At 72.9% G+C, this 53,813-nt stretch carries 56 protein-coding genes, 3 tRNA genes, 1 other RNA gene and 1 pseudogene; 32 read left to right on the forward strand and 29 right to left on the reverse strand.

Annotated elements, in window-relative coordinates; all coding sequences use genetic code 11:
- Nucleotides 1–147 precede the first annotated feature (147 nt).
- The 3 genes from purD to ffs form a co-directional block, all read right to left on the reverse strand.
- Entirely contained in the window at nt 148–1,401 is a 1,254-nt protein-coding gene (purD, locus tag ACZ5D2_RS00005) for a phosphoribosylamine--glycine ligase (protein WP_371677509.1), read from the reverse strand.
- A 60-nt stretch (nt 1,402–1,461) separates the two neighbouring features.
- Entirely contained in the window at nt 1,462–3,741 is a 2,280-nt protein-coding gene (locus ACZ5D2_RS00010) for a DNA polymerase III subunit gamma and tau (protein ID WP_371677510.1), read from the reverse strand.
- A gap of 65 nt (nt 3,742–3,806) precedes the next feature.
- An RNA gene (ffs, locus tag ACZ5D2_RS00015) (signal recognition particle sRNA small type) lies at nt 3,807–3,905 on the reverse strand.
- Between the two features lie 142 nt (nt 3,906–4,047).
- Here ffs and ACZ5D2_RS00020 point away from each other — a divergent pair.
- Nucleotides 4,048–4,135: transfer RNA gene (locus ACZ5D2_RS00020), tRNA-Ser, on the forward strand.
- Nucleotides 4,136–4,244: 109 nt separating this feature from the next.
- Here the strand turns inward: ACZ5D2_RS00020 and ACZ5D2_RS00025 are convergent.
- Nucleotides 4,245–4,757 (reverse strand): PadR family transcriptional regulator, encoded by a 513-nt coding sequence (locus tag ACZ5D2_RS00025; RefSeq protein WP_468926059.1) that lies wholly within the window; start codon nt 4,755–4,757, stop codon nt 4,245–4,247.
- A 98-nt stretch (nt 4,758–4,855) separates the two neighbouring features.
- On the opposite strand from ACZ5D2_RS00025, the gene ACZ5D2_RS00030 reads away from it, so the two are divergent.
- Both ACZ5D2_RS00030 and ACZ5D2_RS00035 read left to right on the forward strand, forming a co-directional pair.
- Nucleotides 4,856–5,416 (forward strand): hypothetical protein, encoded by a 561-nt coding sequence (locus ACZ5D2_RS00030; protein ID WP_468926062.1) that lies wholly within the window; start codon nt 4,856–4,858, stop codon nt 5,414–5,416.
- Nucleotides 5,413–6,720, forward strand: coding sequence for a carotenoid oxygenase family protein (locus tag ACZ5D2_RS00035; RefSeq protein ID WP_371677513.1), 1,308 nt, complete (start codon nt 5,413–5,415; stop codon nt 6,718–6,720). The genes ACZ5D2_RS00030 and ACZ5D2_RS00035 overlap by 4 nt, the downstream gene beginning before the upstream one ends.
- Before the next feature lie 17 nt (nt 6,721–6,737).
- On the opposite strand, the gene ACZ5D2_RS00040 is transcribed toward ACZ5D2_RS00035, so the two are convergent.
- Nucleotides 6,738–7,406, reverse strand: a complete 669-nt coding sequence (locus ACZ5D2_RS00040; protein WP_468926066.1) for an HAD family hydrolase — start codon at nt 7,404–7,406, stop codon at nt 6,738–6,740.
- Between the two features lie 5 nt (nt 7,407–7,411).
- Nucleotides 7,412–8,167 carry a DeoR/GlpR family DNA-binding transcription regulator gene (locus ACZ5D2_RS00045; RefSeq protein WP_371677515.1) on the reverse strand — a complete coding sequence of 252 codons (756 nt, stop codon included), beginning with the start codon at nt 8,165–8,167 and terminating at the stop codon, nt 7,412–7,414.
- Between the two features lie 74 nt (nt 8,168–8,241).
- On the opposite strand from ACZ5D2_RS00045, the gene ACZ5D2_RS00050 reads away from it, so the two are divergent.
- Together ACZ5D2_RS00050 and ACZ5D2_RS00055 are read left to right on the forward strand one after the other, a co-directional pair.
- On the forward strand, nt 8,242–9,453 hold the full coding sequence (locus tag ACZ5D2_RS00050; protein ID WP_371677516.1) for an MFS transporter: 1,212 nt from the start codon (nt 8,242–8,244) through the stop codon (nt 9,451–9,453).
- A gap of 81 nt (nt 9,454–9,534) precedes the next feature.
- Nucleotides 9,535–10,035, forward strand: a complete 501-nt coding sequence (locus tag ACZ5D2_RS00055) for a hypothetical protein (protein WP_371677517.1) — start codon at nt 9,535–9,537, stop codon at nt 10,033–10,035.
- A 17-nt stretch (nt 10,036–10,052) separates the two neighbouring features.
- Here the strand turns inward: ACZ5D2_RS00055 and ACZ5D2_RS00060 are convergent, their stop codons facing one another.
- Together ACZ5D2_RS00060 and ACZ5D2_RS00065 are read right to left on the reverse strand one after the other, a co-directional pair.
- Nucleotides 10,053–11,669: an MFS transporter gene (locus tag ACZ5D2_RS00060; protein ID WP_468926071.1), complete on the reverse strand. Its 1,617-nt coding sequence runs from the start codon at nt 11,667–11,669 to the stop codon at nt 10,053–10,055.
- A 117-nt stretch (nt 11,670–11,786) separates the two neighbouring features.
- Complete coding sequence (locus ACZ5D2_RS00065) at nt 11,787–13,307, reverse strand: MFS transporter (protein ID WP_468926073.1); 1,521 nt, start codon at nt 13,305–13,307, stop codon at nt 11,787–11,789.
- Nucleotides 13,308–13,434: 127 nt separating this feature from the next.
- Here ACZ5D2_RS00065 and ACZ5D2_RS00070 point away from each other — a divergent pair, with 127 nt between their 5' ends.
- Entirely contained in the window at nt 13,435–13,833 is a 399-nt protein-coding gene (locus ACZ5D2_RS00070; RefSeq protein ID WP_371677520.1) for a TOBE domain-containing protein, read from the forward strand.
- Nucleotides 13,834–13,882: 49 nt separating this feature from the next.
- Here ACZ5D2_RS00070 and ACZ5D2_RS00075 read toward each other — a convergent pair whose 3' ends face one another.
- Nucleotides 13,883–15,328, reverse strand: coding sequence for a PucR family transcriptional regulator (locus ACZ5D2_RS00075; RefSeq protein ID WP_371677521.1), 1,446 nt, complete (start codon nt 15,326–15,328; stop codon nt 13,883–13,885).
- 223 nt (nt 15,329–15,551) lie between these two features.
- Here ACZ5D2_RS00075 and ACZ5D2_RS00080 point away from each other — a divergent pair, with 223 nt between their 5' ends.
- The 4 genes from ACZ5D2_RS00080 to ACZ5D2_RS00095 all read left to right on the forward strand — a co-directional run bounded on the left by ACZ5D2_RS00080 (nt 15,552) and on the right by ACZ5D2_RS00095 (nt 21,011).
- Nucleotides 15,552–16,379: an FAD binding domain-containing protein gene (locus tag ACZ5D2_RS00080; protein ID WP_371677522.1), complete on the forward strand. Its 828-nt coding sequence runs from the start codon at nt 15,552–15,554 to the stop codon at nt 16,377–16,379.
- Nucleotides 16,376–19,159 (forward strand): molybdopterin-dependent oxidoreductase, encoded by a 2,784-nt coding sequence (locus ACZ5D2_RS00085; RefSeq protein ID WP_371677523.1) that lies wholly within the window; start codon nt 16,376–16,378, stop codon nt 19,157–19,159. Before ACZ5D2_RS00080 ends, ACZ5D2_RS00085 begins: the two co-directional genes overlap by 4 nt.
- Nucleotides 19,160–19,238: 79 nt before the next feature.
- The gene (locus tag ACZ5D2_RS00090) at nt 19,239–19,688 is read left to right on the forward strand and encodes a molybdopterin-dependent oxidoreductase (RefSeq protein ID WP_371677524.1); all 450 of its coding nucleotides are present in this window, start codon (nt 19,239–19,241) and stop codon (nt 19,686–19,688) included.
- 138 nt (nt 19,689–19,826) lie between these two features.
- Nucleotides 19,827–21,011 (forward strand): NAD(P)/FAD-dependent oxidoreductase, encoded by a 1,185-nt coding sequence (locus ACZ5D2_RS00095; protein WP_371677525.1) that lies wholly within the window; start codon nt 19,827–19,829, stop codon nt 21,009–21,011.
- On the opposite strand, the gene ACZ5D2_RS00100 is transcribed toward ACZ5D2_RS00095, so the two are convergent.
- Nucleotides 20,969–21,295 carry a hypothetical protein gene (locus ACZ5D2_RS00100; protein WP_371677526.1) on the reverse strand — a complete coding sequence of 109 codons (327 nt, stop codon included), beginning with the start codon at nt 21,293–21,295 and terminating at the stop codon, nt 20,969–20,971. The genes ACZ5D2_RS00095 and ACZ5D2_RS00100 overlap by 43 nt on opposite strands.
- 99 nt (nt 21,296–21,394) lie before the next feature.
- Here ACZ5D2_RS00100 and ACZ5D2_RS00105 point away from each other — a divergent pair, with 99 nt between their 5' ends.
- On the forward strand, nt 21,395–21,688 hold the full coding sequence (locus tag ACZ5D2_RS00105) for a hypothetical protein (protein WP_371677527.1): 294 nt from the start codon (nt 21,395–21,397) through the stop codon (nt 21,686–21,688).
- Here ACZ5D2_RS00105 and ACZ5D2_RS00110 read toward each other — a convergent pair whose 3' ends face one another.
- The 3 genes from ACZ5D2_RS00110 to ACZ5D2_RS00120 all read right to left on the reverse strand — a co-directional run bounded on the left by ACZ5D2_RS00110 (nt 21,689) and on the right by ACZ5D2_RS00120 (nt 23,286).
- Nucleotides 21,689–22,108, reverse strand: coding sequence for a TOBE domain-containing protein (locus ACZ5D2_RS00110; RefSeq protein WP_351030285.1), 420 nt, complete (start codon nt 22,106–22,108; stop codon nt 21,689–21,691). It abuts the gene before it with no gap.
- 141 nt (nt 22,109–22,249) lie between these two features.
- Nucleotides 22,250–22,438 (reverse strand): DUF397 domain-containing protein, encoded by a 189-nt coding sequence (locus ACZ5D2_RS00115; protein ID WP_371677528.1) that lies wholly within the window; start codon nt 22,436–22,438, stop codon nt 22,250–22,252.
- Nucleotides 22,435–23,286: a helix-turn-helix domain-containing protein gene (locus tag ACZ5D2_RS00120; protein ID WP_371677529.1), complete on the reverse strand. Its 852-nt coding sequence runs from the start codon at nt 23,284–23,286 to the stop codon at nt 22,435–22,437. The genes ACZ5D2_RS00115 and ACZ5D2_RS00120 overlap by 4 nt, the downstream gene beginning before the upstream one ends.
- A 140-nt stretch (nt 23,287–23,426) precedes the next feature.
- Between ACZ5D2_RS00120 and ACZ5D2_RS00125 the strand changes: the two genes are divergently transcribed.
- The 4 genes from ACZ5D2_RS00125 (at nt 23,427) to ACZ5D2_RS00140 (ending at nt 26,577) form a co-directional block, all read left to right on the forward strand.
- Nucleotides 23,427–23,792, forward strand: a complete 366-nt coding sequence (locus tag ACZ5D2_RS00125; protein WP_266840502.1) for an ATP-binding protein — start codon at nt 23,427–23,429, stop codon at nt 23,790–23,792.
- 101 nt (nt 23,793–23,893) lie between these two features.
- Entirely contained in the window at nt 23,894–24,601 is a 708-nt protein-coding gene (locus ACZ5D2_RS00130) for a hypothetical protein (RefSeq protein ID WP_371677530.1), read from the forward strand.
- Between the two features lie 281 nt (nt 24,602–24,882).
- Entirely contained in the window at nt 24,883–25,821 is a 939-nt protein-coding gene (locus ACZ5D2_RS00135; RefSeq protein WP_371677531.1) for a helix-turn-helix domain-containing protein, read from the forward strand.
- 156 nt (nt 25,822–25,977) lie between these two features.
- Nucleotides 25,978–26,577 (forward strand): hypothetical protein, encoded by a 600-nt coding sequence (locus ACZ5D2_RS00140; protein WP_371677532.1) that lies wholly within the window; start codon nt 25,978–25,980, stop codon nt 26,575–26,577.
- A gap of 48 nt (nt 26,578–26,625) precedes the next feature.
- Here ACZ5D2_RS00140 and ACZ5D2_RS00145 read toward each other — a convergent pair whose 3' ends face one another.
- Entirely contained in the window at nt 26,626–27,450 is an 825-nt protein-coding gene (locus ACZ5D2_RS00145) for a VOC family protein (RefSeq protein WP_371677533.1), read from the reverse strand.
- Between the two features lie 130 nt (nt 27,451–27,580).
- Here ACZ5D2_RS00145 and ACZ5D2_RS00150 point away from each other — a divergent pair, with 130 nt between their 5' ends.
- Nucleotides 27,581–28,165: an HhH-GPD-type base excision DNA repair protein gene (locus ACZ5D2_RS00150; protein ID WP_371677534.1), complete on the forward strand. Its 585-nt coding sequence runs from the start codon at nt 27,581–27,583 to the stop codon at nt 28,163–28,165.
- 190 nt (nt 28,166–28,355) lie between these two features.
- Complete coding sequence (locus tag ACZ5D2_RS00155) at nt 28,356–28,829, forward strand: cupin domain-containing protein (protein WP_468926089.1); 474 nt, start codon at nt 28,356–28,358, stop codon at nt 28,827–28,829.
- Here the strand turns inward: ACZ5D2_RS00155 and opcA are convergent.
- Nucleotides 28,778–29,710: a glucose-6-phosphate dehydrogenase assembly protein OpcA gene (opcA, locus tag ACZ5D2_RS00160; protein WP_371677536.1), complete on the reverse strand. Its 933-nt coding sequence runs from the start codon at nt 29,708–29,710 to the stop codon at nt 28,778–28,780. The two genes, ACZ5D2_RS00155 and opcA, sit on opposite strands and share 52 nt — an antisense overlap.
- Nucleotides 29,711–29,834: 124 nt before the next feature.
- Nucleotides 29,835–31,406 (reverse strand): helicase HerA-like domain-containing protein, encoded by a 1,572-nt coding sequence (locus ACZ5D2_RS00165; RefSeq protein WP_371677537.1) that lies wholly within the window; start codon nt 31,404–31,406, stop codon nt 29,835–29,837.
- A gap of 88 nt (nt 31,407–31,494) precedes the next feature.
- Between ACZ5D2_RS00165 and ACZ5D2_RS00170 the strand changes: the two genes are divergently transcribed.
- Nucleotides 31,495–31,791 carry a type II toxin-antitoxin system VapB family antitoxin gene (locus tag ACZ5D2_RS00170; RefSeq protein ID WP_008740979.1) on the forward strand — a complete coding sequence of 99 codons (297 nt, stop codon included), beginning with the start codon at nt 31,495–31,497 and terminating at the stop codon, nt 31,789–31,791.
- 79 nt (nt 31,792–31,870) lie between these two features.
- Nucleotides 31,871–32,545, forward strand: coding sequence for a LytR C-terminal domain-containing protein (locus ACZ5D2_RS00175; RefSeq protein WP_371677538.1), 675 nt, complete (start codon nt 31,871–31,873; stop codon nt 32,543–32,545).
- Nucleotides 32,546–32,603: 58 nt separating this feature from the next.
- Here ACZ5D2_RS00175 and upp read toward each other — a convergent pair whose 3' ends face one another.
- Nucleotides 32,604–33,239, reverse strand: coding sequence for a uracil phosphoribosyltransferase (upp, locus tag ACZ5D2_RS00180; RefSeq protein WP_371677539.1), 636 nt, complete (start codon nt 33,237–33,239; stop codon nt 32,604–32,606).
- Nucleotides 33,240–33,458: 219 nt separating this feature from the next.
- Here upp and ACZ5D2_RS00185 point away from each other — a divergent pair, with 219 nt between their 5' ends.
- The 10 genes from ACZ5D2_RS00185 to ACZ5D2_RS00230 all read left to right on the forward strand — a co-directional run bounded on the left by ACZ5D2_RS00185 (nt 33,459) and on the right by ACZ5D2_RS00230 (nt 40,282).
- Entirely contained in the window at nt 33,459–34,460 is a 1,002-nt protein-coding gene (locus ACZ5D2_RS00185; protein WP_371677540.1) for a universal stress protein, read from the forward strand.
- Between the two features lie 117 nt (nt 34,461–34,577).
- A complete protein-coding gene (locus ACZ5D2_RS00190) occupies nt 34,578–34,805 on the forward strand; it encodes a hypothetical protein (RefSeq protein WP_371677541.1) in 228 nt (75 codons plus the stop codon).
- Nucleotides 34,806–35,000: 195 nt separating this feature from the next.
- Complete coding sequence (locus ACZ5D2_RS00195; RefSeq protein ID WP_371677542.1) at nt 35,001–35,549, forward strand: tRNA adenosine deaminase-associated protein; 549 nt, start codon at nt 35,001–35,003, stop codon at nt 35,547–35,549.
- 62 nt (nt 35,550–35,611) lie between these two features.
- Complete coding sequence (tadA, locus tag ACZ5D2_RS00200) at nt 35,612–36,040, forward strand: tRNA adenosine(34) deaminase TadA (RefSeq protein WP_371681210.1); 429 nt, start codon at nt 35,612–35,614, stop codon at nt 36,038–36,040.
- Between the two features lie 70 nt (nt 36,041–36,110).
- Nucleotides 36,111–36,195: transfer RNA gene (locus ACZ5D2_RS00205), tRNA-Ser, on the forward strand.
- An 86-nt stretch (nt 36,196–36,281) separates the two neighbouring features.
- A complete protein-coding gene (locus ACZ5D2_RS00210; RefSeq protein WP_266840482.1) occupies nt 36,282–36,572 on the forward strand; it encodes a hypothetical protein in 291 nt (96 codons plus the stop codon).
- Nucleotides 36,573–36,982: 410 nt separating this feature from the next.
- Nucleotides 36,983–37,144, forward strand: a complete 162-nt coding sequence (locus ACZ5D2_RS00215; protein ID WP_266840481.1) for a hypothetical protein — start codon at nt 36,983–36,985, stop codon at nt 37,142–37,144.
- A 207-nt stretch (nt 37,145–37,351) separates the two neighbouring features.
- A complete protein-coding gene (locus tag ACZ5D2_RS00220; protein ID WP_356212042.1) occupies nt 37,352–38,239 on the forward strand; it encodes an RNA polymerase sigma factor SigF in 888 nt (295 codons plus the stop codon).
- 233 nt (nt 38,240–38,472) lie between these two features.
- Nucleotides 38,473–39,321, forward strand: coding sequence for an RNA polymerase sigma factor SigF (locus ACZ5D2_RS00225; RefSeq protein ID WP_266840480.1), 849 nt, complete (start codon nt 38,473–38,475; stop codon nt 39,319–39,321).
- Between the two features lie 73 nt (nt 39,322–39,394).
- The gene (locus tag ACZ5D2_RS00230; RefSeq protein WP_468926100.1) at nt 39,395–40,282 is read left to right on the forward strand and encodes a hypothetical protein; all 888 of its coding nucleotides are present in this window, start codon (nt 39,395–39,397) and stop codon (nt 40,280–40,282) included.
- A gap of 6 nt (nt 40,283–40,288) precedes the next feature.
- Here the strand turns inward: ACZ5D2_RS00230 and ACZ5D2_RS00235 are convergent, their stop codons facing one another.
- Complete coding sequence (locus tag ACZ5D2_RS00235) at nt 40,289–40,513, reverse strand: hypothetical protein (protein ID WP_371677544.1); 225 nt, start codon at nt 40,511–40,513, stop codon at nt 40,289–40,291.
- Nucleotides 40,514–40,630: 117 nt separating this feature from the next.
- On the opposite strand from ACZ5D2_RS00235, the gene ACZ5D2_RS00240 reads away from it, so the two are divergent.
- Both ACZ5D2_RS00240 and ACZ5D2_RS00245 read left to right on the forward strand, forming a co-directional pair.
- Entirely contained in the window at nt 40,631–41,065 is a 435-nt protein-coding gene (locus tag ACZ5D2_RS00240) for a MarR family winged helix-turn-helix transcriptional regulator (protein ID WP_371677545.1), read from the forward strand.
- A gap of 82 nt (nt 41,066–41,147) precedes the next feature.
- Nucleotides 41,148–42,716, forward strand: a pseudogene (locus ACZ5D2_RS00245) (MDR family MFS transporter); the annotation flags it as partial.
- Nucleotides 42,717–42,792: 76 nt separating this feature from the next.
- Here ACZ5D2_RS00245 and ACZ5D2_RS00250 read toward each other — a convergent pair.
- From ACZ5D2_RS00250 to ACZ5D2_RS00290, 9 genes are all read right to left on the reverse strand, one after another.
- Complete coding sequence (locus ACZ5D2_RS00250; protein ID WP_371677546.1) at nt 42,793–43,446, reverse strand: TetR/AcrR family transcriptional regulator; 654 nt, start codon at nt 43,444–43,446, stop codon at nt 42,793–42,795.
- 90 nt (nt 43,447–43,536) lie between these two features.
- Nucleotides 43,537–45,648: a glycosyltransferase family 39 protein gene (locus tag ACZ5D2_RS00255; RefSeq protein WP_468926105.1), complete on the reverse strand. Its 2,112-nt coding sequence runs from the start codon at nt 45,646–45,648 to the stop codon at nt 43,537–43,539.
- A complete protein-coding gene (locus ACZ5D2_RS00260; protein ID WP_468926108.1) occupies nt 45,645–46,985 on the reverse strand; it encodes a bifunctional glycosyltransferase family 2/GtrA family protein in 1,341 nt (446 codons plus the stop codon). Before ACZ5D2_RS00260 ends, ACZ5D2_RS00255 begins: the two co-directional genes overlap by 4 nt.
- A gap of 25 nt (nt 46,986–47,010) precedes the next feature.
- On the reverse strand, nt 47,011–48,537 hold the full coding sequence (locus tag ACZ5D2_RS00265) for a sensor histidine kinase (RefSeq protein ID WP_371677549.1): 1,527 nt from the start codon (nt 48,535–48,537) through the stop codon (nt 47,011–47,013).
- Nucleotides 48,537–49,304, reverse strand: a complete 768-nt coding sequence (locus ACZ5D2_RS00270) for a response regulator transcription factor (protein ID WP_371677550.1) — start codon at nt 49,302–49,304, stop codon at nt 48,537–48,539. Before ACZ5D2_RS00270 ends, ACZ5D2_RS00265 begins: the two co-directional genes overlap by 1 nt.
- 69 nt (nt 49,305–49,373) lie before the next feature.
- Nucleotides 49,374–50,267 carry an amidohydrolase family protein gene (locus ACZ5D2_RS00275; protein ID WP_371677551.1) on the reverse strand — a complete coding sequence of 298 codons (894 nt, stop codon included), beginning with the start codon at nt 50,265–50,267 and terminating at the stop codon, nt 49,374–49,376.
- Nucleotides 50,251–50,589 (reverse strand): antibiotic biosynthesis monooxygenase family protein, encoded by a 339-nt coding sequence (locus ACZ5D2_RS00280; RefSeq protein ID WP_371677552.1) that lies wholly within the window; start codon nt 50,587–50,589, stop codon nt 50,251–50,253. The genes ACZ5D2_RS00275 and ACZ5D2_RS00280 overlap by 17 nt, the downstream gene beginning before the upstream one ends.
- 103 nt (nt 50,590–50,692) lie before the next feature.
- Nucleotides 50,693–51,574, reverse strand: coding sequence for a DUF2797 domain-containing protein (locus ACZ5D2_RS00285; protein ID WP_468926114.1), 882 nt, complete (start codon nt 51,572–51,574; stop codon nt 50,693–50,695).
- On the reverse strand, nt 51,571–52,005 hold the full coding sequence (locus ACZ5D2_RS00290; RefSeq protein ID WP_371677554.1) for an Lrp/AsnC family transcriptional regulator: 435 nt from the start codon (nt 52,003–52,005) through the stop codon (nt 51,571–51,573). The genes ACZ5D2_RS00285 and ACZ5D2_RS00290 overlap by 4 nt, the downstream gene beginning before the upstream one ends.
- A 108-nt stretch (nt 52,006–52,113) precedes the next feature.
- Here ACZ5D2_RS00290 and ACZ5D2_RS00295 point away from each other — a divergent pair, with 108 nt between their 5' ends.
- Nucleotides 52,114–53,037 (forward strand): SMP-30/gluconolactonase/LRE family protein, encoded by a 924-nt coding sequence (locus ACZ5D2_RS00295; protein ID WP_371677555.1) that lies wholly within the window; start codon nt 52,114–52,116, stop codon nt 53,035–53,037.
- Nucleotides 53,038–53,105: 68 nt separating this feature from the next.
- Here the strand turns inward: ACZ5D2_RS00295 and ACZ5D2_RS00300 are convergent, their stop codons facing one another.
- Both ACZ5D2_RS00300 and ACZ5D2_RS00305 read right to left on the reverse strand, forming a co-directional pair.
- A complete protein-coding gene (locus ACZ5D2_RS00300; RefSeq protein ID WP_371677556.1) occupies nt 53,106–53,471 on the reverse strand; it encodes a PH domain-containing protein in 366 nt (121 codons plus the stop codon).
- 109 nt (nt 53,472–53,580) lie between these two features.
- A tRNA-Arg gene (locus ACZ5D2_RS00305) sits at nt 53,581–53,653 on the reverse strand.
- Nucleotides 53,654–53,813: the final 160 nt, after the last annotated feature.

A 53,813-nucleotide genomic window follows, 5' to 3' on the forward strand; every position in this document is an offset into this window, starting at 1 on the left:
GGGTTGGGGGCGACAAGCACAAGGGGGAGGGGTTGGAGGAAAGGGGGGGGGCGGGAGAACAAGAAAGAAGAAAGGAAAAAAAAAAAACGCGCGGGGCCCGGCCCCCCCTCCCCCCCCCCCGGCCCCGCTTCGCCACGACCCTGCTGGTCAGCGGCCTTCGGCCGCCTTGGCCGCAATGTCCGTACGGTGCTGCGAACCGTCGAGCCTGATCCGCGAGACCGCCGTATACGCCTTCTCGCGCGCCTGCGCCAGGTCGGAACCGGTCGCCGTCACCGAGAGCACGCGACCACCCGCGCTGACGACCGCGTCGCCCTCGCGCCGGGTCCCGGCGTGGAGCACGTAGGCGTCGGGCGCGTCCAGGGCCGCCACCTCGGCGAGGCCCTCGATCGGGTCCCCGGTCCGCGGGGTCTCCGGGTAGTTGTGCGAGGCGATGACCACCGTGACGGCGGCGTCGTCGCGCCAGCTGAGCGGCGGCTCGGCGTCCAGGGTGCCGCGGGCGGCGTTCAGCAGGACGCTCGCGAGCGGGGTGCGCAGCCGGGCGAGGACGACCTGGGTCTCCGGGTCGCCGAAGCGGGCGTTGAACTCGATGACCCGGGTGCCGCGGGAGGTGATCGCGAGACCGGCGTAAAGCAGGCCGGAGAAGGGGGTGCCGCGGCGGCGCAGTTCGTCGACGGTGGGCTGGAGGACCAGCTCCATGACCTCGTCGACCAGCTTGGGGTCGGCCCAGGGGAGCGGCGAGTACGCACCCATGCCGCCGGTGTTGGGGCCCTCGTCGCCGTCGAGCGCGCGCTTGAAGTCCTGCGCGGGCTGGAGCGGGAGGACGGTGACGCCGTCGGTGATGGCGAAGAGGGAGACCTCGGGGCCGTCGAGGTACTCCTCGATGACGACCCGGTCGCAGGCCAGCGCGTGGGCGCGGGCGGCGGCCCGGTCCTCGGTGACCACGACGCCCTTGCCGGCCGCGAGACCGTCGTCCTTGACGACGTAAGGGGCGCCGAAGGCGTCGAGCGCCTCGTCGACCTCCTCCGCGGTGGTGCAGACGTAGCTGCGCGCCGTCGGTACCCCGGCGGCGGCCATCACGTCCTTGGCGAAGGCCTTGGAGCCCTCCAGCTGCGCCGCCTCCGCGGAGGGGCCGAAGACGGGGATGCCGACCGCGCGGACGGCGTCGCCGACCCCGGCCACCAGGGGTGCCTCCGGGCCGACGACGACCAGGTCGGCGCCGAGTTCGGTGGCGAGCGCCGCGACCGCGGCGCCGTCGAGGGCGTCGACCGGGCGCAGCTCCGCCACCTCGGCGATGCCGGCGTTGCCGGGGGCGCAGTACAGCGCGGAGACGTCGGGGTCGAGGGACAGAGAGCGGCACAGGGCGTGTTCGCGGGCGCCGCCGCCGATGACGAGGACCTTCACGCCGCCCAGGGTAGCCCGGACGGCGTGGCGCGTTTCGTGCGGCCACCCAACTACAGGGGGCTACTCATTCGTGTATTCCTCCACAACGGTGGCTCCGAGCTCCCTCACGATGAGGTCGTGTCCGGTCAGGGCGCTCTCGACGAGGTCGGGATCGTCCTCCTCGGCGAAGTCGTCCTCGGGGGCGACCGGCGGGGGCGCCTGCTGTACGGGCGGCTGCGGGGCGGGGGCCGACTGCTGGGGCGGCTGGTACTGCTGCTGCGGGGCGGGCGCCTGGGGCTGCTGCGGGGGCGGCTGCGGGGTGTAGGCGGGTGCGGCCGGGGCCCCGTACGAGGACTGCTGGACGGGGGCCGGGCTGCCGCCCCCGCCCGCGCCGACCACGGCGTCGATCTTCCAGTTGACCTGGAACTGCTCGGCCAGCACCGCCTTGAGGACGTCCTCGCTGCCGCTGCTCGCGAAGTTGTCGCGGGCTCCGGGGTTGGGGAAGCCCAGCTGGAGGGTGGTGCCGTCGAAGCCGGTGACCTGGGCGTTCTGGCTGAGCAGGATCCAGGTGAAGCGGCGGCGGTTCTTCACGGCCTCCAGGATGCCGGGCCACATCGCCTGGACCTGCCCGGCGCCCGCGGCCATGCCGGGGGAGGGCGCGGCGACGGGGGCGGCGGCCTGCGCGGGGGCCGCCACGGGGGCGGCGGGCGCGGGCGCCGGGGCCCCGCTGCCGGGGGCGGCGGCGCTGGGCCAGGCCCCGGCGGTGGGCTGCGCGGGGGCGGGTGCGGCCGCGGGGGCGGGCTGCGCGGGGGCGGCGGCCGGCGCGGCGGCACCCGGCCAGGCGCCGGGGGCACCGCTGCCGGGCTGCGCGGCTCCGGGCCAGGCACCGGGGGCGGGCGCGGCGACGGGGGCCGGCGCGGCGACGGGGGCGGGCGCGGCGACGGGGGCGGCAGGGGCGGGCGCGGCGGAGGCGGCCGCAGGCGCGGAGACCGGGGCCGGGACCACGGGCGCCGCCGGAGCGGCCACGGGCGCCGGGGCCTCGTCCGGCACGGGACCCCGTACGGCGGCACGCGCGGCGGCGACCCCGCCGCCCGGCCCGGCCGGGGCCATGCCGTGCGCCTCGGGCGCGGGCACGTACCCCATGGCGGGCGCGGCCGCGGGCGGGGCGGTGAAGGCACCGGCGGCGAAGGCACCGGCGGGGGGCCCGCTGCGCTCCAGCCGGTCCAGCCGGGCCTGGAAGGAGCGCTCGTCGTCGAAGGCGGCCGGGAGCAGCACCCGGGCGCAGATCAGCTCCAGCTGCAGCCGGGGCGAGGTCGCCCCGCGCATCTCGGTGAGCCCGGCGTTGACCAGGTCGGCGGCGCGCGACAGCTCGGCGGCGCCGAAGACGGAGGCCTGGGCCTGCATCCGTTCCACGACGTCGGCGGGGGCGTCGATGAGCCCCTTCTCGCCGGCGTCGGGCACGGCGGCCAGGATCACCAGGTCGCGCAGCCGCTCCAGCAGGTCGGCGACGAAGCGGCGCGGGTCGTTGCCGCCCTCCACCACGCGGTCGACGGCCTCGAAGGCGGCGGCCCCGTCCCCGGCGGCGAAGGCGTCGATGACGGAGTCGAGGAGCGACCCCTCGGTGTAGCCGAGCAGGGAGGTCGCCATGGTGTACGTCACACCCTCGTCGGCGGCGCCGGCCAGCAGCTGGTCCATGACGGACATGGAGTCACGGACCGACCCGGCCCCGGCCCGCACGACGAGCGGCAGCACGCCGTCCTCGACCTTGGCGCCCTCACGGCCGCAGACCTCGCCCAGGTAGTCGCGCAGGGTGCCGGGCGGGACCAGCCGGAAGGGGTAGTGGTGCGTACGCGACCGGATGGTCCCGATGACCTTCTCGGGCTCCGTGGTGGCGAAGATGAACTTGAGGTGCTCCGGCGGCTCCTCGACCACCTTCAGCAGGGCGTTGAAGCCCGCCGAGGTGACCATGTGGGCCTCGTCGATGATGTAGATCTTGTACCGGCTGGACGCGGGCCCGAAGAAGGCCTTCTCGCGCAGGTCACGGGCGTCGTCCACACCACCGTGCGAGGCGGCGTCGATCTCGATGACGTCGATCGATCCCGGGCCGTTCCGCGCCAGGTCGCGGCAGGACTGGCACTCGCCGCACGGATCGGGGGTGGGGCCCTGCTCACAGTTCAGGCAGCGGGCGAGGATGCGCGCGCTGGTCGTCTTTCCGCAGCCGCGCGGCCCGCTGAACAGGTACGCGTGATTGACCCGGTTGTTCCGCAGGGCCTGCATCAGCGGGGCAGTGACATGCTCCTGCCCGATGACCTCGGCGAACGACTCGGGGCGGTAGCGGCGGTACAGCGCAAGGGACGACACGTCTACGAGGTTATCCGGGCCCACCGACATCAGCGGCCCGCCGACGCCCCCGGACCCGCCCCGGAACGCAAAGCGCCCCCCACGCACCCGCCAGAGCCCACTTACCCTTGCTGCCTTCCGGCCCTGGGGGAGTTGGGTGAGATAGCGCCACGTGAGGGGCTGGGCCCCACCCTAGCGGATCCCGGGCCCCGGAATCGACCCGCCCTCCGACCGATCCGCTCACCGGACCCCGCGCCGGCCCCCTCCGGAAACCCAAGATCGGATCGTGTTCGCGAGCACCCCTCAACGTCTTGTATTGTTTGCCGCGGAGGATTCGCCTAGTGGCCTAGGGCGCACGCTTGGAAAGCGTGTTGGGGGCAACCCCTCACGAGTTCGAATCTCGTATCCTCCGCCAGTGCCTCACCGGGCACGTTGTCGAAAAGCCCCGCTGCTCGCAGCGGGGCTTTTCGTTTGCCCCCGCCACCCGGGGGCGGCGGGGGCAGGGAGCAGGGGGCCGGGCCCCGCTAGCCGATGCGGTCCGCGGCCCACTCGGCCCACTCGCGGCGCATGGCGTTGAGGCGGAGGCCGTACTCCAGGGCGATGCGGCCGTGGACCGACAAGGGGTCGTCGCCCCAGTCGATGGACTCCTCCAGGCGGCGCAGGTCCTCGTACTCCCGCTCGGACATGTCCGCGAGCCAGGTGAGGTAGCCCCGCGCCCGCTCCGGGGGGAGCACGTTGAGGAAGAAGACGCGCAGCAGGAGGTCGCTGCGGGTGTTGCACTGAGGTCTCGTCTCGGTGAGCCAGTGGCGCAGTTCGGTCAGGCCCTCGTCGGTGAGGGTGTACTCCTTGCGGCCGCGCGGGCCCTCCGCCGAGACGGTGATCAGGCCGTCGGCGGCCAGCTTGGAGAGCTCCGTGTACATCTGGCTCTGGGTGGCCGGCCAGACGTTGGCCAGTGAGGTCTCGAAGCGCTTGAGCAGGTCGTAACCGCTGGCCGGGCGCTCTGACAGGAGTCCGAGGAGGGCGTGTCGAAGGCTCATGCCCCTCACTTTACCTTCCATCCTTGACATGTCAGTTGTGGAACATCTAACTTCGACATGTCAGAACAGGAATGTCAGGCAGACCGGGGGCCCTTTCGATGTCGTACGTCCGCACCTTCCTCCCGTGGATCGTCTTCGCGGTGTTCCCGTCCGCCCAGTGGCAGTGGGGCGCGCTCGCCGGACTGGTCGCCGCGGTGGCCGTGACCCTCCAGCAGCGCCGGGCCGGGGCCGGCTTCGACGCGCTGATCATCGAGATCGGGTCGGCGGTCTTCTTCGCGGCCCTGGCGGCCATCGCCTTCGCCGATCCGGACTCCGGGGCGCACGCCTACTCCGCGGCCCTCTCCTCGGCCACCCTGGCCCTCATCGCCGGGGGCTCGCTGCTCGTGGGCAAGCCGTTCACCCTCGGCATCGCCAAGCGCACCACTCCCCGCGAGATCTGGGGCCTGAAGCCCTTCGTCCGGGTCAACACCGTCATCACCGGCGTGTGGACCGCCGCCTTCGCGGTCACGGCCGGCGCCCTCGCGGCCCTCGCCCACGCGGGCCAGGGACACTCGGCCTCCGCGACGCTGGTCCAGGCCGCCGGGTTCGTCGTCCCGATGCTCTTCACGGTCCGCTACGTCGCCGCCGTCCAGGCCAAGGCGAAGGGCGGAGAGCGATGAGCACCCCCCGCCACCTCGCCGGCAACTACGCCCCGGTCCGGGAGGAACTCACCTCCCACGACCTCACCGTCACCGGACGGCTCCCCGACGCGCTGACCGGCTGGTACCTGCGCAACGGGCCGAACCCGGCCGACGCCGCCTCCGCCCACTGGTTCTTCGGGGACGGCATGGTCCACGGAGTCCGGCTGGAGGGCGGTCGCGCCGTCTCGTACCGCAACCGCTGGGTGCGCACCAGCACCTTCACCGACGGCGCCCGCGGGTACGACGAGCGGGGTCGCCGCGACCTCACCGCGGGACCGGCCAACACCCATGTCGTGCGGCACGCCGGGCGCACCCTCGCCCTCGTCGAGACGGCCCTGCCGTACGAGCTCTCCCCCGGCCTGGACACCGTCGGCCCGTACGACTTCGGCGGGAGGCTGACCACCGCGATGACCGCGCACCCCAAGGCCTGCCCCGTCACCGGGGAGCTGCACTTCTTCGGCTACGGGATCACGGAGGCCCCGTACCTCACCTACCACCGGGCGGACGCCTCGGGCGAGTTGACGCTCAGCAGGCCGGTCGAGGTGCCCGGCCCGACGATGATGCACGACTTCGCCCTCACCGCCGGGCACGTGGTCTTCATGGACCTGCCCGTGGTGTTCGACCTCGGCCTCGTCGGCCAGGGGATGCCCTACCGCTGGGACGACGGCTACGGGGCGCGGCTGGGGCTGCTGCGCCGCGACGACCCGCACGGGCGGGTGCGGTGGTTCGACATCGACCCCTGCTACGTGTTCCACACGCTCAACGCGTACGACGCGCCGGACGGGACGGTCGTCGTGCACGGCATGCGCTACCCGGAGCTGGGGCGGCGCGCGGCGGACGGGTCCGTCGACGAGGACCAGCAGGCCGTGCTCTGGAAGTGGACGGCCGATCCGGCCACGGGGACCGTCCGGGAGGAGCAGTGCGACGACCGGCCCGGCGAGTTCCCCCGGGTGGACGACCGGCTGACCGGGCTGGACGCGGCGTTCGGCCACGTGACCTGCGGCAGCGCCCTGGTCCGCTACGACCTGCGGACCGGCGCCTCGGCCTCCCACGACTTCGGTCCGGGGCGCACGCCGGGCGAGGCCGCGTTCGCCCCGGCCGACGCGGACGGGGGCGGGCCGGGCTGGCTGATGACCTACGTCCACGACGCCCGCACCGACCGCAGCGACCTGGTCGTCCTGGACGCGGACGACCTCGCGGCACCGCCGGTCGCCACCGTCCACCTCCCGGCCCGCGTGCCGCACGGCTTCCACGGCAACTGGCTGGCCGACCCCGAGGGCTGAGACCCGGGGGCCGGGGCTCAGGGGAGGGCGCGGCGCAGGGAGGCCGGGGTGGTGAACAGGTGCGTGTGGAGGCCCTGGGCCCGGGCGGCGCGGAGGTTCTCCTCGCGGTCGTCCACGAAGAGGATCCGGCCGGGTTCGAGGCCGAGCGCGCACAGGGCCCAGGCGTAGGCCTCCGGTTCGGGTTTGGCGTGGCCGATCCGGCAGGAGAGGGCGCGGACCCGGAAGTGGCCGAGCCAGGGGTGGTGGCGCTCGTAGTGGGCGGCGAGGTCCTCGGGGATGTTCGACAGGAGCGCGATCGTCCGGCCGCTCGCGGCGAGTTCCCCGATCAGGTCCACCATCTCCTCGTCGACGGCGCTCCAGCTCGCGGTGTCGGCCTCGACCAGGGCGGCGGTGCGGCGCGCGTCGAAGCGGACGCCGAGGGCCCCGGCGACGGCGCGCCAGTACTCGGGGCCGGTGAGGTCTCCCCGGTCGTAGGGCGGGCGCAGGGACCAGTACGCGTCCCGGAACACCGGGGCGGGCACGCCGGCGGTGGCGACGAGCCGGGCCCACCCCTCGGGGGACTGGTGGCGGGCGATGACGCCGAAGAGGTCGAACAGCACCGTGTCGGGGCTCGCGGGAGTCGAGGGGCTCGCGGGAGTCGAGGGGCTCGCGGGAGTCGCCGGGTTCAGGGGAGTCGCCGGGTTCACGGGGTTCACGCCTTCCGTACGGTGACGCCCGCGGCCGTCAGCGCCCCGGTCTCCCCGTCCGGGGCGTCCTCGCCGGTCACGACGGCGTGCAGCCGGGACGCCGGGGTCACGTGGGCCAGGGCGGTACGGGAGAGCTTGGCGGGTTCGGCGACGGCGATGACGCGGCGGGACGACGCGATGGCCGCGCGCTTGACGGCGGCGTCGGCCAGGTCGTAGGCGGTCAGGCCGGCGGCGGCGGTCAGCCCGCAGCAGCCGATGATCGCGGTGTCGAAGCGCAGGGCGGCGAGGGAGGCCTCGGTCAGCGGGCCGGTCAGGGAGAGCTCCCCGCGGCGCGGCTGGCCGCCGGGCAGCAGCAGCGTCAACCGCGGGGCGTCCGCGAGGGCGTTGGCCGCGTGCAGGGACAGCGGCATCACGGTGAGGCGCCGGTGGTGCAGGGCGCGCGCCACCTCCAGGCAGGTGGTCCCGCTGTCCACGACGACCGATTCCCCGTCCGCGATCAGCGCGGCGGCCTCGGCCGCGATGCGCCGCTTGACCTCCAGGCCCTCCTGGGCGCGCAGGGCGAAGGGGGGTTCCTCGCCGCGCAGCAGCAGGCTGCGGGCGCCGCCGCGGTAGCGCTCCAGCACGCCCTGTTCGGCCAGGGCCTCCAGGTCTCGCCGGATCGTCATCTCGGAGGCGCCGGTGAGCTCGGCCAGCTCCAGGACGCTGCGGCTGCCGCTCTCGCGCACCGCGTCGGTGATCTGCCTCAGTCGGTCTGCACTCATATCCCCCATTCAACACCTCTGATGTTCGAAGAGCAAGATTCCGAACATGAATCATGTTTGTTATGTTCGAACGCATGGAGACTTCCCTGCGGAACGGGCGACGGGCCACCTTCGCCTTCTTCCTCCTCAACGGCTTCCTCATGGGCATGTGGATCGTTCACATCCCCGTCGTGGAACAGCGCACGGGCATCGGCCACGCGGAGCTCGGCAGGCTCCTCCTCCTCCTGGGCGCCGGGGCCTTCCTCGGCATGCGCCTGGCCGGGCCGCTCACCGACCGCCTCGGCGCCCGCAGGGTCCTCCCGGCGAGCGCGGCCCTGTGCGGCGCGGCCGTCGTCCTGCCGGGCCTGGCCGGCGGCGCCCCCGGCCTGGGTGCGGCCCTGCTGCTGCTCGGGATCGGCAACGGCACCCTGGACGTGAGCATGAACGCCCACGCCGTCGAGGTGGAGCGCGGCTACGGCAGGCCCCTCATGTCCGCCTTCCACGCCGCGTTCTCCGTCGGCGGGGTGCTCGCCGCGGTGGCGGGCGCCCTGGTGCTCGACCGGGGCTGGAGCCCGGCCGCCGTGCTGGGGGCCACCGCGGCCGGGAGCCTCGTCGTCACGGCGGGCGCCACCCGGCTCCTGCTGCCCCGCGCCCCCGCGGACACCCCCTCCGGCCCGGCCGGAGCCGGCCCGCTCTCCGGCGGTCCGGCCACCGGCGGTGCCGTCGCCACGGCCCGCCGCACCGCGTCCCCGCGCCGCATCCGGATCCTGGCCGGTCTCGCGTTCCTGCTCATGCTCTGCGAGGGAGTCGCCAACGACTGGAGCACCCCGCACCTGCGGGACGTCCTCGGCGCGCCCGCCGGCACCGCCGCCCTCGCCTACGGGGCCTTCGCCACCGCCATGACCGCCGGACGGATGCTCGCCGACCGGGTGTCGGGGCGCCTCGGCCCGGCGGCCGTCCTGCGCGCCGGCTCGGCCGTCGCCGCGGCGGGCCTGGCCCTGGCCGCGCTCGCCCCCGACGTCCCGGTGGCCCTGACCGGGTGGGCCGTGCTGGGCGCGGGCCTGTCCGGCTGCGTCCCCCAGCTCTTCAGTGCCGCGGGCCACGCCGACCCGGCCGCCGCCGGGGCCAACGTCGCCCGGGTCGCGGGCCTCGGCTACCTCGGGATGCTCGCCGGACCGGCGGTGATCGGCCCGCTGACCCACCTCGTCCCGCTCGGCCCCGCGCTGTTGCTGCCGGTCGCGCTGTGCCTGGTGGTCTGCGCCGCCTCCGGGGTCCTCGCGGGGGAGCACCCGTCGCGGACCCCCTGACCGGCGGCGGCCCCTGACCGGCGGCGGGCCCGCCCGGCGCGGTGCCGTCGAACGCCCCTGACCTCTCGGCATGCTGAAGGCATGGATCACAGCAGCTCCGAACGGCCGGAATCACCGACCCGGGACTACTCCGGGGCCGTCTACGGCTCGCTCCTCGCCGCCTCGGTCATCGCCACGGCGGGCACGCTGGGTCCCTTCCCCCGGCTCCAGCTCGTGGTCATGCTGCTCACCACCGGCCTGGTCTTCTGGGTCACGCACGTCTACGTCCGCGTCGTCGGCGACCGGCTGACCCATCAGGCGCTGTCGTGGGAGATGGTCCGCCGCGAGGGCCGCCGGGAATGGCCGATCGCCGGGGTCGCGATCCCGCCGGCCGTCGCCGTGCTGGTGGGCCCGGTCCTGGGACTCGGCCCCGAGGGCACCGGATGGCTCGCCCTCTGCGTCGCCCTCGGCGAGCAGATCGGCTGGGCCACCGTGGGCCTCGTCAGGATCGGCGCCCACGGCCGTCTGATCGCCTTCACCGCCGTGGTCAACCTCTTCATGGGGCTGCTCCTGGTGGCCGCGAAGGTCCTGGTCAAGCACTGAGGCCGGGAGCCGTACGGCTACGGGTTCTTCGCGCGGGGCTGGGTGTCCGGGATCCGCTGGGTGAAGAACAGGGCGACGACCGCGGCGAGGGCGAGGACGGCGAGCGCGGCGCGCAGGCCGTCGAGCCGCGCGGCGGCGTTCGTTTCGAGGACGGCCCCGGCCACTTCCGGGCTGAGGCCTGCCTGGTCGAGGGCGGTCTCCAGCTGCGCGTCCGACAGGAAGGGGACGCCGCTGGCCAGTTCGACGGAGGCCTGGCTCTTGACCTCGGTGGGGACCGCCGGGTTCTGCTGGACGCCGGCCAGGAACGAGCTCGTCATGACACCGATCAGGATCGACCCGGCGAGCGCCGTGCCGATGGAGGCACCGAGGTTGGTCACGGCGTTCTGGACGCCGCCGACCTCCGCGCTCTTCTCGTCCGGCACGGCGGACACCGTGACCGAGCCCAGCTGGGACGCCAGCGCGCCCATGCCGAGGCCGATCAGCAGCAGCGGGACCGTGACGACCTCCGCCCCCGCGTCCGCGTCGAGCGCGGCCATCAGGACCACCGCGCCCGCGAGCAGCGAGAGGGTCCCGAGCCGCACCACCCGGCGCGGTGAGACGTCCGGGAGCAGCTTCGGGATCAGGATCGCGGCGGCCAGCAGCGTCAGCGAGAGGGGCAGGATGCGGGCGCCGGTCTGGAGCGCGGACAGGCCGAGGGCGACCGACAGGTAGAGGGGTACGACGAAGAACACGCCCATCTGCACGAGGTACTGGAAGAAGAACATCGTCAGACCGCCCGTGAGCTGGCGGTTGCGCAGTAGCTCCGGTTCCACCAGCGGCTCCTTGTGCCGCTTGACCATGCCGCCCTCCCAGCGCAGGAAGAGCCAGACCAGGAACAGGCCGGCCAGCATCATCCACACGACCATCGAGACACCGAGCCAGGAGGGGGCGTCGGGCTTCGGCCGGAACCATCCCCACTCGTCCGAGCGCAGGACTCCGTAGACGAAGATCCCGAGACCGAGGGCGCAGATCACGCTGCCGACGAGGTCGAAGCGGGGGCGGGTGCCGGCCGGGGCGTCCGCGATGCGCCGGGCGAGCACCAGGATGGCGAGCACGATGGCGACCTCGCCGGCGAAGACCCAGCGCCAGGAGAAGTACGTCGTGGCGACGCCGCCGATGAGCGGTCCGACCGCGATCGCCACGGCTCCCGCGGCCGTCACGAGCCCGTAGGCGGCGGCCCGGCGTTCCACGCCGAAGTTGCCGGCCACCAGGGCGACGATCGCGGGCAGGATCAGCGCCGCTCCCACGCCCTCCAGGAACGACCAGCCGATCAGGAGGACGGTCAGGTTCGGGGCGAGCGCGGTGGTCAGGGAGCCGCAGCCGTAGATGACGCAGCCGATCAGGAACGCGCGCTTGCGGCCGATGATCGCGCCGACCTTGCCGCCGGGGATCATGAACATGGCCATCACGAGGGTGTAGGCCGTGATCGCGCCCTGGATCCCGGTCACGGTGGTGCCGACGTCCGCCGCCACCGTCGCGATCGAGACGTTCATGACGGAGCTGTCGAGCGCCATCAGGAACTGTCCCGCCGCGAGCGTGATCAGGACCACCCGCCCCGTGGTCGTGGTCTTCGGAGTACCCGCCGCGGTTCCCATGGCCGGATCGTCCCAGGGGCTCCGCAGGACGGCACCCCGACCCGCCGCCGGGTTACGCCGGTTGGCGGTGGGGGAGGTTCCCCACCGCCTCCGTGTGCCCGCTCCGCCCTACGGGGCTCAGCGCGCGCCCGCCGCGACCTCCTCGGCCGTCTCCGCCGGGGCCTGCGCCGGGGCGGCGGCCCCCTCGCGGTCCCGCATCAGGACCAGGGCCAGTCCGGCGGCGGCCAGGACGCCCAGGGCCGCGGCGCCGAAGGTGGCCGACATGGCGGAGGTGAAGGCGGACCGCGCGGCGTCGGCCAGGGCCGGGTCGGTCAGGGCTGCGGCGACCGAGTGCCGGGCGGTGTCCGGGGCGGAGGCGGGCATCGAGCCGCCGTAGACGCTGCTGAGCAGGGCCCCGAGGACGGCCACGCCGAGGGCGGCGCCGGCCTGCTGGACGGTGTCGTTGAGGGCGGAGCCGACACCGGCGTGCTCCTCGGGGACGGCGCCCATCAGGGCGGCGGTGGCGGCGGGCATCGCCAGGCCGCCACCGATGCCCATGACCGTCATGGCGGCGCACAGCGGCCAGAAGCCGTCGCCGGCCTCCAGGGTGGCCAGGAGCCCGAAGCCGGCGGCGATCACGGCCAGGCCGACGGCGGTCATGATCCGGTTGCCGACCTTGTTGCCCAGGGTGGCGCCGAGGCCGTTGAAGAGCAGGGTGGCGACGGCGAGCGGGGTGAAGGCGAGGCCGGTCTCGGTGGGGCTGTAGCCGCCGACGAACTGGAGGTACTGGGTCAGGACCAGCATCAGGCCGCCGTTGGCGAAGGTGAGCAGGACCAGGGAGAAGCTGGCGCCGCTGAACATCCGGTCGCGGAAGAGGTCGAGGGGGACCATCGGCGAGTCGGTGCGCAGCTCGTGGACCGTGAAACCGGCGAGGGCGAGCACCGCAACGGCGGCGTAGACGGTCAGGCCGTCCTGGGGGAAGACGATGATGGCCCAGATCAGGGCGGTCATCCCGGTGACGGACAGGGCCATGCCCGCGAAGTCGGGCTTGCGCCAGGGGCCCTTGGACTCGGGCATCAGGATCAGCGCGGCGGCGATGGCGATCAGGGCGATCGGAACGTTCATCAGGAAGACGGCGCCCCACCAGAAGTGGGCGATGAGCACGCCGCCGAGCGCGGGGCCGCCGACCATGCCGAGGACGGCGACCGCGCCCCAGGCGGAGATGGCCTTGCGGCGCTCCTCCTCGTCGAAGACGGTGATCAGGATCGAGAGGGTGCTCGGCATCACGAGGGCGCCGCCGATGCCCATGACCACGCGTCCGGCGATGAGCTGGGCCGGGGAGTCGGCGTAGGCGGCGAGGAGGGAGGCGATCCCGAAGAGCGCGAGTCCGATCACCATCACCCGGCGGCGGCCGAAGCGGTCGGAGAGGCTGCCCGCGGTGAGCAGGAGTCCGGCGAAGACCAGGATGTAGGACTCGATGATCCACTGGATGGCTTCGGCCCCGGCGCCCAGGTCCTCGGCGATCGGCGGGATCGACACGGTCAGCACCATGTTGTCGACGACCAGTACGAGCGTGCTCAGGCAGAGCACGATCAGGATGAGCCAGCGGCGCGGGTTGCGTGCCGCCCCGCCCGTGGTGATCCCGTCCAGCGCGTCCATGGTGGTCCCTTCCCCTTCTCCCACACTGCTGCGTACACCGTTCGCCCGGTGTCGTGAACAACGTACGCTGACGCGTACAGCGTTCGCAACCCCTTCCGGGGCACCCGGGCGTGGATAAGCTGCGCGCGTGCCGTCGTACTCGATCGGGCAGGCCGCGGGCCTGCTGCGCGTGAGCCCCGAAACCGTGCGCCGCTGGGCCGACGCGGGGCGGCTGCCCGCGCTGCGGACTCCGGACGGGACCCGCGTGGTGGACGGCGCGGCGCTCGCCGCCTTCGCCAAGGAACGGGCCACGGGCCTGCACCCCCTGCCCGAAACGGCCGCCGCCACCTCCGTCCGCAACGCCTTCGCGGGGATCGTCACCGCGGTACGGGTCGACGAGGTGACGGCCCAGGTGGACATCCAGTCGGGCCCGCACCGGATCGTCTCCCTCGTGACCCGGGAATCGGTGGAACAGCTGGGCATCGCGGTCGGGGTCAGCGTCACCGCCCGCGTGAAGTCCACGGAAGTGCACGTGGACGTCCCCTGAGGCGGCCGGGCCCACCGGGCCCGGCCGCCTAGGGGGACCCCGCCGGGGGCTAACCGCAGCGCAGGGCCGCGTACAGGTCCAGCTTGTGGTCCAGTCGGGACAGGTCGCGGCCGGTCAGGGCCTCCACCCGCTCGATCCGGTAGTGCACCGTGTTCACGTGCAGGTGGAGGACCTCCGCCGTACGCGCCCACGAGCAGTTGTTGGCCAGGAAGACCTCCAGGGTCTCCCGCAGCATTCCGTCGCCGAGCGGCCCCAGCGTCCGCGCGCCGTAGACGCCGCGCACCTCCGGCGGCACCCCGGCCAGCAGTTCCGCCAGGGTGTCCAGCTGCTCGACGGCCCGTACGGGGCTCTCCGCGCCCGCCGCCGTGAGCGTGAACAGCGCCTGGTTCAGGGAGGCCCGCAGCTGCTCCGGCCCCGCCGCCCGCGCGCCCGCGCCCAGGCGCAGGTCCTCGTCCGGGCCCCCGCACGCCTGGAGCAGCGGCCACACGCCGCGCAGCCCGGCGGTGGGGTCGGCCCCCGCGTCCGGGTCCTCGTAGAGCACGGCGGCGGAGTCCCCGACGGCGCACCGGACGCCCTCCAGGTGCCCCAGCGCCTCGGCCAGCGCGTCGCCGGAGGTGGCGGCGAGCACCCGGTAGGGCCCGCTCGTGGGCAGTCCGGCGGAGGTCAGCGCCTCCTCCAGGGCCGCCGGGTCGGCGTCCTGCGCCAGCAGGGAGACCAGCGCCTGCCCGGCGGCCCGCCCGGCGGCGGCGCGGCGGGCGTGCCCGTCGCGGTACTGGGCGAGGACCTCGGCGATCTCGTGGAGCACCCGCGGGGGCGCCGCGTCCGCGTCGGGCAGGTACAGCTGCCAGGCGTCGTACGGGGAACTGTCGGACTCGACGCGCAGCGACAGCCCGTCCCGCGCGGGGGCCGCACGCTGTGCGGGGATCACCGGCGCCGAAGGGGTGCGCGCCACGGTGCGACCGCTCGCGGTCAGCACGTAGCAGGGCACCTTGCCCAGGTGGGCGCAGGCCCGGTCGAGGAGTTCGTCGGGGCCGGCCCCGCTCTCCAGGAGCCGGCTCAGCTCGGCGCGCACGTTCTCGGGGAGCGCGAAGGTCCGGGTCGGGCGGCGGCTGAGGTCGCCCCACTGGCGCAGGTAGACGGCCTCGGTGACGGTCCGGAAGCTGGTCCGCGCCGGGACGGCCACCAGCGGCACCCGGTAGGCCCGGCAGGCGGCGACGAGATCGTCGGGGATCCCTCCGTGGGTCTCCTCACCCGCGAAGAGGGCGGTGGCCCCGGCCCCGGCGAGCGCCGAGACGAAGCGGTCCACCTTCCTCGGGTCACCCTCCTGCCACCACACGAGTCCACTGAGCACCAGCTCCCCGGGGCCCAGGAAACGGCCCGGGTCCTCCAGGTCGGTGGCGGTGACCCCGCTGACCTCATGGCCGAGAAGGGCCTCCTCACCCCAGAGCAGTGTGAGACCGAGGTTGTCGGACTGGAGCAGGTCGAGGACGTGCATGGCAGGGACTCCTTGCGGCGGGGGTGACCCACATTCGCCAGGTGAATACGAGAAACCTCATCGTAAATGCAAGGGCAACCCCTGCCTATGGCTCTTGGTTGATTATCCAAGGCGAACTGCTGGAACCGGTTCGGTTTCCGTGTCCGGGACCAGTCGTTTCGTCCCCCGGCCCGTTGCTTCACTGAGCGGAACGCCCGGGTTGGAGAGAGGCTGGTGGCGCGAAATGGACCTCAACACGGTGCTCGACGTGCGTGACGCGCGCCGCCGTGAGCCCTGGCGTCCCGGTGACGCGTGGCTCGGCGGGGGCACGTACCTCTTCTCCGAGCCGCAGCCCCACGTCCGCCGCCTCGTCGACCTCTCCCGCATGGGCTGGCCACCCCTGTCCTGGCAGCCCGACGGCTCCCTCGACATCGCCGCCACGTGCACGATCACCGAGCTCTCGCGCTTCGGCCGGTCGCTGCCCATGACCGCCGCGCCGCTGATCGAGCAGTGCTGCCGGGCCTTCCTCGCCAGCTTCAAGATCTGGAACATGGCCACCGTCGGCGGCAACCTCTGCAACGGCCTGCCGGCCGGCCCGGTCATCTCCCTGTCGGCGGGCCTCGACGGCACCGTCCTGATCCAGGGCCAGGACGGCTCCACCCGCCGGCCCGCCGTCACCGACTTCATCCGCGGCGCGGGCGTCAAGGACCTGCGCGAGGGCGACCTGCTGCGCTCGGTCCGCGTCCCGGCCCGCGCGCTGGGCTGCCGGACGGCCTTCCGCCAGGCCTCCCTCTACGGACTGGGCCGTTCCGGCGCCCTGGTCATCGGCACGGCCGACCCCCAGGACGGCTCCTTCGCCCTGACCGTGACGGCCGCCACCACCCGCCCCTTCCGCTTCTGGTTCGCCCTGTGGCCGACCGCCGCCGAACTGCGGGCGGCCATCGACGACACCGTCCGAGCCGACGAGTGGTTCGACGACATCCACGGCCTGCCCGCCTGGCGGCGGCACATGGCGCTGCGCCTCGCGGAGGAGATCCGCCGCGAACTCACGCTGGAGGAGGCTTCCCGATGAGCTACGGGATCGAGATCAACGAGCAGCGCTTCGAGGACGAGCCGCGGGCCGGCCAGTGCCTGCGCACCTACCTGCGCGAGCGCGGCTGGTTCGGCGTGAAGAAGGGCTGCGACCAGGGCGACTGCGGGGCCTGCACGGTCCACGTCGACGGCGCGCCGGTGCACAGCTGCCTCTACCCGGCGGTCCGCGCCGAGGGCCGTTCCGTCACCACCGTCGAGGGCCTGGCCGAGCCGGGCGGCGAGCTCCACCCGGCGCAGCGGCAGTTCCTCGACGCCCAGGGCTTCCAGTGCGGCTTCTGCACGGCCGGGTTCCTGATGACCACCGCCGCCCTCCAGGCCGAGGAGGGCACGGCCCACGACGACGGCAAGCTCCAGGACCTCCCGCGCGCCTTCAAGGGCAACATCTGCCGCTGTACGGGGTACCGGGCCATCGAGGACGCGGTGCGCGGGGTCAAGCACACCGAGAGCCCCGAGGCCGGGCAGGCCGTCGGCAGGTCCCTGGGCGCCCCCGCCGGCCCCCTCGTCGTCACCGGCACCGCCCGCTACACCTTCGACGTCGAGGTGCCGGGGCTGCTGCACATGAAGCTGCTGCGCTCCCCGCACCCGCACGCCCGGATCGTCTCCATCGACACCCGCGACGCCCTTGAGGTCCCGGGCGTGCACGCCGTCTTCACCCACCACGACTCCCCCGACCGGCTGTACTCCTCCGCCCGCCACGAGCACCCCACCGAAGACCCCATGGACACCCGTGTCCTGGACGACGTGGTCCGCTTCGTCGGCCAGCGCGTGGCGGCCGTCGTCGCCGACAGCGAGCAGGCCGCCGAGGAGGGCTGCCGCCGCGTGGTGGTCACCTACGAGGAGCTCCCGTACGTGATCGACCCGGAGGAGGCCATGCTCCCGGGCGCGCCCGTCCTCCACCCCAAGGGCCCCGAATCGGGGATCTTCCGCGCCGAGAACAACGTGTGCGGCGAGGTCCACAACACCATCGGCGACATGGAGAAGGGGTACGCGGAGGCGGACGTCGTCCACGAGGAGACCTTCCGGACCCAGCGCGTGCAGCACGCCAGCCTGGAGACCCACGGCAGCGTCGCGTACTTCGAACCCAAGGAGGACGGCGACGGCGAGCGCATCACCGTCCGCTCCTCCACCCAGGCGCCCTTCCTGACCCGGCGGGCGCTGTGCGCCCTCTACGACCTCGATGAGGACGAGGTCCGCGTCGTCGCGGGCCGCGTGGGCGGCGGGTTCGGTGGCAAGCAGGAAATGCTGACCGAGGACATCGTGGTCCTCGCCGCCCTGAAGCTGCGGCGGCCGGTGAAACTCGAATTCACCCGGGCCGAGCAGTTCTACGGTGCCACCACCCGCCACCCCTTCAAGATCACCATCAAGATCGGCGCCAAGGCCGACGGCACCCTCACCGCGCTGCGCATCCGCGTGCTCTCCAACACCGGCGCCTACGGCAACCACGGCCCGGCGGTCATGTTCCACAGCGTCGGCGAGTCCTTCGCCGTCTACAAGGCGCCCAACAAGCAGGTGGAGGCGTACTCCGTCTACACCAACGGCGTACCGGCCGGCGCCTTCCGCGGCTACGGCCTCGGGCAGGTCCTGTTCGCCCTCGAATCGGTGATGGACGAGCTCGCCCTCCGGCTGGGCATGGACCCGCTCGAACTGCGCGAGAAGAACGTCATCGGCGCCGGCGACCACATGGTGACCCCGATCGGCCACGAGGAGGACCTCTTCATCGCCTCGTACGGGATGAAGCAGTGCATGGACGTCGTCCGCAAGGCCATCGCCGAGGACCGCAGTCACGAGGACGTACCGGAGGGCTGGCTGACCGGCACGGGCTCGGCGGTCGCGATGATCGCGACCGGTCCGCCCGGCGGACACTTCGCCGACGCCACCGTCAGCCTGCTGCGCGACGGGACGTACGACATCGCCGTGGGCACGGCCGAGTTCGGCAACGGCACCACCACCGTCCACAAGCAGATCACCGCCGGCGCGCTGAACACCACCGTCGACCGGATCGCGGTCCGCCAGTCGGACACGGACGTCGTCCGCCACGACACCGGCGCGTTCGGCTCGGCCGGCACGGTGGTGGCGGGCAAGGCCGTGATGCTGGCGGCCGACTCGCTCGCGGAGCGCCTCAAGACCTTCGCGGCCCGGCACACGGGCGTGGCCCGGCACCTGTGCAGGCTGGAGGCCGAGGCCTTCGACTGCGCGGGCCGGGTCGTCACCCTCAAGGAGCTGTACGAGGCCGCGTACGACAAGGGCAAGCTGCACGAGGTGACGGCCGAGGGCCACTGGACCGGCTCCCCCCGCTCGGTGGCCTTCAACGCCCAGTGGTTCCGCCTGGCGGTGGACCCCGGCACCGGCGAGATGAAGATCCTGCGCAGCGTGCACGCGGCGGACGCGGGCAAGGTCATGAACCCGATGCAGTGCCGCGGCCAGGTCGAGGGCGGCGTGGCCCAGGCCCTGGGCGCCACCCTCTTCGAGACGGTACGGGTGGACGAGCGCGGGGAGGTCACCACGGCCGCCTTCCGCCGCTACCGCCTCCCGCAGTACGCGGACGTCCCGCGCACGGAGGTCCACTTCATGGAGACCTCGGACTCGATCGGTCCGCTCGGCGCCAAGTCCATGTCCGAGAGCCCCTTCAACCCGGTCGCACCGGCGTTCGCGAACGCCCTGCGGGACGCGACGGGCGTGCGGTTCACCGAGATGCCGGTGACGCGGGATGTCGTCTGGCAGAAAATCGCGCAGAAGATGCAAGGTGAATCCCACAAATGAGGCACAGCTGCGGCTCATGGATACCCCTGAACCTTGCAGGTGAGGTTCCGGAGAGATGCGAGTCGGGCATGTCATAGCCATGGCCACACTCCTGCTGCACGGCGACCTCGACCATCCGGCGACCCTGAGCGTCCGCGACCTGCGGGCCTGGCCGCAGCACCGGGCCGAGGTCACCTTCGACTGCGCGACCAACGGCCCGCAGCACCACGTCTTCGAGGGCGCGCTGCTGCGGGACGTGATCTCGGGCGCGGGCCCCGTCTTCGACGCCCGCCGCCGCAAGGACCGCAGCCGCTACCTCCTCGCCGTCAGCGGCGGCGACGGCCACCACACCGTCCTGTCCTGGGCGGAGCTGGACGACGACTTCGGCGGCAGCCCGGTCCTGCTGGCCACCCGCCTCGACGGCGCGGACCTCGACGGGCCGGGCAGCCAGCTGGTGGTCCCCTCCGACCGGTGCGGCGCCCGCTACGTCAGCGCCGTCACCCACGTCTGGTTCGGCACCCTGACCGTCCCGGCGCTCGTCGCGGTGTGAGCCCCGCCGGCCTCGGCCGCCTGTGACCCGGCTCACGCGACGCGGGGGCGGACCGCTGTCACGTTCCCGGCCGCTCGTCTGTCCCGTTCACGAGGGGCCCGCACCGGGGCCCCGCCACAGCGGACCGGGAGTACGGACATGGGACAGAAGCAGCACGTCGTGGTGGTCGGCGCCGGCTACGCGGGGCTCACCGCGGCCCTCCGCGTCAGCCGCGGCCACCGGGTGACCCTCGTCGACCCGAAGGAGGCCTTCACCGAGCGGATCCGGCTGCACGAGACCGCCGCCGGGCTCCCCTCCACGCAGGTGCCCCTCGGGGAGCTCACCGCCGGCCGCGACATCGAGCTGGTCCGGGCCCGCGCCGCGGCCATCGACCCCGAGGGCCGCCGGGTCGTCCTGGACGACGGCACCGCCCTCTCCTACGACCGGCTCGTCTACGCCCTCGGCAGCGCTACCGACACCACCCGCGTCCCCGGCGCCGCGGAGCACGCGTACCCCCTGGAGCGGGCCGGGGAGCTGGCCCGCCGCATGGCCGGCGGCACCGGCACCGTCACCGTCGTCGGCGGCGGGACGACGGGCGTCGAACTGGCCGCGGAGCTGGCCGAGTCGGCCACCGGCTGGCAGGTCGCCCTGGTCACCTCCGGCGAGCCCGTCCCCGGGATGTCGCCGCGCGGACGCGCCCACGCGGGGCGGACCCTGGAGCGCCTCGGCGTCCGGATCCACCCGCACACCCGCGTCCGTACCGTCCACGAGGGCGGCCTGACGACCGACCGCGGCGAGCTGGCCTCCGACCTGGTCGTATGGGCCGCCTCGTTCACCGTCCCGGCGCTGGCCGCCGAAGCCGGGCTCCGCGTGGACGAGCGGGGCCGCGCCCTGGTCGATCCGGCGCTGCGCTCGCTCTCGCACCCCGACGTGCTGGTCGTCGGCGACGCCGCCCGCATCACGGTCCCCGGCACCGGCGAACTCCGCATGGCGTGCGCGACGGCGATGCCCGCCGGAGCCCACGCCGCCGATGTCATCGACGCGCTCGCCCGGGGCCGCGCGCCCAGGCCGTTCGGCTTCCGCTTCGTGGCCCAGTGCGTCAGCCTCGGCCGGCACGACGGCCTCGTCCAGCAGGTCCGCGCCGACGACTCGGCACACGGCCTGGTGCTCACCGGCCGCACCGCGGCCCGGGTCAAGGAGTGGATCAACCGCTACACCCTCTCCTCCCTGCACCGGGAGCGCCGCCGCCCCGGCAGCTACCTCTGGGCCAAGCCCCTGCGCCCGGCCGCCGCCGCCCCGGCTCAGCCCCCGGCGCCCGCCCGGACCGCGTCGGCGAGCAGCTGAGCCGTGCCGTTGTCCGGGCCGACCAGACGGGTGCGGGTGAGCGCGAAGGACAGCCCCCGCTCCCGGTCGGCGAGGGCGACGGACCCGCCGCTGCCGTGGTGCCCGAAGGCGGTGACCGATCCGCCCGTCCGGGGCATCCCAGGAAGTAGCAGAGCTCTTGGCGCGCCGCACGGGCACCCGGCGCACGCCTCCACCACCGGCTGGCCGCGCAGGTACGCGGCCACCTGGAGCCCACTCTCGGCCCCGGACGCGAGGAGCCCGCCGCGCGTTCCCTGAAGATCCACGCGCCCCGCCTTCACCACCGCACGCCGGTATCACGCAACGTCACGTCACCGCTACCTTCGGCGAACAAGTGGATCACTCACGAAGGAAGAGGCGGACGCATGATGCGAGGCACGGCGAAGGTCCTCGGGGCGTGCGCGGCAGCGGCGATGCTGGCGCTCACCACCCCGGGCACGGCGCAGGCGGCCCAGGGGGTCCTGTTCATCGACCGCGCACCCCACCAGGACCCCTCGGGCTGCTACCCGCTGGGCGACTTCGCCCCGTCGGAGGTCGCGAACTTCACCGACGAGGTCGCCTTCGTCTGGTCGGGCCCCTCCTGCGACGGACGCGTGACCCACCCGGTCTTCCCGGGCCAGGTCACCGTCGCCCACGGCCGGAGCATCTTCATCCAATGATCAGGCGGCCTGGAGGGACACCTCGGTCGCCTTGATCAGCGCGACGACGGAGGAACCGGCGGCCAGGCCGAGGGCCTCGACGGCGTCGGCGGTGATCGCGGCGGTCAGCCCGCCGCCGTTCACGTCGACCTTGACGGAGGCCATGGCCGGCCCGGCGGCGATGTCGACGACGGTCCCGGCGATCTGGTTCCGGATGGACAGCCCCTCGACGGGCCCGGTCGCCAGGGCCACCTCGGTGGCCTTGACCAGCGCCTTGACGGAGGACCCGGCGGCGAGGCCGAGGTCCTTGACGGCGTCGAGGGTGATGGCGGCGGTGATGTCCTGACCACCCTCCAGGCGGACCTTGACCGTCGCCATCGCCTCACCGGTGGTGACGGCGGTGACGGTTCCGGCGATCTGGTTGCGGATGCTCAGGCTCATGGGCGGTTCGACCCCTTACGTAGACACCTCGCGCGGCCCGGGACGAACCGCACGGGATCGACGCTATGTGCCCACGTGTTGACTTTCGTTCAGCCCCTCGCATCCGCGAACCAGAACCACCCACACGGCTGGTTCCTGCGGTTATCCCAGGTCAGAGGCGTACGAAACGAAGCCGACCCAGGCGGTGTCACTGACCGCGAACTGCGGGCCGGGAACGGTCTTGGAGTCCCGGACGTGCACCGTGCCGGGGGTGGTGGCCACCTCGACGCAGGAATCGCCACCCGGGCCGTCGCTGTAACTGCTCTTGAACCAATCCAGGTCGTGGATCATGTCTCTCCCAGCAAGTCCTCAATGAAGGCCCGCGACTCCCAAGGCGTGAGAGCGTCAGCCCGGATCAGTCCGTATCGTAGTTCCAGGATCCGAAGCTGCTTCGGGTCTGTTACGGGGCGCCCGTTGAAAGCCCCTTCGGATCGCCCTGCGGCTGTCCCGTCGGGGAACTTCAGCAGCTCGATCCCACCGTCCAGGCCTGAGTGGACCTCGCAGTCCGTGGCCATCACCTGCAGAGACACATTGCGCAAGTTGCCGACCTCCAGGAGTCGTTCGAGCTGCGCACGCCAGACCATTGTGCCGCCGATCCGGCGCCGCAGCGTGGCCTCTTCCTGAACCAGGCTGATCGCCGGCGCGGGGTCCCTCTCGAACACCTTCCGCCGGGCCATGCGCGCCCCCAGGAAGCACTCCACCTCGTCCCGCGAGTAAGCGGGCTGCCGCATCTCGAACAGGGTCCTCGCGTAATCCTCGGTCTGGAGCAGACCGTGGATGTTGTGAGTCCTGTATCCCCCTACCTCGGAGGCCCTGGCCTCCATCGAGGTCAGTTTGCGAATCTGCTTGGGGTAGCAGACCTGCGCCAGGTCCTCCCTCATCGCCTTGATCAGGCCGTCGACCCTCAGAGCCTCGTCCACACCGTCGAGATACTCGGGCTTGGCGATCCGCTTGCCGCCCTCGACCTTGTAGACCAGGTCCTCGCTGTAGTCGATCCGCTCCGCCAGTTCTGCGACCTTCATACCCAGCGCCTCGCGCCTTGTCCGCATCTGGCGCCCGAGCGCTGCGACCACCGCAGCACCCTGTTCGTCCTCGGGGTCCACAGCCCAGCTGTGCTCTTCCACACCGTCACTGTCCATCCACGCCCACCTCCGCAACGCGCCTTACCCGACAACCCGGTTGGGACAGTCCGGACAGCCTTGGACAAGCGCTGGACAGACCCTCTACGGACCGGCCGAGTCACTTCACAGAACTAGCACGCCCAGCCACGCTGCGTGACATGAATGCTCATCTCCACTGCACGCTCCAGCTGTCCGCCAACCCCCGCGCGGCCCGCCTCGCCCGGCTGCTCGTCGTCGAACAACTCCGGTCCTGGGGGCTCCCTTTCGAGGACGTCGCCCAAGTCGTCGCCGAGCTCTGCGCCAACGCCGTCACGCACGGCCGCGTCCCCGGGCGGGACTTCCGGCTGGAACTCAGCGTCATCGACGGGGGCCGCGTACGGGTCGAGGTGCACGACAGCCGGGGCGACGAGCCGCCCGGCGAGCCCCGGTACGGGCTGGCCATCGTCGACGCCCTCTCGAACCGCTGGGGCAGCTCCCAGGGGCCCGTCCCGCGCAAGTCCGTATGGGCCGAACTCGGCAGCTGACACGAGGTCGTTGGCCCTGACGGCGGCCCCGGGGCACCTCAGGGTCGGGCGGGGGACTTCCCCGGTGCCGCCGCACGGCGCGCGGCGGCACCGTAGGGGTCATGCAGACGACCACGCTCCGCCGCGCAGCCGCCTCCCTCGCCCTCGCCGCCGCCCTCGCCGGCCTGGCGGTCGCCCCCGCCCTCGCCGCCGAGGCACCCTCGTACGACTTCACCGACTGCCCGGCCATCCCCGCCGGGGTCGACGCCACGCGCTGGAAGTGCGAGGTGCTCACCGCCACCGGGTCGATGCACCTCGGCGACCGGGACGTTCCCGAGCTGGCCCCGATGACCATCACCCACGCCGAGGGACCGCTGCCCGACGGCACGAACGGCCAGGTCTGGGGCGCCCTGCGCGGCGACCCGACCGCCGTCCCCGGTGGCCTGGCCGGCAGGATCCCGCTCTCCCTCCAGCCCGAGTACGGCGGCCGGTCCGACTTCTACTCGGTGGGCGACGCCATGGGCCTCTTCACCCTGCGCTACCGCGTCGTGAGCCCCCTGCTGCCCCGGGACTGCGTCATCGGCGGCGGCGAGACCCCGATCGAGCTCCGCCTCAAACGGGTGGGCACGTCGGAGTGGATCTCGAAGAACCCGCCGGTCATCAAGTTCGCCGCGACCGACACCACCTTCACCGCCCCCGCCGCAACCGGCTGCGGCCCCCTGACCCGTCTCGTGAACGACCGCCTCGGCCTCCCGGCCGGCACCGGCAACACGATCACCCTGTCGGCGCTGTACACCTTCAAGACGTACGACCAACTGCCCCCGCGTTGACGCCGATCGAGGCCGTCCGCCGAGGTCCGTCAACCCAAGACCCGGTCCGCGCGTACGTTTCTTTTGCTTCTCAGTACCGAGGGAAAGAACCGTGCCCAACCCCACCAGCCTCCCCGTGGAGGCGCCTTCACTCACACGGATGAACAAGTCCAACTCAGCTGGCTTCGGGAGCGGTTGCGGGGCATATGCTCGCCCCGACAACCCCCAGAAATGAGACGGCCCCCGACGGGACGGCAATCCCGGACGAGGGCCTGACCAAGTAGGAAGTCATCAGCTTCCCCATGGCTCTTGAGCAGGTTAGCGCGCCACCGCGCTCCTCGTACGGCGTTCACCACTCGAATGTCCGGCACTCGACCCGGTACACCGTCGTCGGCAACCACCTGATCCAGAATCCGAAGATCAGCCTCACGGCCAGGGGCCTGGGCGCGTACATCCAGTCGCTGCCGCCCGGAACGCCCATCGGCATCAAAGACCTGGCCAGGCGTGTGCCCGAGGGACAGATCCGCATCGCCTCGGCACTGCGCGAGCTGGAGTCCCACGGCTACCTGAAGCGGGTCCGCGAGCAGCTCCCCGACGGCCGCTTCGTCACCCGAACGATTTCCTACAACCACCCCAAGGCGTCCGTCACCACCCCGCCTCTCCCTCCGCCCCCGGACCCGGATCCGGAACCAGAGCCCGCCCCGATGCCCGAGGCCGAGCCGCCGGTACCCGATCCACAGCCCGAACCGGAGCCCCAGCAGGCCGAACCGCCGCCCGTACCCGCCCCGGACCCCGGGCCCGAGCCTCCCTCCGCCCGGCGCTGGGCGGCCATAGCCCTGCTCGCGCGACTGCGCCACGTCGACCACCGCCTGCTCCTCGGGCAGCGGGACATCGAGCGCCTCGCGGACGACGCCGAGGTCTGGCTGGAGCGCGGCGGGAGCATCGAAGCGATCACCACCGCACTGACGGCCCGGATCCCCCACCCGCTCACCAACCCAGCCGGACTGATCGCCCACCGCCTCAAGGCCCAGCTCCCCCCGGCCCTGGAAGCGGAGCCCAGACGGACCGCCTACGCACCCCGCGACCCCTTCCAGACCTGCCCGCACTGCGACCGCGCCTTCCGCAGCCCGACCCCCGGCACCTGCCGGGACTGCACCGGAGATCCGCCGCCGTCCGGGGGAGGGGGCGCCGCGAGAACGGCCGCGACGGCCGTGTGCGAGGGTGGGCCACCACATATCTGAGGGGGGGGCGGAACCGTGCGCGCACGGCATGTCGCGGGTGCGGTGACGGTGGCCGTCGTAGCGGTCCTCGGTACGTCGGCCTGCTCCGCCGGGTCGCGGGCCGGCCCGGCGTCGTCCCCAGCGTCGTCCCTGGCGTCGCCCGCGCCGTCAGGGTCGGTGCCCCCGCGGCACCGGCTGCACGACGGTCTGCTGACACAGGCCCAACTGCCGCCCGGCTTCCGGCTGCTGACGGCAGAGGTCAACTCGACCACCACCGCCGCGCCCCACGCCCCCGCCTCCGTCACGATCGCGTCGATGCCGTGTTCCGAACTCGGCGTCGACTCCTTCATGACGGCTCACGCCCGCCCCGTGGAGGACGTGGCGGTCGGGCTGGAGCAGGTACCCGACGACGACGGCTGGTTCGGCCAGGAGGCCCTCGACCGCTACGCCCCCGGCCGGGCGGCCGAGGTCATGGCCGACATACGCGGCGCCGCGCAGCGCTGCCCCTCCTACGCCAACGCCCTCGACGGCGGTACCACCGTGCAGGAGAGCGTGTCGGTGACGGCAGCCGACGTCCCGGCGGACGACAGCCTGGTGTTGCGGACCTCGTCCGCCCTGCCCGGCGATCCCGACCCGTACGTCAGCGAGAAGGCGTTCGTCCGCGAGGGCGACGTGATCCTCATGGTGCAGAAGACGATCGCGCAGAAGCCACGGTCCGGGGTGGAGGCCGTCCTCCCGGCCGCCGTGGCCGCGTACCGCGCGACCACGGCGAGCTGACCGGGCCCGTCGGAACCGGGCCCGCTCGACCCCGCGTTCGGACCCGGATCAGCCGAACTTCGGCATCTCCCCCGACGTCGTCGACATGTCGATCACCGCGAACGCCGCGCCCTGCGGGTCCGTCACCGCCGCGAAGCGGCCGAAGGGGCTGTCCATCGGCCCGAAGTGCAGTCTCCCGCCCCGCGCCTGGGTCTTCGCGACGGCCTCGTCGCAGTCCGGGACGCCGAAGTAGACCTGGATGTAGGACGGGATCTCCGGCGGGAACTCGTCGCCCATCTTCATCCGGCCCAGCACCGGGTTCTCCTTGCCGCCCAGGCTGAAGATCTTGAAGTCCATCCCGGCCGCGTTCGGATCGTCGCAGTCCTCACCGCCCGACTCCATCTGCTGGGACTCGTACGGGAAGACCTTCTCCAGGAACCCGTCCGCCTTGCCCGGCTCCCGGCTGTAGACCTCCGCCCAGGCGTACGCGCCGGCCTCGCCGAGCTTCTCGAAGCCCTTGTGCTCGCCCGGCTGCCAGACGCCGAAGACCGCGCCGCTCGGCTCCTTGGCGATCGCCATCGTGCCGAAGGTGCCGACCTGCATCGGCTCCATCACCAGCTCGCCGCCCGCAGACTTGATCTTCTCGGCCGTGGCGGCCGCGTCCGGCGAGGCGAAGTACAGACACCACTGCGAGGCGGCCTCGCCCCCCGGCATCGGCGGCACGACGGCCGCGACCGCCTTCCCTCCCGAATAGGCCTGCGTGTAGTTGCCGTACTCACTGCTGGCATCACCGAAGGTCCAGCCCAGCACGTCGGCGTAGAACTCCTTCGCGCCCTCCACGTCGGTGAACATCGCGTCCACCCAGCACGGGGCACCCTCAGGGAAATCGGACATGGTCGATCGACTCCTGTGTCGTACTTCGTCCACTGCGTATCCACTGCCTGTCCGATCCCACGCTAGGCGGGGGGTCTGACAACCGCGCGCCGACCGCGCGCGGGGGCCCGGGGCGGGGGAGGCTGGAGCCATGGACGACATCACCATCCGGCTCGCGCAGCAGCCCGAGGCCGACGCCCTCCTCTCGCGGAGCCCGCTCGCCGCGCTCGTCGGAATGCTGCTGGACCAGCAGGTGCCGATGGAGTGGGCGTTCTCGGGGCCGTACACGATCGCGCAGCGGCTCGGCGCCGACGACCTCGACGCGGACGCCATCGCCGCCATGGACCCCGAGGCCTTCGCGGCGCTGCTGTCGCAGAAGCCCGCCGTGCACCGGTACCCGGGGTCCATGGCGAAGCGGATCCAGCAGCTGTGCGCGTACCTGGTGGAGCACTACGGCGGGGAGGCGGAGGCCGTCTGGCGGGACGCGGCGAGCGGCGCCGAACTGCTGGGGCGGCTGAAGGCGCTGCCGGGGTTCGGGGAGCAGAAGGCGAAGATCTTCCTCGCGCTGCTGGGCAAGCGGCTGGGCGTCCGTCCCAAGGGCTGGCGGGAGGCCGCCGGGGACTACGGGCCGGCGAACGTGTACCGCTCCGCGGCGGACATCACGGGGCCGGAGTCGCTGGCGAAGGTCCGGGAGTACAAGCAGGCGCGGAAGGCCGCCGCCAAGGACACCGCGTAGGAGCGGCGGCGGTTCCCCGGCCGGGGCCGGACGGGGACGGACCGGTTGAGGGGGCGGACCGGTTGAGGGGGCGGACCGGTTGACGGGCACGGACCGCTCGACCGGCACGGACCACTTGACGGGGGGCGGGAGTTGACAGACTCCGGTCACGGCTCCGCCCCGGGGAAGCGGCCCCGCGTAGGCTCGCGAGATGACCGACAACCTGACCCGCGCCGCTACCGCCGAGATCATTTCCGACGGCCCCGGCAGCCTGATCACCCTGCTCACCGACACCGACGAGCTCACCTGCAACACGGCGAGCTTCGAGGTCGGCGCGGCCGGTGCCCCGGTGCACTTCCACACCAAGGCCACGGAGTTCTTCCACGTCACCGACGGACAGCTCGACGTCCTCGTCGGCGACGAGGTCCACACCCTGTCCAAGGGCGACTTCATCACCATCGCCCCCGGTGTGAAGCACGCCTTCGCCCCGGCCGCCGGGCAGACGGCCGAGGTCTTCGTCGGCTTCACGCCCGGCATGGGGCGCTTCGACTACTACCGGCTCCTGGGCCGGGTGCGGGCGGGCGAGGCCACCGTGCAGGACATCATCGACAGCCAGCCCACCTACGACAACCACTACGCGGAGAGCGAGGCCTGGGCCGGCCGCACCCGCAGCGCCGAGGCGTAGACCTCGTCGGCGCCGAGCCAGCGCAGCTCCTCCGCGAGCAGCTCGGCGCTGCTGCGGATCTTGAGGGCGACCTTCCGGTCCGGCCACCCCGGCAGCACCAGCTGCGCCAGGACCCCGGCCGGCCGGTCGACCCGTACCTCCCCGGCGGTCGTCTCCAGCCGGACCCGGGTGATGACCGGCCCCTCGCTGGCGACCCGCTCCACGGGCACCCCCAGCCGGTCCTCCAGCCAGCGCGCCAGCAGCTCGGCGCTCGCGTTGTCGCCCTCGCTCTCCACCGCCGCGCCCGTGACCGGGAGCGCCTTCTGGTCGAAGGAGGAGGCCAGCAGCGAGCGCCACGGCGTGAGCCGGGTCCAGGCCAGGTCGGTGTCCCCGGGGGCGTACGAGGCGGCGCGGCCGGCCAGTACGCCGACCGGGTCGGCGGCCGCCTGGGAGTCGGTGATGCGGCGCTGCGCGAGGCGGCCCAGGTCGTCGCGGGCCGGGTCGGCGGGGGCCTCGGCGGGCCACCACGCCACCACGGGCGCGTCCGGCACCAGCAGCGGCAGCACGACCGAGCCCGCCTGCGAGGTGAGGTCGCCGTGCAGGCGCAGCAGCACGATCTCCCCGGACCCGGCGTCCGAGCCGACGCGCAGCTCGGCGTCGAGGCGGGTCCGGTGCCGCCGCTGCGGACCGCGCGAGGTCCGCTTGATCACGGCGATGATCCTGCAGGGGTGCTCGCGGGAGGCTTCGGAGGCCGCGCGCACGGCGTCGTAGGCGTTCTCCTCGTCGGTGACCACGAGGAGCGTCAGGACCAGCCCCATCGTGGGGCTGCCGATGGCTCGGCGTGCGGCGAGCATCGCTCGGGCGATCTTGCTGGACGTGGTGTCGGTCAGTTCGGTCCGCATGCCCCGAGTCTGTCAGCGCCGGGCGGGCGGCGGGCACCCGGTTCGCTCGATTTCGCCTGGACCCGTGTCCGGAACGCCACCGGGGCCGCGACCGGACCCGCGTCCGGACCCGCGGCGGGCCCGGTCAGCGCCGGCGCTTGGCCGTGCCGAAGAGGGAGCGGGAGATCTCACGGCCCAGCTGCGTGCCGACCGAACGGGCCAGCGAGCGGAACAGTCCGCTCCCCACCACCTGCTGGGCCAGCGAGGGCTCCGGTTTCGGGGCGTTGCGGGCCGCCTTCGCCGCCTCCTTGGCCTGCTTCTCGGCCTCCGCCGCCGCGGCGGCCGCCTCCGCCTCGGCCTCCGCGGCCGCCTGTTCGGCGCTGATCTTCTCGTAGGCCGATTCGCGGTCGACCGGCTCCGCGTAGCGCGAGTACAGCGGGGAGGACTTCACCGCGTGGTCCAGGGCCGCCGGATCGATCGGACCCATCAGCGACCGCGGGGCGCGCAGCCGGGTCGCGGCGACCGGCGTGGGGGCGCCGTTCTCGCTGAGCACCGTGATGACGGCCTCGCCGGTGCCGAGCCCGGTGAGCAGCTCCTCCAGGTCGTAGGCGGAGCGCGGGAAGGTCTTCACGGTGGCCTTGAGGGCCTTGGCGTCGTCGGGGGTGAAGGCGCGCAGGGCGTGCTGCACCCGGTTGCCGAGCTGCGCCAGCACGTCCGCCGGTACGTCCTTGGGGGTCTGCGTCACGAAGAACACGCCGATGCCCTTGGAGCGGATCAGGCGCACGGTCTGGGTGATGGACTCCAGGAAGGCCTTGGACGCGCCGTTGAACAGCAGGTGCGCCTCGTCGAAGAAGAACACCAGCTTGGGCCGTTCCACGTCGCCGACCTCCGGCAGGTCGGCGTAGAGGTCGGCCAGCAGCCACATCAGGAAGGTGGAGAACAGCTGCGGTTTGTCCTGCACCGACGGGAGTTCCAGTACGGAGACCATCCCGCGGCCGTCGGCGGAGGTGCGCAGGAACTCGCCCGTGTCGAACTCGGGCTCGCCGAAGAACTCGCCGGCGCCCTGCTGCTCGAAGGCGGTCAGGGCCCGCAGGATCACCCCGGCGGTCACCGTGGACAGTCCGCCGATTCCCTTGAGTTCGGGTTTTCCCTGGTCGGAGACGAGGAAGGCGACGACGGCCCGGAGGTCCTTGAGGTCGATCAGCTCCAGTCCCTTGCTGTCGGCGTAGTGGAAGATCAGGCCGAGGGACTGTTCCTGCGTCTGGTTGAGCTGGAGCACCTTGGACAGCAGCACCGGGCCGAAGGCCGTCACGGTCGCCCGGACGGGGATGCCGGCGCCGATCCCGCCCAGCGCGTAGAACTCGCTCGGGCAGCCGGTGGCCTCCCACTCCTGGCCGACGTCGGCGGCCCGCTCCCGGACCCGGTCGTTCTCGGTGCCGGGCGCCGAGATGCCCGAGACGTCGCCCTTGATGTCGGCGAGGAAGACGGGCACGCCGTTGGCGGAGAGCTGTTCGGCGATCAGCTGCAGGGTCTTGGTCTTGCCGGTGCCGGTGGCTCCGGCGACCAGGCCGTGCCGGTTGAGCATCGACAGCGGGATGCGGATCTGCCGGTCCGGCAGGCAGGCGCCGTCCCAGAGCAGGGCGCCGAGTTCGAGCGCGGGGCCGGTGAAGGCGTACCCGGCGGCGATCTGAACGGCGGGGTCGGTGCTCTGACTCATGCATCACTCCCGAAATAGCCCTGTCCGCCACTTTTGCACCGACGGAGCGAGGCTGCGCCCGGAGGCGCGGGCCCGGTAGGCTTTCCGTGTGATCTTCAAGCGCATCGGAAGCGGGCGGCCGTACCCCGACCACGGCAGGGAAACCACCCGGCAGTGGGCGGACGTCGCCCCGCGCCCGGTCCGGCTCGACCAGCTCGTGACGACCAAGGGGCAGCTGGACCTCGAAACGCTGCTCGCCGAGGACTCCACCTTCTACGGCGACCTCTTCGCGCACGTCGTGAAGTGGCAGGGCGACCTGTACCTGGAGGACGGGCTGCACCGCGCCGTGCGCGCGGCGCTCCAGCAGCGTCAGGTGCTGCACGCACGCGTCCTGGAAATGGACTGATTGCGCCTTTCGGGTCAGCCTTACCCGATCAACAGATCATTTAGTAGGCATCGTTCCGGTACGGCACTACGCTGCGCCCATGAGCATGCTCACTCCCCCCGGCATGGGCGGAAAGTACCGCATCACGGGAGCTGCCTACCCCCGCATGAGCCGTCCCCGGCGACGCCGCAAGGTCGTGCTCGCCCTGCTCGGATCGGTCCTCGCGCTGGCCCTGCTCGGTTACGGGGCACTGCAGCTCATCGACGTGTTCCGAGGCGACGGCGGCAAGCGGAACGCGGTGGCCGGCAAGGACTGCCCCACGGCCTCCGCCACCCCCGCCAAGGCTGCCAAGGCCGGTAACACCGGTCCCGGCGCGGCCCCCTCCGCCACCCCTGCGGTCGCACTCCCCCAGCCCGGCCAGATCACGGTCAACATCTACAACGCGACCCCGCGCGCGGGGCTCGCCAAGGCGGTCCGCGACGAGCTGGAGAAACGCGGCTTCGTCATCGGCCAGGTCGGCAACGCCCCCGCCGACTTCGACAAGAAGGTCCCCGGCGCCGGGATACTGCTCGGCTCCCCGCGGACCGACAAGGCGGCGTACTCCGTCCTCGCGGCCCAGCTCACCGGGGTCACCACCCAGACCGATACCCGCGAGGGCACGGACATCGACCTGATCCTGGGCGACTCCTTCAAGGAGCTCACCCCGAAGGCGGACGCGGACAAGGCACTGGCCGCCCTGGCCAACCCGGCACCCGCACCCGCCGGGAAGTGCTGAGGCGGGCGGCCCGGACCCACCGGCCGCCCGCCCGCCCCGCCCGAATACCGCGTGCGGCCTACTCCGCCGAGCCGTACATGCGGTCGCCCGCGTCTCCCAGGCCCGGCACGATGTAGCCGTGCTCGTTGAGCCGCTCGTCCACGGCGGCCGTCACCACCGTCACCGGCGTGCCCGCGAGCTCGCGCTCCATGACCTCGACGCCCTCGGGCGCGGCCAGCAGCACCACGGCGGTCACGTCGTCGGCGCCGCGCTTGATGAGTTCCTGGATCGCGGCGACCAGCGTGCCGCCGGTGGCCAGCATCGGGTCGACCACGTAGACCTGGCGCCCGGAGAGGTCCTCGGGCATGCGCGTCGCGTACGTGGAGGCCTCCAGGGTCTCCTCGTTGCGGACCATGCCCAGGAAGCCCACCTCGGCGGTCGGCAGCAGCCGCACCATGCCGTCCAGCATGCCGAGACCGGCGCGCAGGATCGGCACGACCAGCGGGCGCGGGTGCGACAGCTTGACGCCGGTGGTCGGGCCGACCGGGGTGTCGATGTCCGCCTGCTCCGTGCGCACGTCGCGGGTGGCCTCGTAGGCGAGGAGCGTCACCAGCTCGTCGGCGAGCCGACGGAAGGTGGGGGAGTCGGTGCGCTTGTCGCGCAGTGTGGTGAGTTTGTGCGCCACCAAGGGGTGATCGACGACCTGCAAACGCACAACATCCTCCAAGACTCAGCCGGGCTTCGACCTGCGATCTGCGACCTGCGACCCTGCTACCTGCGAAAACGGCCGCCTGTTCGCGACCCACTGCCAAAAGGCTACGCGTTGGCAGGACCCCCGCGCGTCCCCGCGCGTCCCCGACGGCGCCCGCGCCCGGTATCGGCGGGCGTCGCGGCCCGACGTGCGCCGCGCCGCGCCGCCCAGCACCCTTGACTGGTGAGCAACCCACCGGTGATCGCGGCCGTCGACGGATCCGACCACAGCCTGCGGGCCCTGGAGTGGGCCCGTACGGCCGCCCTGTGCCGCGGCACCGGTCTGCTGGTCGCCCATGTACTGCCCGACGTCTCCCAGTTGTACGCGGGCCGCCGCTCCTCCCTGCACGACCCGAACCAGCCGAAGCGGTTCGCCGACCCCGTGGGCGACTACGTGCGCGGCGTCCTGGAAGCCGCCCCGGAGCTGCCCCGGGAGGTCCGCTACGAGGCCCTGGAGGGCTCCGTGCCGGAAGCCCTGCGGGTCATCGCCGCCGAGGCCGCGCCGGCCATGCTGGTGATGGGCTCCCGCGGGCGCGGCGGGTTCGCCACCCTGCTGCTCGGCTCCAACAGCAGGGCCGTCGCCACCAGCGCGACCTGCCCCGTCGTGGTCGTCCCGCACGCGGACCGCGACGCGCCCCCGGCCGACGCGCACGGCGACGGCCCGCACGGCGACGGCCCGCACGGAACGGACCCGTACGGCGCCGGGGCCTCCGCCGGCCGGGTGGTGCTCGGGCTGCACGCCGCGGAGACGCCCGAGGACGTGGTGCACTTCGCGTTCGCCGAGGCCGCCGCGCGGGGGACCACCGTCCAGGTGGTCTCCGCGTACGCCCTCCCGCCCGGCCCGAACCTGGTGATCGACAGTCCCTTCCAGGTGATCCCGCCCGAGGCGCTCGCCGACGACGGGGACGCCGTACCCGCCGAACGGGAGATGCTGCGCTCCCAGACGGAGCGCCTCGCCCCGCTGCGCGCCCGCTATCCGGACGTGCCCGTCGAGCAGGCCGCGGTGCCCGGGGACGCCGCCGGACGGCTGGTGGAAGCGTCCCGGACGGCGGCCCTGGTCGTGGTGGGCCGCCACCACCCGCGCCGGCGGTCGCTGCTGATGGGATCCGTGGCGCACGCGGTCCTCCAGCACGCGCACGGACCCGTGGCCGTCGTCCCGGCCCTCCACCCCGACGAGGACGCCTGACCTGGGCCGACCTGGCGAGGGGTGGCATCAAACGCGCCGACCGGGGGAAGGTGGGAGCGGGGGGACTGCTTCGCGCCGGCGGAGGAGGACGACCGGACCAGCCGTGGGTGGTGGCCGATGCCCGACACGCAGACGAACGAGACCGACGCGAGCGACGGGAGCACCGCGGGGAACGGCACCGAGGCGTACGAGGCTCCGGAGACGGCGGCGCAGCGCAGGGCACGGCGCGCCCAGTTCCTGCGCGACCTGAACGAGGCCCGGGAACTGCGCGACCGGGTCCAGCCCCGGCGCGCCCGTGCGGCCCGGATGCGCCAGCAGATGCGGATGCGCACATTCCGTTGGTGATCGGCCGGACGGCCGTCACCGCGACCGGCGCCGCGACACGGCCGCCGCGCCGAAGACCTCTCGCAAAGCCGCTGTTTCTGCCACGATGCCGATTGGGCGGGGTGCGGACCGGCGAGCGTCACGGCCGTTGCGGACCCCAACCTCCGGCCGGGGGGACCTCCAACCGGCACGCCTATGACCAGTGGGAGAGTCACGGTGTATTTCGCCGCACTGCTCGCGCGCACCGAAGACGGGTGGGAAGCGAGCGACCTGGAACTCGACGACGTCGAGTCCCTCAGTGATCTGATCGATCTCGCCCGTGCCGCCGCTGTCGACGACGACACGGTGGTCGCCCTCATCGAGCAGGAGGACGCCTGGTTCGGCGTCGTCCGCGTGGACGGGGAGGAGGACCCCCGGTACTACGTGTCGAACGCCTCCGCCGCCGACCGCAGCTCCTACGGCTCGATGCTGACCAAGGAGCTGCTGGGCAACGACGAGGACGACGACGAACTCGACGAACTGGACCTGGACGGTACCGAGGACGGCGAGGACGAACCGATCGCCGCGTTCACGGACGAGGGCGACGACGCGGACGACGAGGTGGGATCCGGCGCCGAGCCGGTCCCGGCCGGTCCGCTCGGCGACCCCCGGCTGCTGGACGACCTCGGGGTCGGCCACAAGGAACTGATGTCCCTCGACGGAGACGCCCTCTCGGAGATCGCCGACGCCCTCGGCGCCACCGAGGTACTGGAGGCCGTCCGCTAGTGATCACCGTGCACAACGCCCCGTACGACCCCGATCCCGTCCGGGATCCCTGGCGCGACCACATGCGCCTGGCGATGGCGGAGGCCGCTCTGGCGGTACCGGCCGGCGATGTGCCGGTCGGTGCCGTCGTGCTCGGCCCGGCCGGGGAGCTCCTCGCCTCCGGCCACAACGAGCGGGAGGCCACGGGCGACCCCACGGCGCACGCCGAGGTACTGGCGCTGCGCCGGGCGGCCGCCCGGCTCGGGGAGTGGCGGCTTCCGGGGTGCACCCTCGTGGTGACCCTGGAGCCGTGCGTGATGTGCGCGGGGGCGCTCGTGCAGGCGCGGGTGGCCCGGGTCGTCTACGGCGCGGGGGACGAGAAGGCGGGCGCGGCGGGGTCGCTCTGGGACCTCGTGCGCGACCGCAGGCTCAACCACCGCCCCGAGGTGATCCGCGGGGTGCTGGAGCAGGAGTGCGCGCTGCAGCTGACGGAGTTCTTCCGCGAGCTGTGAGGGGACGGTGAGGAGGGCCACTCGGTCCCGAGTTGCAAAGCACTCCCCGCCATCGGCTAGGATCTATCTCGGTAGTGTGTCCGAGTGGCCGAAGGAGCTCGCCTCGAAAGCGAGTATGGGGCAACCCATCGGGGGTTCAAATCCCTCCACTACCGCCCTTGACGAGAGCCCCGGTTCGTACGAACCGGGGCTCTCGCGCATGCCCGCCGTGACCGGCCGACCGCTCGGCCGTTGTCACGGCATGAACAAGACCCAGCGCATCCTCGCCGCCATCGCCCTCGCGGGGGCCGCCGCGGGCCTCGCCGCACCCGCCGCCTCCGCCGCGGGCCTCGCCCCCCTCACCCTCCCGGACCTGCCGACGGCCACCCCGGACATGCCGGCGGGCGCCCAGCCGCGCTCCGTCCAGGAGATCGGCTCGAAGCTCAGCGCGGGGGCCAACCAGCTCAACCAGCTGATGGAGCTGCCGAACCAGCTCGCGCCCCTGATCGCACCCGTCCAGCCGCTCACGGACCTCGCCGGCGGCCTCGAATAGCCGCACCCGGACACGACGGCACACTGGCGCACCGGAACGGCGGCACGGCGGCACGGCGGCACACGAAGAAGGCCCCGGCCGGAGCCGGGACCTTCGACGTTGGAACGGGGGAAGTGGCATCGGGGGGACAAGCCACTTCCCCCGATGAGGACGAGACCTACTAGCCCGAGCCGCGGTCAGGGGGGAAGCTCGCGGCTCGGACCCCGCAGTGAGGCCCTGTCCCTCGCCCACCGATTTCCTGCCAGAACCGGTGGGCTCCCCCCAATCCTGCGCCCCGCGCAACCCGGCACTCAACGGCAAAAGGCCCGTTCCGCCGGGTCATTGGTCCATAAAGGACAGGTGAGTGCCACAACTTGACCGGTTAGACTCCACCGACTTTGCAGTACCGGTTGGGGAGGCCGACACCGTTCATGGACACCAAGAAGCTCATCACGGGCGTCCTCACCGTGTTCGTACTCTTCGTGATCATCACTCAGCCGAAGCGGGCCGCCGAGATGGTGGGAATCGGCTTCCAGGGCCTGTCGGACGCGGCCTCCGGCATCGGCGAGTTCATCACCGAACTGGTGAGCTGAACCCGTACGCTGAAGCGGTTTCCGGACTTCCCGGCCCCCCACTCCGACGGGTGGGGGGTCTTTTGTATTCCCGCTATTCGAACATAACGCCCTGATATGCCCAACTTGCCCTCAACACGGCGATATACGGTGCTTGCGCACAGTGCACCTGTCTTGTGATGCTATGACCGCTTTTGACGGATAGTTGACCGAAAGGGTGGCGTGACCGTGCCGGCCAGTACTGCGCCTCAGGTGCCACCCCAGCAGGACCCCCAGGTGCCCCACCCGCAGGAGCCCCGCGCGGAGCCGCACGAGGAGCCCCCCTCCCCTCCGGTCGCCCCGCGGCCGCAGAGCCGGGGAGCCGACACCCGGGCCCTCACCCAGGTCCTCTTCGGGCAGCTGAAGGGCCTCCAGCCGGGCACCAGGGAGCACGAGCGGGTACGCGGGGCCCTGATCGAGGCGAACCTCCCGCTCGTCCGTTACGCGGCCGCCCGCTTCCGCAGCCGCAACGAGCCGATGGAGGACGTGGTCCAGGTCGGCACCATCGGCCTGATCAACGCGATCGACCGGTTCGACCCGGAGCGCGGGGTCCAGTTCCCCACCTTCGCGATGCCCACGGTGGTCGGCGAGATCAAACGGTACTTCCGGGACAACGTCCGCACCGTCCACGTCCCGCGCCGCCTCCACGAGCTGTGGGTGCAGGTCAACGCCGCCACCGAGGACCTCACCACCCTCCACGGCCGGACCCCGACCACCCCGGAGATCGCCGAGCGGCTGCGGATCAGCGAGGACGAGGTGCTGTCCTGCATCGAGGCCGGCCGCAGCTACCACGCGACCTCGCTGGAAGCCGCCCAGGAGGGCGACGGGATGCCCGGCCTGCTCGACCGGCTCGGCTACGAGGACCCGGAGCTGGCCGGGGTCGAACACCGCGACCTCGTGCGCCACCTGCTGGTGCAGCTGCCCGAGCGCGAGCAGCGGATCCTGCTCCTGCGGTACTACAACAACCTCACGCAGTCGCAGATCAGCGCCGAGCTGGGGGTCTCCCAGATGCACGTGTCGCGGCTGCTCGCGAGGAGCTTCGCCCGTCTGAGATCCGCAAACAGGATCGAGGCTTAACCGGATCGGGTGGAGGCGTTCCAGCGTTTCCCTACAGAACCGGCTCATTCCGCTCGGTCGGTGGTCTGTCGCTGGAGATACTTGTCGACATGACGCTACAGCGTGTTGCCGACATGTGACATTCTGCTGGAACCGCGTTTGCCGCAGCCCCGCCTCCGGTATTCAGGTGGAGGCTGCGTTCCTCCGACGGGCGCGCAGAGAAGCGCGACCGTCCGCGACCTCAAGGGGGTGGCATGTCCGTAGACCAGGGCAGCTCCAAGGTGCTCACGCTCGTCAAGCGTGAGGTGCCGGCAGCACCCGCGGCACACAACCGCTCGGAAGCCATCGACACCCGGACCCTCTCCCGCTCCCTCTTCCAGCGACTGGCCGCACTGGACGCGGACAGCCCCGAACGGGCGTACGTACGCGACACCCTGATCGAGCTGAACCTGCCGCTGGTGCGCTACGCGGCGGCCCGGTTCCGCAGCCGCAACGAGCCGATGGAGGACATCGTCCAGGTCGGCACCATCGGCCTGATCAAGGCGATCGACCGGTTCGACTGCGAACGCGGTGTGGAGTTCCCGACGTTCGCCATGCCGACCGTCGTGGGCGAGATCAAACGATTCTTTCGAGACACTTCCTGGTCCGTCCGCGTCCCGCGCCGGCTCCAGGAGCTGCGCCTGGCGCTGACCAAGGCCAGCGACGAGCTCGCCCAGAAGCTGGACCGGTCCCCGACCGTGCCGGAACTGGCGGCCGTGCTCGGCGTCTCCGAGGAGGACGTAGTCGACGGCCTCGCCGTCGGCAACGCCTACACCGCCTCCTCGCTCGACTCGCCCTCCCCCGAGGACGAGGGCGGCGAGGGCTCGCTCGCGGACCGCCTCGGGTACGAGGACACCGCGCTCGAAGGGGTGGAGTACCGGGAGTCGCTCAAGCCGCTGCTCGCCAAACTCCCGCCCAGGGAGCGGCAGATCATCATGCTGCGCTTCTTCGCGAACATGACCCAGTCGCAGATCGGCGAGGAGGTCGGCATCTCCCAGATGCACGTCTCCCGACTGCTGACGCGGACGCTCGCGCAGCTGCGCGTCGGCCTGATCGGGGAGTGATCCGGGGCCGGTCCGGGCACTGAGCGGAGGCCGCGGGGTTCACATTTGACATCCCGTCAGGAAAACTGGCGCGATGCGAACGGGATCCCGCACGGCGCTCGCCCTCACCCTGTGCGCCGCGGCCGCCGCCGCCCTCGCGGGCTGCGGCGGCCCGGCACGGGACGGCTACGTCGCCCTGGGCGCGGCCGCCCCCGGCCCCGAGCGGGGCTCGGGAGAGAACGTGGCACCCCGGGGCGGGGTCGAGTTCCAGGCCCTGCCGCCCGGCTCCGCGCCCTCCGCGACGGCGCCGGGCCCGTCCGGGGACCGGCCCGGCGGGAGCTCCGCCCCGGGCGGAGCGACGGCGGCGACCCCCGGCGGCTCCGCCTCCGGCCCCGGCACCCCGACCGTCCCGGACGCCTCCGGGGGCGCGGGCACGGGCGGCTCCGGCGGGGGCGGCACCCCGGGCTCGGGCGCTGCGGGCGGATCGGGCGGACCGGGTGGCTCAGGTTCGGGTGGCTCAGGTTCGGGCGGCTCAGGTTCGGGCGGCTCGGGTTCGGGCGGCTCGGGCGGCGGCTCCGGTGGCGGTTCGATCCCACCCGGCACCCCGGGCACGCCGACCCCGCCCACCCCTCCCGGCACGAAGCCCGGCACCCCGCCGCCACCGCCGCCGGCCACCCCGGCCCGGCTCACGCTGAGCGCCCCGGCCCGCGCGGCCGCGTCCGAGCGCTGGTGCGAGCGCGTCACGGTGACCTTCACCAACACCGGCTCCACGGCAGCCCGTTCGGGGACGGTCACCTTCGCGACGCACGTCATCGGCGCGCTCGGCATCGACTGGGCCACCGTCACCACCAGCCAGCCACTGCCCGCCCCCATAGCGGGCGGCACGTCGAGGACGCAGACCTACACGGTCTGCGTGGAGTCCTGGCGGGTGCCCCTGGGCATGCACGTGGACACCCGGAACGTCACGGCCACCTACGGATAGCCCCCGCTAGCCGACGATCCACAGGGCCACGCCGACCACGACCAGCAGGCCGAGGCCGACGGCCAGCCACACGCCCGCCCCGGAGCCGGACTCCTTCGGACGCCGGCGCGCGCCCGGCACGGACGGGGTTCGGGCCGGCTCGGCCTCCTCCACGAACGCGCGGAACATCTGGGTGCTGCCCGCGGGGTCGTAGGCACCCTCGGGGTCAGGTGAGTTGTGGTTCGCAGCCATGGCTCAGGACCTTAACGGGTTTTCCGATTCCTTTACCGCCGCACCCCCCAGTTTCATTTGCCTGTAGCAACCATTTGATTCTATGGTTGCCTGAAGCAACGAGATGGGGGCGGTCCCGTGACCACGCAGGCGGCGCAGAGCACCACCCGGTACGAGGAGCTGGCCCGCCAGCTCACCGGCATCGGAGCGGTCCGCCGCGACCTGGCCCGGATCCTGCCCCCCGACTGCCCGCCCGGCGCCGCCGCCGTCCTCACCGTGCTGGACCGGCACGGCGAGATGCGGCTCAGCCGGCTCACCGAGTTCATGGCCGTCGACATCTCCGTGTCGAGCCGCCACGTCGCCCACCTGGCGGCCCGCGGCTGGATCGAGCGGGAGACCGACCCGGGCGACGGCCGCTGCCGGATCCTGCGGCTCACCACCGCGGGCCGTGCCGTGCTCGGCGAGCTCGGCGCCCGCTCCACGGACGCGCTGGAGAAGGCGCTCGCCGACTGGCCGTCCGAAGACATCGACACGCTCAACACCCTGCTGGCCCGACTCCGATCGAGCTTCTAGACAAAGGAAACCCATGGCTACGACCACACCCCACGGTGTGCGGGGAGGCGGCCGGTCGGAGACCACGTCCGACGGCGCACCCATGACCCACGCCCAGATCATGAAGGCGCTGTCCGGGCTCATGCTCGGCATGTTCGTGGCGATCCTGTCCTCCACGATCGTCTCCAACGCCCTGCCCAAGATCATCAGCGATCTCGGCGGCACCCAGTCCTCCTACACCTGGGTCGTCACCGCCGCCCTGCTGTCGATGACGGCCGCGACCCCCCTCTGGGGCAAGCTCTCCGACCTCTTCAGCAAGAAGCTGCTCGTCCAGATATCCCTGGTCATCTACGTCCTCGGCTCCGTCGTGGCGGGCCTGTCCCAGAACACCGGGACGCTCATCGCCTGCCGCGTGGTCCAGGGCATCGGCGTCGGCGGCCTCTCCGCCCTGGCCCAGATCGTGATGGCCGCGATGATCTCCCCGCGCGAGCGCGGCCGCTACAGCGGCTACCTCGGCGCGGTCTTCGCCGTCGGCACCGTCGGCGGCCCGCTCCTCGGCGGCGTCATCACCGACACCGACTGGCTCGGCTGGCGCTGGTGCTTCTACGTCGGCGTGCCCTTCGCGGTCATCGCCCTGATCGTCCTCCAGCGGACCCTGCACCTCCCGGTGGTCCGCCGCGAGGTCAAGGTGGACTGGCTGGGCGCCTTCCTCATCAGCGGCGCCGTGTCCCTGCTGCTGATCTGGGTCACCCAGGCCGGCACCTCGTACGACTGGATCTCCTGGCAGACCTGGGCGATGACCGGCGGCGCCCTGGTGCTGGGCCTGCTCTTCGTCCTCGTCGAGTCCCGCGCGAGCGACCCGATCATCCCGCTGCGCCTCTTCCGCAACAAGACCATCAGCCTGGCCTCGGCCGCCTCGCTCTTCGTCGGCATCGCGATGTTCTCCGGCACGGTCTTCTTCAGCCAGTACTTCCAGCTGGCCCGGGGCGAGTCCCCCACCATGTCGGGCATCCTGACCATCCCGATGATCGGCGGCCTCTTCGTCTCCTCGACCGTCTCCGGCCAGATCATCACCAAGACCGGCAAGTGGAAGGCCTGGCTGGTCTCCGGCGGCGTGCTGCTGAGCGCCGGCCTCGGTCTGCTGGGCACCCTGCGCTACGACACCGCCTACTGGCACATCGCGATCTTCATGGCGCTGACCGGCCTCGGCCTCGGCATGATGATGCAGAACCTGGTCCTCGCCACCCAGAACCAAGTGGCCCCCGAGGACCTCGGCTCCGCCAGCTCGGTCGTCACCTTCTTCCGCTCGCTCGGCGGCGCCGTGGGCGTCTCGGCGCTCGGCGCGGTCATGGCCAACCGGGTCACCCACTACGTCAAGGAAGGCCTGGCCGAGCTCGGACCGAAGGCCGCCGCCATGGGCCACGGCGGCACCGGCGGGGGCGGGATCCCCGACCTCGACAAGCTGCCCGCACCGTTCCGCACGGTCATCGAGTCCGCGTACGGGCACGGCGTCGGCGACGTCTTCCTCTACGCCGCCCCGTTCGCGCTGCTCGCCCTGGTGCTGGTGGTCTTCATCAAGGAGGTCGCGCTGAAGTCGAGGCCGGCCGCCCACGCCCCGGCCGCCGAGGGCCCCACGGAGGCCCCGGCACCGGCCGCGGCGGCGGAGGGCGCGGCCCGGCAGTGACCGTGAGGGAGGCGCGGACGGGGCACTCGTGCTCCGTCCGCGCCTCCCTCACGTCCGGCTCCGGTCACCGGGGGCGCAGGCCCGGGGCCCGGCCCCCGGCCTTCGCCTCGATCCCCGCGATCAGGACGTCGAGGGCCAGACCGAAGTCCGCGTCCGGCGCCCGCCGGACCGTACCGCCGCAGCCGCTCAGCCCACAGCCGTTCAGGAACTGGGAGACCGCCAGGTGCGCTCCCGTCCGGCCGGGGTCCACCAGGCCGGTGGCGTCCAGCAGCCGCTGCAGCGCGGCGTCGAAGGCCCTCGCGTGCGGGCCGATGTTCGGGTAGGCCACGCTCAGCGGGGCCACCCACGGATGCTCCGCCAGCAGCCGCCGGTACCCGCAGGCGAGGGTCCGCAGCCGTCCCGGCCAGGCCTCCCGCGGGGGCGGCCCGGCCGGCAGCCGCTGTTGGCCCAGCGCGCTGTCCAGAGCCAGTTCGAGCAGGTCGTGCTTGGTGTCCACGTACCAGTACAGGGACATCGCGGTGACCCCGAGTTCGGCGGCCAGGCGCCGCATGGAGAACCGGCCCAGGCCCTCGGCGTCGAGCAGGCGCACGGTGGCGGCCGTGATCCTGTCCCGGTCCAGCCCCGACGGTGCCTCGCTGCGGCGTCTGGCGGGTACGGCGGGCCTGACGGCCAGCCACACACTGGTCCTGGTCCCGCCCGGATCGGCCTCGGTCGCCATGGAGGCACCCTCCTCGCCACAAGGGGATCAGCCCGGAATGCCCGGTCCGCCCTCTTGATGCTAGGGGGTCACCCCTCCGTGGAGGTGAGATCAGGACGAGCCGGTCGAGGGAGCCGTCAGGTCGTAGAAGGTGGCTCCGCCCACGGTGGTGGCCTTGAAGGCGCCCTTCACCCACTCCTCGATGGCGCTGCCCGCGGCCCCGCCCGGACCGCCGCCGCGGCCCGCCGCGCCGTCGCCGCGGGCGATGAACCAGTGGATCCTCCCGGCCTTCACGTACTCCTGGAACCGCTCCAGGGTCGGGGAGGGGTCGCTGCCGTTGAAGCCGCCGACCGCCATCACGGGAACGCCCGAGGCCAGCTGGTAGCTCGCCGCGTTCTGCGAGCCGATGGCCGCCGCCGCCCAGGTGTGGCGGGAGGCGTCGGAGCGCAGCGCGGCCGTGGCCTGCGCACCGACCCGGGTCCCGCCCAGCAGCCCGCCGGGACCGCCCTGGCCACCGGAACCGCCCCGGCCGCCCCGGGCCTCCTGCCCACCGGGTCCGCCGGGTCCGCCCTGCGTCCCCCCTGCGCCCGGCATCCGGCCCGGCATCGGGCCCGGCACGCCCTGCGGCATCCCTTGCGGCATCCCCTGGGGTGGTGCCTCCCCGCCGGGGGCGAAGCGTCCCGGCATGCCGCCCGGTCCCCCGGACCCGCCCCGGCCGCCCGCCACCGCAGGACCGGCGGTCACGATGGAGCCCGTGTGGCCGGTGCCCACCGTGGTCAGGCAGTACGCGAACGGGCCCGCCAGCGCCGCGAAGAGCCCGACGGCCGCGGCCCCGAGCAGCGCCCGGCGTCCCAGCCGGGCCGCGAACGGCAGCGCCGCGGCCGCCCCGAGCCCCGCGACCAGCACCGTCCAGCGCAACCAGGGCAGGTACCCGGCGGAACGGCCGAGCAGGACGAAGGCCCACCACGCGGTCAGCGCGAGGGTCCCGGAGAGGGTGAGGGCGGCGGCGCGGCCGCCCCTCTCCTCCCACAGCACGGACACGCCCATGCCCACCAGCGCCGCCACGAAGGGCGCGAGGGCGACGGTGTAGTACTCGTGGAAGATGCCCTGCATCCAGCTGAAGACCACGGCCGTGATCAGCAGGGAGCCGCCCCAGGCGAGGAAGGCCGCGCGGGCCATGCCCTCCAGCGTGTCCGTGGCCCGGGAGGCCCGCCAGGTGACGGCCAGCCCGGCCACCAGCAGCACCAGGGCCGCGGGCAGCAGCCAGGAGATCTGGCCTCCGATGTCGCCCGAGAAGAGCCGGTCGATTCCGGTCTGCCCCCAGCCGCCCCCGCCCGGGCCGCCCGCGCCCCCTCCGCCGACGCTGCCCGTCTCGTTGCCGCTGATCCGGCCGAGGCCGTTGTAGCCGAAGGTCAGTTCCAGGAAGGAGTTGTGCTGCGAACCGCCGATGTACGGGCGGGAGTCGGCGGGCCACCACTCCACCACGGCCACCCACCAGCCGCCGGCCGCCAGCGCGGCCAGTCCGGCCAGCAGCAGCTGCCCCAGGCGCCGGCGCAGCCGCGTCGGCGCGCAGACGGCGTAGAGGACGGCGAGCGGCGGCAGGATCACGAACGCCTGGAGGGTCTTGGTCAGGAAGCCGAGGCCGACCGCGACGCCGGCCCAGACCAGCCACCGGGTGTGGGCCCCTTCGAGGGCGCGCAGCACGCAGTACACGGTGACGGTCAGCAGCAGGGTGAGCAGCGCGTCGGGGTTGTTGAAGCGGAACATCAGGGCGGCGACGGGGGTCAGCGCGAAGGCGGTGCCGCTGAGCAGGGCCGCCGCCGGGCCGAACTGGCGGCGTACGGCCGCGTACAGCACGGCGGTGGTGGCGACGCCCATCAGGGCCTGCGGGACCAGGATCTGCCAGGCGCCGAGCCCGAAGAGCCGTACCGACAGCGCCATCGGCCACAGGGCCGCCGGGGGCTTGTCGACGGTGATGGAGTTCGCGGCGTCGGAGGAGCCGAAGAAGAAGGCCTTCCAGCTCTCGGAGCCCGCCTGTACGGCGGCGGAGTAGAAGGAGTTGGCGTAGCCGGAGGCGCCCAGGTCCCAGAGCAGGAGCACGGTGGTGGCCAGCAGCAGGGCGGCGTACGCGGGCCGTTCCCAGCGGGGCCGGGTGGCCGCGCCGTGCGCGGTGGCGGGAACGGGGGCGGCGGGTGGGAAGAGCGGAAGCGCGGCCGTGGTCACGGACCCTCCTCGGTCGTCGTGGGGATGGTGGGGGCGGCCGGCTTCCCGGGGGCGCCCGGGGCCCCGGGGCGGCCGTCGCGCGGGCCGGGGCGGCCGTCGCGCGGTTCCGGGAAGACCCAGGCGCGGAACAGCAGGAACCGGAGCACGGTGGCGGCGAGGTTGGCGGTGATCAGCACGGCCAGCTCGGTGCCGTGGGCCGGCTCCGCGGTGGCCGCTCCGAGGGCGGCGAGGGACCCGCTGGTCAGGGCCAGCCCGATGCCGAACACCACGAGCCCCTGGGCCTGGTGGCGCACCGCACGGGCCCGCCCGCGCACCCCGAAGGTCAGCCGGCGGTTGGCGGCGGTGTTGGCGACGGCGCACAGCAGCAGCGCGGCGGCGTTCGCCCCCTGCGGTCCGGCCGCTTCCCGCAGCGCGGAGTAGAGCAGCAGGTAGAGCAGGGTGCTCAGCACGCCGACGGCGCAGAACCCGAGCAGCTGCCGGGCCAGTCCGCGCGGCACCCCCGGCAGGGCGCCGCGGTCGCGCGGATCGTCTCCGAAGGGGCGGGCGAGCCGGTCGAGCGGCAGCGCCCCGACGGCCAGCGCCCGCCCCACCCGCCAGACCCCCTTGAGGTCCTCGGCGGCGGTGCGTACGAGGTGCACGCTGGAGTCGGGATCGTCGACCCAGTCCACCGGCACCTCGTGGATCCGCAGCCCGGCCCGCTCGGCGAGCACGAGCAGCTCGGTGTCGAAGAACCAGCCGGAGTCCTCCACCAGCGGCAGCAGCCGCTCGGCCACCTCACGCCGGATCGCCTTGAACCCGCACTGGGCGTCGCTGAAGCGGGCGGCGAGGGAGGAACGCAGCAGCAGGTTGTAGGCCCGGGAGACGAACTCCCGTTTCGCTCCGCGCACCACCCGCGAGGAGCGGGCCAGCCGGGTCCCGATGGCCAGGTCGGAATGGCCGGAGATCAGCGGGGCCACCAGCGGCAGCACCGCGTTCAGGTCCGTGGAGAGGTCCACGTCCATGTACGCGAGGACGGGCGCCTCCGACCGGCTCCACACGGTGCGCAGGGCGCGGCCACGGCCCTTCTCCTCCAGCCGCGTGCTGCGCACCTCAGCGAGGTCCCGGGCGAGGCCGGCGGCGACCTCGGGGGTTCGGTCGGTGCTCGCGTTGTCGGCGACGGTGATGCGGAAGGGGTACGGGAAGGTGCGGGTGAGGTGGGCGTGCAGCCTGTGCACGCACGGGCCGAGGTCCTCCTCCTCGTTGAAGACCGGGATCACCACGTCGAGTACGGGCACACCGGGCCGGAGCGCGAGGGGCGCCCGGGCCGGCAGGGCCCCTGGAGAGGCGTCGGTTGACATGCTCCGACCCTCGCGGGACGCGCTGTCACCGCTGTGTGGTGAGCCTGTGCCCCGTCTGTGAGTCCCCTGCCGGGCCGGGGGCGAGGGGCAGCGCGACCTCGAAGGCGGTGCGGCCCGGCGCGCTGTGCACCTCGACCCGCCCGCCGTGCGCCGAGACGACGGCCTGCACGATGGCGAGGCCGAGGCCCGTGGAGCCGGCGGCGCGGGAGCGGGAGGCGTCCCCCCGGGCGAAGCGCTCGAAGACGTGGGGCAGGAGCTCGGGCGGGATGCCGGGGCCGTCGTCCTCGACGCGGAGCCGGACGGCGGATGTTTCACGTGAAACACGGGCCGTGACGGTGGTGCCGGGCGGGGTGTGGGTGCGGGCGTTGGCGAGGAGGTTCACCAGGACCTGCTGGATCCGGGCCGCGTCGGCCCGTACGGGCGCGGGCTCGTCGGGCAGGGCCAGGTGCCAGTGGTGGTCGGGCCCGGCGGCCCGCGCGTCGCTGACGGCGTCGACGACGAGGGGGGCCAGGTCGGTGTCGGCGGTGGACAGCGGGCGGCCCGCGTCGAGGCGGGCGAGCAGGAGGAGGTCCTCGACCAGACCGGTCATCCGGGTGGCCTCGGACTCGATCCGGCCCAGTGCGTGCCGGGTGTCGGGGCCCGGCTCCTCGCGTCCCCGGCGGGTCAGTTCGGCGTATCCCCGGATGGAGGCCAGTGGGGTGCGCAGCTCGTGGCTGGCGTCGGCGACGAACTGGCGGACCCGCGTCTCGCTCTGCTGGCGGGCGGTGAGCGCGGAGGAGACGTGGCCCAGCATCCGGTTGAGGGCGGCGCCGACCTGGCCGACCTCGGTGCGGGGGTCGGCCTCGGCGTCGGGCACCCGCTCGTGCAGGTCGGGTTCGCCGCTGTGCAGGGGGAGTTCGGAGACGCGGGTGGCGGTGGCGGCGACCCGGCGCAGCGGGCGCAGGGCGACCCCGATCAGGGCCTGTCCGGCGAGGGAGGCGGCGATCAGCCCGGCGAGGGTGACGGAGACCTCGACCCCGACGAGGGTGCCGACCGTACGGTCGACGTCGCGGAGCGGGATGGCGAGGACCAGGCTGCCGTCGGCGGCGCTGCGCACCCGGTAGCCGCCGAGTCCCGGCAGCTCCGCCTCCACCGGCCCGGGGCGGCCGTGTGCGGCTCGGCGGGCGGCGGCGAGGAGGGCCTGGGACTGGGTCTCGTCGAGGGGGCGGACGTGGTCGAGCGGGGAGCCGTCGCCGGAGGAGCTGAGCCCGGAGGCGAGGACCTTGCCGTCGGGGCCGAGGCGGATCCCCGCGGTGCCGGTCGGGTTGCCCGGGGCCAGGACGAAGCCGAGGCTGTTCTCGCGGGCCGCCTTCCCCGCGCCGGGGCCGCGGAAGGCCATGTCCAGGGAGACGCTCAGCTGCTCGTCGAGCCGGTCGACCAGGTACGAGCGCAGCGCGAGGGTGGTGACGGTGCCGATGGCCGCCCCCACGACGGCGATCAGCGCCACCGCCGAGACGACGAGCCGGGTCCGCAGGGACCAGCGGCGGCGGAGCAGGGGCGGGCGCAGGGCCACTACTCGGCCGGCTTGATCAGGTAGCCGGCGCCGCGCCGGGTGTGGATCATCGGGGGCAGTCCGGTGCCGCCCTCCAGCTTCCGGCGCAGGTAGGAGATGTAGAGCTCGACGACGTTGGCCTGGCCGCCGAAGTCGTAGGACCACACCCGGTCCAGGATCTGCGCCTTGCTGAGCACCCGGCGCGGGTTGCGCATCAGGTAGCGCAGCAGCTCGAACTCGGTGGCGGTGAGGTGGACCTCCTGGCCTCCGCGCACCACCTCGTGGCTGTCCTCGTCGAGGCTCAGGTCCCCGACGGTCAGGACCGAGCCGCCCCGGGCCGCCTGGGCGGCGCCGGAGCGGCGGACCAGACCGCGCAGCCGGGCGACGACCTCCTCCAGGCTGAAGGGCTTGGTGACGTAGTCGTCGCCGCCCGCCGTCAGGCCGGCGATCCGGTCCTCGACGGAGTCCTTGGCGGTCAGGAACAGCACCGGGACCTGCGGGATCTCACGGCGCAGCCGGCCGAGGACGGCCAGCCCGTCCATGTCGGGAAGCATGATGTCGAGGACCACGACGTCGGGGCGGAACTCCCGCGCGGCCCGTACCGCGCCGGCTCCGTCGCCGGCGCTGCGGACCTCGCAGCCCTCGTAGCGCAGGGCCATGGACAGCAGCTCGGAGAGCGAGGCCTCGTCGTCGACGACGAGGACCCGGCAGGGGCCGCCGTCGGGCCGTACCAGGGCCGTCGGGGTGCCGGTGGACGTGGACGCGTGGGAGGTGGTCGTCGCAGTCATGACTTCACGTTGGGCGCCGCCTCTGAGAGCGTTCTTGCCCCTTCCTGTGAATCTCCTGAGAAACGCCGCTCAGGAAACGGGGGCCGGCCCGAGCCCGAACAGGCGGGCGCCGTTGTCGTGGCAGACGGCCCGCAGCCAGTCGTCGCCGAGGCCGAGGCGTTCGAGGGCCTGGAGCTGGTGCTCGTAGGGGTAGGGGATGTTCGGGAAGTCGGTGCCCAGCAGGATCCGGTCCCCGAGGTCCGCGAGCCGTCCGAGCTCCGTGGGCGGGAAGCCGTTGAGCCGCTCGGAGAAGTCGGTGAAGACCATCGTGGTGTCGAGGAGGACGCCGGGGTGACGGTCGGCCAGGTCGAGGAAGTCGACGTACTCGGGCATGCCCATGTGGGCGATGATCAGCCGCAGGCCGGGCGTGCGCTCCAGCAGCCGGCCGACGGGCCCCGGACCGGTGTACTTGGCCGCCACGGGGCCGGAGCCGCAGTGGATCACGGTCGGGATCCCGGCCTCGGCCAGCAGCCCCCACACCGCGTCCAGCCGCTCGTCGTTCGGGTCGTACCCGCCGACCTGGAGGTGCGCCTTGAAGACGCGGGCCCCGCCCTCCACGGCCCGCCGCACGTACGCCGCCGCGTCCTCCTCGGGGAAGAAGGTGGCGGTGTGCAGACAGCCGGGCGTGCGGGCGGCGAAGTCCGCGGCCCAGGAGTTGAGCCAGGCGGCCATCGCGGGCTTGTGCGGGTAGAGCATGGAGGTGAAGGCCCGGACCCCGAACTCCCGCAGCAGCGCGACCCGCTGCTCCTCCTCGTGCCGGTAGGTGATGGGCCACGGGATCCCGGTGAGCGGGCCGAATCCGTCGAAGTAGTCCCAGACCTTGGTCAGGACCCGCTCGGGCATGAAGTGCGTGTGCACGTCGACCAGTCCGGGCAGTCCGAGCCGCTCACGGAAGGCGCGGAGCGTCTCAGCCGTTGCGGGCAAAGCCGTGGCTCCGCTCTACGGTCGCGACGTGCAGGGTGTAGCTCTCGTACCAGTGGGCGCGGCCCTGCTTCATCGCCGCCTGGTGTTCCATGTCCTCCCGCCACACGCCCAGGGACTCGTGGTCGCGGAAGTAGGCGACGGTGATCCCGAGGCCTCCGGGGGTGCGCGCGGACTCGTAGCCGAGGAAGCCGGGGTTGTCGGCGACGAGCTGGTTCATCCGGGCATTGGTCTCGGGGTATCCGCTCTCGTCGGGGGTGCGGACGTTGCTGAATACGGCCATGACATAAGGCGGTTCGAACGCCTGAACGGGCTGGATGCTCATGCCCTCCACCCTCGGCGGACGGCCCCCGGCATGTCCACCGCAAACAGCCCCGGAAGGCCAAAGGGATCCAAGTTTTGACCTTGCCCGGCGGGACGGCCCCGCGTCAGAACAGGCCGTCCTGCGCGGCCGGGGGCACCGCCGGGGGGATGTCCGCGAGCGGCACGTCGGTGACCGCCTCCGGGGGCGCCGCGGCCAGTTCCCAGCCGACCAGCAGCCGGGTGTCCAGCACGAGCCCGTCGGCGAAGTGCAGGTCCGGCCCGGCGGCGCCCACGAGCCGGCCCGCGACGGTCCCTCCCGGCACCAGTTCCGTGACCACCCGGGCCGGAGCGGGCAGGCCGTCCGGCCAGAACACTGCGGCGTGGTCGGTGACCTCGCAGCCCACCCGTTCCAGGGAATCGGGCCACCCGGGCAGCGCGGCGGCGCGGGCGTGCAGCTCGGCGACCTCCCGGGCCCGCTCGGGCCCGGCCGGCAGCCCCGCCCGTACGGCGCGCTTGCGGGCGTACGCGATCCGGTCGGGCACCCCGAGGGCGGCGCGCAGCAGTTCCTCGGTCCGGCGCGCGGCCATCAGCGGCCCGCGCCCCAGCCAGGCCCAGGTGACCGCCCCCTGTTCCAGCAGCCGGACCGCCCCGCGCTCCTCGGCGGTGATGCCGACCTTGACCATCCCGGGCCCGAACCAGGCCAGGTACACCCGGTACGTGCGCGGATCGGCGGCGTTGGTGTCGGCGGCCACCGAGAAGGACCGGTCGAGGCGCGCGCACTCGGGGCACTGGGCCGATCCCGTCCGCCCGGGTACGGTCCGGGCCGCCGGGCACGGGGTCCGCTTCCCGGCCCGCCGCACACCCGGGCAGCGCCGCTCTCCCCGCGCCTCGAAGGCCAGGAGCCGCCCGTACCCGAGGGGGCCGGCGCGCTCCCGGCCGGCCGGGTCGCACCAGCCGATGGCGGGGCCGCCGCCGCTCCACCGGATGCCCGTACAGCGCCAGGTCACAGCGGGAGGGAGCGCTCGAAGAAGGTCTCCAGCACCACGGTGGCCTGGGTGCCGCTGACCCCGTCGATGGCGTAGAGGCGGCGCAGGACGTCCTGCAGCTGCCCGGTCGTGGCCGTGCGTACCTTGACCAGGACGGACGCGCTGCCCGCGATGATGTGCGCCTCCTGGATCTCGGCGATGGCCGCGAAGGCCTCACGCGAGTCCCCCATCCAGGCGCGGGAGTCGACCATGACGTAGGCGAGCACCCCGCTTCCGACCGCGGCCGGGTCCACGTCGACGGTCGTGCGCCGGATGACCCCGCGCTCGCGCAGTTTGCGCACCCGCTCGTGGGTGGCGCCGGCCGAAAGCCCGACGGCCGCGCCGAGGGCGGCGTAGGACTGGCCCGCGTCCTCCTGGAGGCGCCGGACGAGTGCCCGGTCGATGTCGTCCACGCGCTGTTCCTCCCCTGGGACCCGCAGCTCTTGCGAAGACGGTACCTGATCCTGCAATCTCACGATCACGCCGAACACAATTCGGCTCACCACTCAACTGGGGGAATCATGTCAGGCATTGCCGACCTCGCCTTGTACGAGATCCTGGATGAACGTTTCCGTACCGGCCGCTGCGCCAACGGCGACATGCGCCTGGAGCGACTCCACGACGACTGCCGCTGGGCCGAGGGCCCGCTCTACCTGCCGGCCTGGCGCCAGCTGGTGTGGAGCGACATCCCCAACGACCGGATGCTGCGCTGGGACGAGGCCACCGGCGCGGTCTCGGTCTTCCGCTCCGCGGCCGGGCACTCCAACGGCAACACCCTCGACCGCGAAGGCCGCCTGATCACCTGTGAGCAGGGCAACCGGCGCGTCACCCGCACCGAGCCCGACGGCCGGATCACCGTCATCGCCGACCGCTACGAAGGCAAGCGGCTCAACAGTCCGAACGACGCGGTGGTCCGCTCCGACGGCTCGGTCTGGTTCTCCGACCCGGACTTCGGCATCACCAACGACTACGAGGGCCGGCGCGCGCCGAGCGAGATCGGCGCCTGCAACCTCTACCGCGCCGACCCGGCCACCGGCGAGGTCCGGCTCGTCGCGGACGGCTTCCTCGGCCCGAACGGCCTGGTCTTCTCCCCCGACGAGAGCGAGCTGTACGCGGCCGACACCCGCGCGGGCCACATCCGCGCCTTCAAGGTCGGCGACGACGGCACCCTCTCCGGGGACCGGGTCTTCACGGCCTGCCCCTCGGTGGACAACATCCGCTTCGACGACGAGGGCCGGCTCTGGGCGGCTGCGATGGAGTCGGGGGTGCACTGCTACGCGGCGGACGGCGACCTGATCGGCCGCCTGCGCGTCCCGGAGCCCGTCTCGAACATCGCCTTCGGCGGCCCGAAGAACAACCGTCTCTTCATCACCGCCACCACCTCGCTCTACTCCCTGGTGATGTCGGTGACGGGCCTGCCCCGCGTCCTGCCCGCCCGGCCGTAGGGGGCGCCCGCGTCCGGCGCCGGAGGCCGCCCGTCACCCGGACGGCCCCCGGCAGCCGCCCGACAGGGCTAGCGGGCCACGAACTGGGTGAGGATCGCCTGGACCTCGTAGATGTTCACGCCCTTGGTGAAGGTCTTCTCGATCGGTGCCGCGCTGCCCGATATCCAGATCTTCAGCTCGGCATCCAGATCGAAGTGCCCGGCCGTCTCCACGGAGAAGTGCGTGATGCTCCGGTACGGGATCGAGTGGTACTCGACCTTCTTGCCGGTGAGGCCCTGCTTGTCGATCAGCACCAGGCGCCGGTCGGTGAACAGGATCGTGTCCCGGATCAACAGGTACGCGGCGTGCACCTGCTCCCCATGGCCCATCAGCCGGGCGTAGTCCCGCTGCGCCGAGGCGGGGTCGATGTGGTGGGCATTGCCGAACAGACCCATGGAGTCCCCCTTCAAAGGTTCAAAAGACCATCCGACCGCGAAGGCTATCCACGGGGACGTGAGGACAACGCAAGAGGCCCCCCGGTGAACCGGGGGGCCTCTTCGGCTGTGCACTCGGCAGGATTCGAACCTGCAACCTTCTGATCCGTAGTCAGATGCTCTATCCGTTAAGCTACGAGTGCTTGGGCTTCCCGGGGTTTTGCGCCCCGTTGGCCTTGCGAGAACAACAATACATGGACCTCGCCGGGACGCGAAATCCATTAGCCGCATGGCCTCTGACCTGCGAAAACGTCTCGGAAGAAGATCGTCCGCCCGGATCCGCGACGGGTCTGGAGCCCGCCG

The sequence above is a fragment of the Streptomyces sp. NPDC031479 genome, from assembly GCF_055581065.1.

What these genes read in the sequence shown, in the direction of transcription:
- ACZ5D2_RS00125 (WP_266840502.1), top strand. Translation starts at nt 23,427, where the DNA reads ATGAATGCTCATCTCCACTGCACGCTCCAGCTGTCCGCCAACCCCCGC.
- ACZ5D2_RS00055 (WP_371677517.1), top strand. Translation starts at nt 9,535, where the DNA reads ATGGATCACAGCAGCTCCGAACGGCCGGAATCACCGACCCGGGACTAC.
- ACZ5D2_RS00090 (WP_371677524.1), top strand. Translation starts at nt 19,239, where the DNA reads ATGGCCACACTCCTGCTGCACGGCGACCTCGACCATCCGGCGACCCTG.
- ACZ5D2_RS00230 (WP_468926100.1), top strand. Translation starts at nt 39,395, where the DNA reads ATGCGAACGGGATCCCGCACGGCGCTCGCCCTCACCCTGTGCGCCGCG.
- ACZ5D2_RS00175 (WP_371677538.1), top strand. Translation starts at nt 31,871, where the DNA reads ATGAGCATGCTCACTCCCCCCGGCATGGGCGGAAAGTACCGCATCACG.
- ACZ5D2_RS00105 (WP_371677527.1), top strand. Translation starts at nt 21,395, where the DNA reads ATGATGCGAGGCACGGCGAAGGTCCTCGGGGCGTGCGCGGCAGCGGCG.
- ACZ5D2_RS00130 (WP_371677530.1), top strand. Translation starts at nt 23,894, where the DNA reads ATGCAGACGACCACGCTCCGCCGCGCAGCCGCCTCCCTCGCCCTCGCC.
- ACZ5D2_RS00085 (WP_371677523.1), top strand. Translation starts at nt 16,376, where the DNA reads ATGAGCTACGGGATCGAGATCAACGAGCAGCGCTTCGAGGACGAGCCG.
- ACZ5D2_RS00035 (WP_371677513.1), top strand. Translation starts at nt 5,413, where the DNA reads ATGAGCACCCCCCGCCACCTCGCCGGCAACTACGCCCCGGTCCGGGAG.
- ACZ5D2_RS00215 (WP_266840481.1), top strand. Translation starts at nt 36,983, where the DNA reads ATGGACACCAAGAAGCTCATCACGGGCGTCCTCACCGTGTTCGTACTC.
- ACZ5D2_RS00075 (WP_371677521.1), bottom strand. Translation starts at nt 15,328, where the DNA reads ATGCACGTCCTCGACCTGCTCCAGTCCGACAACCTCGGTCTCACACTG.
- opcA (WP_371677536.1), bottom strand. Translation starts at nt 29,710, where the DNA reads ATGCGGACCGAACTGACCGACACCACGTCCAGCAAGATCGCCCGAGCG.
- ACZ5D2_RS00025 (WP_468926059.1), bottom strand. Translation starts at nt 4,757, where the DNA reads ATGAGCCTTCGACACGCCCTCCTCGGACTCCTGTCAGAGCGCCCGGCC.
- ACZ5D2_RS00295 (WP_371677555.1), top strand. Translation starts at nt 52,114, where the DNA reads ATGTCAGGCATTGCCGACCTCGCCTTGTACGAGATCCTGGATGAACGT.
- ACZ5D2_RS00045 (WP_371677515.1), bottom strand. Translation starts at nt 8,167, where the DNA reads ATGAGTGCAGACCGACTGAGGCAGATCACCGACGCGGTGCGCGAGAGC.
- ACZ5D2_RS00260 (WP_468926108.1), bottom strand. Translation starts at nt 46,985, where the DNA reads ATGTCAACCGACGCCTCTCCAGGGGCCCTGCCGGCCCGGGCGCCCCTC.
- ACZ5D2_RS00120 (WP_371677529.1), bottom strand. Translation starts at nt 23,286, where the DNA reads ATGGACAGTGACGGTGTGGAAGAGCACAGCTGGGCTGTGGACCCCGAG.
- ACZ5D2_RS00155 (WP_468926089.1), top strand. Translation starts at nt 28,356, where the DNA reads ATGACCGACAACCTGACCCGCGCCGCTACCGCCGAGATCATTTCCGAC.
- ACZ5D2_RS00145 (WP_371677533.1), bottom strand. Translation starts at nt 27,450, where the DNA reads ATGTCCGATTTCCCTGAGGGTGCCCCGTGCTGGGTGGACGCGATGTTC.
- ACZ5D2_RS00030 (WP_468926062.1), top strand. Translation starts at nt 4,856, where the DNA reads ATGTCGTACGTCCGCACCTTCCTCCCGTGGATCGTCTTCGCGGTGTTC.
- ACZ5D2_RS00150 (WP_371677534.1), top strand. Translation starts at nt 27,581, where the DNA reads ATGGACGACATCACCATCCGGCTCGCGCAGCAGCCCGAGGCCGACGCC.
- ACZ5D2_RS00300 (WP_371677556.1), bottom strand. Translation starts at nt 53,471, where the DNA reads ATGGGTCTGTTCGGCAATGCCCACCACATCGACCCCGCCTCGGCGCAG.
- ACZ5D2_RS00235 (WP_371677544.1), bottom strand. Translation starts at nt 40,513, where the DNA reads ATGGCTGCGAACCACAACTCACCTGACCCCGAGGGTGCCTACGACCCC.
- ACZ5D2_RS00280 (WP_371677552.1), bottom strand. Translation starts at nt 50,589, where the DNA reads ATGAGCATCCAGCCCGTTCAGGCGTTCGAACCGCCTTATGTCATGGCC.
- ACZ5D2_RS00050 (WP_371677516.1), top strand. Translation starts at nt 8,242, where the DNA reads ATGGAGACTTCCCTGCGGAACGGGCGACGGGCCACCTTCGCCTTCTTC.
- ACZ5D2_RS00115 (WP_371677528.1), bottom strand. Translation starts at nt 22,438, where the DNA reads ATGATCCACGACCTGGATTGGTTCAAGAGCAGTTACAGCGACGGCCCG.
- ACZ5D2_RS00210 (WP_266840482.1), top strand. Translation starts at nt 36,282, where the DNA reads ATGAACAAGACCCAGCGCATCCTCGCCGCCATCGCCCTCGCGGGGGCC.
- ACZ5D2_RS00225 (WP_266840480.1), top strand. Translation starts at nt 38,473, where the DNA reads ATGTCCGTAGACCAGGGCAGCTCCAAGGTGCTCACGCTCGTCAAGCGT.
- ACZ5D2_RS00135 (WP_371677531.1), top strand. Translation starts at nt 24,883, where the DNA reads ATGGCTCTTGAGCAGGTTAGCGCGCCACCGCGCTCCTCGTACGGCGTT.
- ACZ5D2_RS00060 (WP_468926071.1), bottom strand. Translation starts at nt 11,669, where the DNA reads ATGGGAACCGCGGCGGGTACTCCGAAGACCACGACCACGGGGCGGGTG.
- ACZ5D2_RS00065 (WP_468926073.1), bottom strand. Translation starts at nt 13,307, where the DNA reads ATGGACGCGCTGGACGGGATCACCACGGGCGGGGCGGCACGCAACCCG.
- ACZ5D2_RS00080 (WP_371677522.1), top strand. Translation starts at nt 15,552, where the DNA reads ATGGACCTCAACACGGTGCTCGACGTGCGTGACGCGCGCCGCCGTGAG.
- ACZ5D2_RS00095 (WP_371677525.1), top strand. Translation starts at nt 19,827, where the DNA reads ATGGGACAGAAGCAGCACGTCGTGGTGGTCGGCGCCGGCTACGCGGGG.
- ACZ5D2_RS00250 (WP_371677546.1), bottom strand. Translation starts at nt 43,446, where the DNA reads ATGGCGACCGAGGCCGATCCGGGCGGGACCAGGACCAGTGTGTGGCTG.
- ACZ5D2_RS00190 (WP_371677541.1), top strand. Translation starts at nt 34,578, where the DNA reads ATGCCCGACACGCAGACGAACGAGACCGACGCGAGCGACGGGAGCACC.
- tadA (WP_371681210.1), top strand. Translation starts at nt 35,612, where the DNA reads ATGCGCCTGGCGATGGCGGAGGCCGCTCTGGCGGTACCGGCCGGCGAT.
- ACZ5D2_RS00270 (WP_371677550.1), bottom strand. Translation starts at nt 49,304, where the DNA reads ATGACTGCGACGACCACCTCCCACGCGTCCACGTCCACCGGCACCCCG.
- ACZ5D2_RS00110 (WP_351030285.1), bottom strand. Translation starts at nt 22,108, where the DNA reads ATGAGCCTGAGCATCCGCAACCAGATCGCCGGAACCGTCACCGCCGTC.
- ACZ5D2_RS00165 (WP_371677537.1), bottom strand. Translation starts at nt 31,406, where the DNA reads ATGAGTCAGAGCACCGACCCCGCCGTTCAGATCGCCGCCGGGTACGCC.